The organism is Mesorhizobium sp. M0047, from assembly GCF_040323315.1.
In the GTDB taxonomy this organism is placed as follows: Bacteria; Pseudomonadota; Alphaproteobacteria; order Rhizobiales; family Rhizobiaceae; genus Mesorhizobium.
In genome coordinates this window covers 1-54,791 of record NZ_JAMYUW010000011.1, presented here as the reverse complement: position 1 = coordinate 54,791, position 54,791 = coordinate 1, and the positions used below count along the sequence as shown (strand labels likewise).

The 54,791-nt window shown below is 62.2% G+C and carries 54 protein-coding genes and 1 pseudogene (1 of these 55 running past the window's edge); 21 read left to right on the top strand and 34 right to left on the bottom strand.

The genetic code is table 11. The annotated features are described in order from the left end of the window. From NKJ89_RS12950 to NKJ89_RS12935, 4 genes are all read right to left on the bottom strand, one after another. A protein-coding gene (locus tag NKJ89_RS12950) for a pyridoxal phosphate-dependent aminotransferase (protein ID WP_352602853.1) crosses the window boundary here: on the bottom strand, positions 1-765 show its 5' portion. It extends 417 nt beyond the left edge of the window; the window shows 765 of its 1,182 coding nt (coding positions 1-765); it begins with the start codon at positions 763-765; the stop codon falls past the left edge of the window. Beyond that, positions 758-1,663, bottom strand: coding sequence for a homocysteine S-methyltransferase family protein (locus NKJ89_RS12945; RefSeq protein ID WP_352602851.1), 906 nt, complete (start codon positions 1,661-1,663; stop codon positions 758-760). Before NKJ89_RS12945 ends, NKJ89_RS12950 begins: the two co-directional genes overlap by 8 nt. Further along, on the bottom strand, positions 1,660-4,113 hold the full coding sequence (locus NKJ89_RS12940) for a GcvT family protein (protein WP_352602849.1): 2,454 nt from the start codon (positions 4,111-4,113) through the stop codon (positions 1,660-1,662). Before NKJ89_RS12940 ends, NKJ89_RS12945 begins: the two co-directional genes overlap by 4 nt. Before the next feature lie 99 nt (positions 4,114-4,212). Further along, entirely contained in the window at positions 4,213-4,776 is a 564-nt protein-coding gene (locus NKJ89_RS12935; RefSeq protein ID WP_031259669.1) for a helix-turn-helix domain-containing protein, read from the bottom strand. A 204-nt stretch (positions 4,777-4,980) separates the two neighbouring features. On the opposite strand from NKJ89_RS12935, the gene NKJ89_RS12930 reads away from it, so the two are divergent. Then, positions 4,981-5,685, top strand: coding sequence for a nitroreductase (locus NKJ89_RS12930; RefSeq protein ID WP_023757774.1), 705 nt, complete (start codon positions 4,981-4,983; stop codon positions 5,683-5,685). Between the two features lie 111 nt (positions 5,686-5,796). Here the strand turns inward: NKJ89_RS12930 and soxG are convergent, their stop codons facing one another. The 4 genes from soxG to NKJ89_RS12910 all read right to left on the bottom strand — a co-directional run bounded on the left by soxG (position 5,797) and on the right by NKJ89_RS12910 (position 11,021). After that, positions 5,797-6,414: a sarcosine oxidase subunit gamma family protein gene (soxG, locus tag NKJ89_RS12925; RefSeq protein ID WP_352602847.1), complete on the bottom strand. Its 618-nt coding sequence runs from the start codon at positions 6,412-6,414 to the stop codon at positions 5,797-5,799. After that, positions 6,407-9,400 (bottom strand): sarcosine oxidase subunit alpha, encoded by a 2,994-nt coding sequence (locus NKJ89_RS12920; RefSeq protein ID WP_352602845.1) that lies wholly within the window; start codon positions 9,398-9,400, stop codon positions 6,407-6,409. Before NKJ89_RS12920 ends, soxG begins: the two co-directional genes overlap by 8 nt. Continuing rightward, on the bottom strand, positions 9,397-9,693 hold the full coding sequence (locus NKJ89_RS12915; protein ID WP_023757771.1) for a sarcosine oxidase subunit delta: 297 nt from the start codon (positions 9,691-9,693) through the stop codon (positions 9,397-9,399). The genes NKJ89_RS12920 and NKJ89_RS12915 overlap by 4 nt, the downstream gene beginning before the upstream one ends. Positions 9,694-9,761: 68 nt before the next feature. Beyond that, a complete protein-coding gene (locus NKJ89_RS12910; protein ID WP_352602843.1) occupies positions 9,762-11,021 on the bottom strand; it encodes a sarcosine oxidase subunit beta in 1,260 nt (419 codons plus the stop codon). 209 nt (positions 11,022-11,230) lie between these two features. Here NKJ89_RS12910 and NKJ89_RS12905 point away from each other — a divergent pair, with 209 nt between their 5' ends. The 8 genes from NKJ89_RS12905 to NKJ89_RS12870 all read left to right on the top strand — a co-directional run bounded on the left by NKJ89_RS12905 (position 11,231) and on the right by NKJ89_RS12870 (position 21,140). Then, entirely contained in the window at positions 11,231-13,720 is a 2,490-nt protein-coding gene (locus NKJ89_RS12905) for a mechanosensitive ion channel family protein (RefSeq protein WP_352602841.1), read from the top strand. Between the two features lie 175 nt (positions 13,721-13,895). Next, positions 13,896-14,159 (top strand): hypothetical protein, encoded by a 264-nt coding sequence (locus NKJ89_RS12900; RefSeq protein ID WP_023757768.1) that lies wholly within the window; start codon positions 13,896-13,898, stop codon positions 14,157-14,159. A gap of 295 nt (positions 14,160-14,454) precedes the next feature. Continuing rightward, positions 14,455-17,016 (top strand): GcvT family protein, encoded by a 2,562-nt coding sequence (locus NKJ89_RS12895; protein ID WP_352602839.1) that lies wholly within the window; start codon positions 14,455-14,457, stop codon positions 17,014-17,016. Between the two features lie 83 nt (positions 17,017-17,099). Next, a complete protein-coding gene (locus NKJ89_RS12890) occupies positions 17,100-17,948 on the top strand; it encodes a DUF1194 domain-containing protein (RefSeq protein ID WP_352602837.1) in 849 nt (282 codons plus the stop codon). 88 nt (positions 17,949-18,036) lie between these two features. Continuing rightward, positions 18,037-18,381: a peptidase inhibitor family I36 protein gene (locus NKJ89_RS12885; protein ID WP_352602835.1), complete on the top strand. Its 345-nt coding sequence runs from the start codon at positions 18,037-18,039 to the stop codon at positions 18,379-18,381. 165 nt (positions 18,382-18,546) lie between these two features. Further along, the gene (locus NKJ89_RS12880; protein ID WP_352602833.1) at positions 18,547-19,497 is read left to right on the top strand and encodes an ABC transporter substrate-binding protein; all 951 of its coding nucleotides are present in this window, start codon (positions 18,547-18,549) and stop codon (positions 19,495-19,497) included. 90 nt (positions 19,498-19,587) lie between these two features. Then, positions 19,588-20,361, top strand: coding sequence for an ABC transporter permease (locus NKJ89_RS12875; protein ID WP_352602832.1), 774 nt, complete (start codon positions 19,588-19,590; stop codon positions 20,359-20,361). Next, positions 20,358-21,140, top strand: coding sequence for an ABC transporter ATP-binding protein (locus NKJ89_RS12870; RefSeq protein ID WP_352602830.1), 783 nt, complete (start codon positions 20,358-20,360; stop codon positions 21,138-21,140). The genes NKJ89_RS12875 and NKJ89_RS12870 overlap by 4 nt, the downstream gene beginning before the upstream one ends. Before the next feature lie 10 nt (positions 21,141-21,150). Here the strand turns inward: NKJ89_RS12870 and NKJ89_RS12865 are convergent, their stop codons facing one another. From NKJ89_RS12865 to NKJ89_RS12850, 4 genes are all read right to left on the bottom strand, one after another. Next, a complete protein-coding gene (locus NKJ89_RS12865; RefSeq protein ID WP_352602828.1) occupies positions 21,151-21,408 on the bottom strand; it encodes a type II toxin -antitoxin system TacA 1-like antitoxin in 258 nt (85 codons plus the stop codon). Then, positions 21,336-22,352 (bottom strand): GlxA family transcriptional regulator, encoded by a 1,017-nt coding sequence (locus NKJ89_RS12860; RefSeq protein ID WP_352602826.1) that lies wholly within the window; start codon positions 22,350-22,352, stop codon positions 21,336-21,338. The genes NKJ89_RS12865 and NKJ89_RS12860 overlap by 73 nt, the downstream gene beginning before the upstream one ends. Before the next feature lie 265 nt (positions 22,353-22,617). Beyond that, positions 22,618-22,752, bottom strand: coding sequence for a hypothetical protein (locus tag NKJ89_RS12855; protein ID WP_013531161.1), 135 nt, complete (start codon positions 22,750-22,752; stop codon positions 22,618-22,620). A gap of 339 nt (positions 22,753-23,091) precedes the next feature. After that, positions 23,092-23,277, bottom strand: a complete 186-nt coding sequence (locus NKJ89_RS12850) for a hypothetical protein (protein WP_023757759.1) — start codon at positions 23,275-23,277, stop codon at positions 23,092-23,094. 219 nt (positions 23,278-23,496) lie between these two features. Here NKJ89_RS12850 and NKJ89_RS12845 point away from each other — a divergent pair, with 219 nt between their 5' ends. Next, the gene (locus NKJ89_RS12845) at positions 23,497-24,396 is read left to right on the top strand and encodes a LysR substrate-binding domain-containing protein (protein WP_023757757.1); all 900 of its coding nucleotides are present in this window, start codon (positions 23,497-23,499) and stop codon (positions 24,394-24,396) included. A gap of 33 nt (positions 24,397-24,429) precedes the next feature. On the opposite strand, the gene NKJ89_RS12840 is transcribed toward NKJ89_RS12845, so the two are convergent. The 9 genes from NKJ89_RS12840 to NKJ89_RS12800 all read right to left on the bottom strand — a co-directional run bounded on the left by NKJ89_RS12840 (position 24,430) and on the right by NKJ89_RS12800 (position 32,943). Then, the gene (locus NKJ89_RS12840; RefSeq protein ID WP_023757756.1) at positions 24,430-25,383 is read right to left on the bottom strand and encodes an alpha/beta hydrolase; all 954 of its coding nucleotides are present in this window, start codon (positions 25,381-25,383) and stop codon (positions 24,430-24,432) included. Between the two features lie 228 nt (positions 25,384-25,611). Continuing rightward, a complete protein-coding gene (locus tag NKJ89_RS12835) occupies positions 25,612-25,797 on the bottom strand; it encodes a hypothetical protein (RefSeq protein WP_023757754.1) in 186 nt (61 codons plus the stop codon). A 236-nt stretch (positions 25,798-26,033) separates the two neighbouring features. Continuing rightward, positions 26,034-28,187, bottom strand: a complete 2,154-nt coding sequence (locus NKJ89_RS12830; protein ID WP_352602824.1) for an ASKHA domain-containing protein — start codon at positions 28,185-28,187, stop codon at positions 26,034-26,036. Next, positions 28,138-29,112 (bottom strand): methyltetrahydrofolate cobalamin methyltransferase, encoded by a 975-nt coding sequence (locus NKJ89_RS12825; RefSeq protein WP_352602822.1) that lies wholly within the window; start codon positions 29,110-29,112, stop codon positions 28,138-28,140. Before NKJ89_RS12825 ends, NKJ89_RS12830 begins: the two co-directional genes overlap by 50 nt. Positions 29,113-29,192: 80 nt before the next feature. Further along, on the bottom strand, positions 29,193-30,284 hold the full coding sequence (locus NKJ89_RS12820) for a methylenetetrahydrofolate reductase (RefSeq protein ID WP_352602820.1): 1,092 nt from the start codon (positions 30,282-30,284) through the stop codon (positions 29,193-29,195). Further along, positions 30,281-30,892: a methylenetetrahydrofolate reductase C-terminal domain-containing protein gene (locus tag NKJ89_RS12815; protein WP_352602818.1), complete on the bottom strand. Its 612-nt coding sequence runs from the start codon at positions 30,890-30,892 to the stop codon at positions 30,281-30,283. The genes NKJ89_RS12820 and NKJ89_RS12815 overlap by 4 nt, the downstream gene beginning before the upstream one ends. Then, positions 30,885-31,187, bottom strand: a complete 303-nt coding sequence (locus NKJ89_RS12810) for a virulence factor (RefSeq protein ID WP_023757749.1) — start codon at positions 31,185-31,187, stop codon at positions 30,885-30,887. The genes NKJ89_RS12815 and NKJ89_RS12810 overlap by 8 nt, the downstream gene beginning before the upstream one ends. Before the next feature lie 306 nt (positions 31,188-31,493). Continuing rightward, a complete protein-coding gene (locus tag NKJ89_RS12805) occupies positions 31,494-32,273 on the bottom strand; it encodes a formyl transferase (protein ID WP_352602816.1) in 780 nt (259 codons plus the stop codon). Positions 32,274-32,367: 94 nt separating this feature from the next. After that, positions 32,368-32,943, bottom strand: a complete 576-nt coding sequence (locus NKJ89_RS12800) for a DUF4893 domain-containing protein (RefSeq protein ID WP_352602814.1) — start codon at positions 32,941-32,943, stop codon at positions 32,368-32,370. 149 nt (positions 32,944-33,092) lie between these two features. On the opposite strand from NKJ89_RS12800, the pseudogene NKJ89_RS12795 reads away from it, so the two are divergent. Continuing rightward, a pseudogene (locus NKJ89_RS12795) lies at positions 33,093-33,311 on the top strand (NAD-dependent epimerase/dehydratase family protein); the annotation flags it as partial. A 181-nt stretch (positions 33,312-33,492) separates the two neighbouring features. On the opposite strand, the gene NKJ89_RS12790 reads toward NKJ89_RS12795, so the two are convergent. Then, on the bottom strand, positions 33,493-34,125 hold the full coding sequence (locus NKJ89_RS12790; protein WP_352602812.1) for a DUF1638 domain-containing protein: 633 nt from the start codon (positions 34,123-34,125) through the stop codon (positions 33,493-33,495). A gap of 64 nt (positions 34,126-34,189) precedes the next feature. Here NKJ89_RS12790 and NKJ89_RS12785 point away from each other — a divergent pair, with 64 nt between their 5' ends. Then, a complete protein-coding gene (locus NKJ89_RS12785) occupies positions 34,190-34,330 on the top strand; it encodes an entericidin A/B family lipoprotein (RefSeq protein WP_023757744.1) in 141 nt (46 codons plus the stop codon). 86 nt (positions 34,331-34,416) lie between these two features. Here the strand turns inward: NKJ89_RS12785 and NKJ89_RS12780 are convergent, their stop codons facing one another. Then, positions 34,417-35,115 carry a cobalamin B12-binding domain-containing protein gene (locus NKJ89_RS12780; protein WP_352485599.1) on the bottom strand — a complete coding sequence of 233 codons (699 nt, stop codon included), beginning with the start codon at positions 35,113-35,115 and terminating at the stop codon, positions 34,417-34,419. Positions 35,116-35,390: 275 nt separating this feature from the next. Here NKJ89_RS12780 and NKJ89_RS12775 point away from each other — a divergent pair, with 275 nt between their 5' ends. The 4 genes from NKJ89_RS12775 (at position 35,391) to NKJ89_RS12760 (ending at position 40,074) form a co-directional block, all read left to right on the top strand. After that, entirely contained in the window at positions 35,391-36,965 is a 1,575-nt protein-coding gene (locus NKJ89_RS12775; RefSeq protein WP_352602810.1) for a trimethylamine methyltransferase family protein, read from the top strand. An 89-nt stretch (positions 36,966-37,054) separates the two neighbouring features. Then, a complete protein-coding gene (locus NKJ89_RS12770; RefSeq protein WP_352602808.1) occupies positions 37,055-37,744 on the top strand; it encodes a 4Fe-4S dicluster domain-containing protein in 690 nt (229 codons plus the stop codon). Positions 37,745-37,851: 107 nt separating this feature from the next. Beyond that, on the top strand, positions 37,852-38,589 hold the full coding sequence (locus NKJ89_RS12765) for a dienelactone hydrolase family protein (protein WP_352602806.1): 738 nt from the start codon (positions 37,852-37,854) through the stop codon (positions 38,587-38,589). Positions 38,590-38,895: 306 nt separating this feature from the next. Further along, the gene (locus tag NKJ89_RS12760; protein WP_352602804.1) at positions 38,896-40,074 is read left to right on the top strand and encodes a BaiN/RdsA family NAD(P)/FAD-dependent oxidoreductase; all 1,179 of its coding nucleotides are present in this window, start codon (positions 38,896-38,898) and stop codon (positions 40,072-40,074) included. Between the two features lie 36 nt (positions 40,075-40,110). Here the strand turns inward: NKJ89_RS12760 and NKJ89_RS12755 are convergent, their stop codons facing one another. The 6 genes from NKJ89_RS12755 to NKJ89_RS12730 are packed head-to-tail and all read right to left on the bottom strand — an operon-like array spanning position 40,111 to position 42,433. Further along, complete coding sequence (locus NKJ89_RS12755; protein WP_352602802.1) at positions 40,111-40,518, bottom strand: DUF1801 domain-containing protein; 408 nt, start codon at positions 40,516-40,518, stop codon at positions 40,111-40,113. A 41-nt stretch (positions 40,519-40,559) separates the two neighbouring features. Next, positions 40,560-40,952, bottom strand: coding sequence for a VOC family protein (locus NKJ89_RS12750; RefSeq protein WP_023757738.1), 393 nt, complete (start codon positions 40,950-40,952; stop codon positions 40,560-40,562). Continuing rightward, the gene (locus tag NKJ89_RS12745) at positions 40,949-41,422 is read right to left on the bottom strand and encodes a DUF1801 domain-containing protein (protein WP_352602800.1); all 474 of its coding nucleotides are present in this window, start codon (positions 41,420-41,422) and stop codon (positions 40,949-40,951) included. The genes NKJ89_RS12750 and NKJ89_RS12745 overlap by 4 nt, the downstream gene beginning before the upstream one ends. Before the next feature lie 10 nt (positions 41,423-41,432). Beyond that, on the bottom strand, positions 41,433-41,648 hold the full coding sequence (locus NKJ89_RS12740; protein WP_023757736.1) for a hypothetical protein: 216 nt from the start codon (positions 41,646-41,648) through the stop codon (positions 41,433-41,435). A 54-nt stretch (positions 41,649-41,702) separates the two neighbouring features. Continuing rightward, positions 41,703-42,113 carry an SRPBCC family protein gene (locus NKJ89_RS12735; RefSeq protein WP_352602798.1) on the bottom strand — a complete coding sequence of 137 codons (411 nt, stop codon included), beginning with the start codon at positions 42,111-42,113 and terminating at the stop codon, positions 41,703-41,705. Next, positions 42,110-42,433 (bottom strand): ArsR/SmtB family transcription factor, encoded by a 324-nt coding sequence (locus NKJ89_RS12730; protein ID WP_023757734.1) that lies wholly within the window; start codon positions 42,431-42,433, stop codon positions 42,110-42,112. Before NKJ89_RS12730 ends, NKJ89_RS12735 begins: the two co-directional genes overlap by 4 nt. A gap of 152 nt (positions 42,434-42,585) precedes the next feature. On the opposite strand from NKJ89_RS12730, the gene NKJ89_RS12725 reads away from it, so the two are divergent. From NKJ89_RS12725 to NKJ89_RS12715, 3 genes are all read left to right on the top strand, one after another. Next, positions 42,586-43,146 carry an RNA polymerase sigma factor gene (locus NKJ89_RS12725; protein WP_352602796.1) on the top strand — a complete coding sequence of 187 codons (561 nt, stop codon included), beginning with the start codon at positions 42,586-42,588 and terminating at the stop codon, positions 43,144-43,146. Between the two features lie 2 nt (positions 43,147-43,148). Then, the gene (locus tag NKJ89_RS12720) at positions 43,149-45,335 is read left to right on the top strand and encodes a vWA domain-containing protein (protein WP_352602794.1); all 2,187 of its coding nucleotides are present in this window, start codon (positions 43,149-43,151) and stop codon (positions 45,333-45,335) included. A 213-nt stretch (positions 45,336-45,548) separates the two neighbouring features. Then, positions 45,549-45,818 (top strand): hypothetical protein, encoded by a 270-nt coding sequence (locus NKJ89_RS12715; RefSeq protein ID WP_352602792.1) that lies wholly within the window; start codon positions 45,549-45,551, stop codon positions 45,816-45,818. A gap of 13 nt (positions 45,819-45,831) precedes the next feature. On the opposite strand, the gene bmt is transcribed toward NKJ89_RS12715, so the two are convergent. Both bmt and NKJ89_RS12705 read right to left on the bottom strand, forming a co-directional pair. Then, a complete protein-coding gene (gene bmt, locus NKJ89_RS12710; RefSeq protein ID WP_352602790.1) occupies positions 45,832-46,854 on the bottom strand; it encodes a betaine--homocysteine S-methyltransferase in 1,023 nt (340 codons plus the stop codon). Between the two features lie 117 nt (positions 46,855-46,971). Next, positions 46,972-47,829: a helix-turn-helix domain-containing protein gene (locus NKJ89_RS12705; protein ID WP_352602788.1), complete on the bottom strand. Its 858-nt coding sequence runs from the start codon at positions 47,827-47,829 to the stop codon at positions 46,972-46,974. 229 nt (positions 47,830-48,058) lie between these two features. Between NKJ89_RS12705 and NKJ89_RS12700 the strand changes: the two genes are divergently transcribed. Further along, entirely contained in the window at positions 48,059-49,069 is a 1,011-nt protein-coding gene (locus NKJ89_RS12700) for a fatty acid desaturase (RefSeq protein ID WP_352602786.1), read from the top strand. Positions 49,070-49,150: 81 nt separating this feature from the next. Continuing rightward, a complete protein-coding gene (locus NKJ89_RS12695) occupies positions 49,151-49,978 on the top strand; it encodes a phosphate/phosphite/phosphonate ABC transporter substrate-binding protein (protein ID WP_352602784.1) in 828 nt (275 codons plus the stop codon). On the opposite strand, the gene NKJ89_RS12690 is transcribed toward NKJ89_RS12695, so the two are convergent. Genes NKJ89_RS12690 through NKJ89_RS12680 form a run of 3 tightly spaced genes read right to left on the bottom strand, consistent with a single transcriptional unit; the run spans position 49,943 to position 54,360 of the window. After that, complete coding sequence (locus NKJ89_RS12690) at positions 49,943-51,298, bottom strand: M24 family metallopeptidase (RefSeq protein ID WP_352602782.1); 1,356 nt, start codon at positions 51,296-51,298, stop codon at positions 49,943-49,945. The genes NKJ89_RS12695 and NKJ89_RS12690 overlap by 36 nt on opposite strands. A 9-nt stretch (positions 51,299-51,307) precedes the next feature. Further along, positions 51,308-53,878, bottom strand: coding sequence for a GcvT family protein (locus NKJ89_RS12685; protein ID WP_352602780.1), 2,571 nt, complete (start codon positions 53,876-53,878; stop codon positions 51,308-51,310). Beyond that, a complete protein-coding gene (locus NKJ89_RS12680; protein WP_502904126.1) occupies positions 53,875-54,360 on the bottom strand; it encodes an endonuclease domain-containing protein in 486 nt (161 codons plus the stop codon). Before NKJ89_RS12680 ends, NKJ89_RS12685 begins: the two co-directional genes overlap by 4 nt. Positions 54,361-54,791 lie beyond the last annotated feature (431 nt).

The following is a 54,791-nucleotide window of genomic DNA, read 5'->3' as shown; positions in this document are numbered from 1 at the left end:
CATCGCCTCCGGGCCTGTCAGCCAGCCCATGCGCCAGCCGGTCATGCCGTGGCTCTTCGACATCGAATTGATGACCAGCGTGCGCTCGGCCATCCCGGGCAGCGAGCGCGGCGAGACGTGCTCGCCGCCGCCCAGTGTCCAGTAGACCTCGTCGGATAGCAGCCAGAGGTCATGCTCCCTGCAGACCTCGGCGAGTTGTTCGAGGCGCTCTCGCGAATAGACCGCACCGGTCGGGTTGTTCGGCGTGTTGATCAGGATGGCGCGCGTGTTCGGCCGGAGTGCCGCCCGGATCATGTCGGCACGCGGTTGAAAGCCGTCCTCAGCGGGCGTCTCGACGACGGTGAAATCGGCGCCTGCAGCGCTGAACGTGTTTGGATAGGTGGCGTAGTAGGGCGCCACGACGATGGCGTGGTCACCCTGGTCGAGCACGGCCTGGATGGCCGCGTAGAGCGCTGCCTGGCCGCCGGGCGTGGCGATGACCTGATCTGGTGTCGTCTCGACGCCGGTGCAGGCGCTCGAGGCCGCCGCCATCGCCTTGCGCAGGCGCGGCAAGCCGGGAAGTGGGGTGTAGTGGTGGTTGCTGCCGCGAACCGCTGTCACGCAGGCTTCGATCGTTTGCGAAGGCGTGTCGAAATCATGGTCGCCGACCGACAGCATGATGATGTCTTCGCCAGCCTCCTTGCGGGCCCAGGCGGCTGAATGGACTTCCCAGCCGTCCTTGCCCGAAGGCACGATGCCGGAGATGCGCGATGATGGCTTAGGCATGAAAAACTCCCGAAATTTCGTAGCCGGCCTGTTCGAGCCGGTCGCGCAGAGCAGCGATATGCGGCGGTCCAACCTCGCAGCAACCACCGACAATATCCGCGCCGGCCTCGACCCAGCCGATCGCCTGGTCGGCATAGGCATCCGGGCCGAGATCAAGTCGCGCGTGCAGCACATCGACGGTGCCGCCGTGCTTGAGCGCTTCTGTGGAGGTGAAGCCGTTGGCATAGGCGCCGACCGGGCCGCCGAGGTCGATCAATTCAGGCAGTGCCGCGGCAATCGCTTCCGGCCGGCAGCAGTTGAGCAGCCGTGCAGCGACTGCCAAGCCGTCGAGCGCGCTGGCCGCGGCGGTTATTGCCTCGCCGCTGCGCAGCCTTGGTTTGCCGTGGTCGGCCAGCGTCCACGAGACCCATACGGGCTTGCCGCTTTCCGATGCCGCGGTGACGGCCGCGCGCGCCTCCTCTGCGGACGCCATGGTTTCGCACAGGAACAGGTCGACGCCATCCGCTTGCTCGGCAACGATGCGGCGGTAGATGTCGAGCGTCTCCTCGAAGGAAATGGTCAGCGCCGGTGCGTAACTGCCGAAAAGTGGGGACAGGCAGCCGGCGATCGCCGCATCGCCGGCCTCGTCGCGGGCTTGCCTCGCCAATTCGATGCCGCGCTTCTGCAATGGCTTGAAGAGATCCTCAGCGCCCTCACGCGCCAGGCGTTCGGGTGTCGCTGAATAGGTGTTGATGGTAATGACGCGAGCGCCGGCACGGATGAATTCCGCGTGCAGGTCGCGCACCAGATCCGGTTCGTCGATCAACACCCTGGCCGACCATAGCGGTGTCGGCTCGGACTTGCTGCGGCGGACCAGTTCCTGTCCCATGCCGCCATCGGTGAGAATGATCCTCTTCATGCGCGCAGCCTCTCGTTCTTCGGATCCCATAGCGGTTCGTCTTTCTGGACGACCGCCTGGAAACGGTCGCCGAAGATTTCGATCTCGACAGCGGTGCCGGGTTCGGTCAGATCGGCGCGCAGCATCCCGAGTGCGATCGACTTGTCGATGCGATGACCCCAGCCGCCCGACGTCGTCTCACCAACGATCCGGCCGTCATGCCACAGCGTCGACATGTAGGGAGCGTCGCAGTCGCCGGGATTTTCGACGACCAGCGTGACGAAACGCTTCTTCACACCCTGTTGTTTTTCGTTCAGCAACGCCGACTTGCCGCGGAACTCGGGCTTATCCCATTTGACGAAGCGCTCGAGCCCGCCTTGCAGGATCGAATAGTCGGTCGAAAGGTTGCCCTTCCAGGTGCGGTAGCCTTTTTCAAGCCTGAGCGAATCCAGCGCAAACATGCCGAACGGCTTCAGCCCATGCTGCTGTCCGGCCGCGCAGATGGCATCGAAGATGGCAGCGGTGTCGTCGACCCGTGTGTGGATCTCCCAGCCGAGTTCGCCGGCGAAGGAGACACGCACAAGCTTCGCCCAGCGGCCGGCGATCTTGGTCTCCTGATGCGTCAGCCATGGCAGAGAGAGGTCGGCTTCGCAGACATCGGCGAGGATTTTTCGCGAGTTGGGGCCGGCCAGGATCTGTGTCGAGAATTCCTCGGTCCGGTCGATCAACTTGAATGGCGCATCCTTGGGCATGCGCGACTTCAGCCATTCGAAATCATGCCATTGCGCGACCGCCGCGGTGATCAGCGTCATCAAATTCTCATCGTGACGCACGACGGACATTTCGGTGACGATGCGGCCCTTGTCGTCGGCGAAGTAGACGAGGCCGATGCGGCCGGGTTTCGGCACCAGCCCGGTAACCTGCAGGCTCAGCCATTCGGCGGCGCCCGGGCCGTCGAGATTGAAACGCGAGAATCCCGGCAGGTCGAGGATGCCGGCTGCGTCGCGCACCGCCAGGCATTCTTCGCGCACGCGATGCTGCCATGGTCCGTCGCGGCGGAAGGTCAGTGTGGCTTCCTCGGAAACATCGTCGCCGTCTTGCGCATACCAGGTGGCGCGCTCCCAGCCATTATAGGCATCGAAGCGGGCGCCGAACGCCTTGATGCGATCGTGGATCGGCGACAGCTTGCGGTCGCGGCCTTCAGGCCAGGCATGGCGCGGAAACTGGATGGCGTATTCGTTGCCATAGATCTCCATGCCCTTGGCGACGCAATAGTCCGGCGCCGAGGCAAAGGACGTGAAGCGGCGCGGGTCGCACGACCACATGTCCCATTCGGTTTGGCCTTCGGTTAGCCATTCGGCCAGCACCTTGCCGGCGCCGCCGCCCTGGGCGATACCGAAGGTGAAGGCGCAGGCCTCGAAGGCATTGGGAACGCCGGGCATCGGCCCGATCAGCGGATTGCCGTCCGGCGTGTAGGGGATCGGCCCGTTGATGACCTTGGACAGGCCGGCCGTGCCCAGGATCGGCACGCGGGCGACGGCGTCGGCCAGATAGTGCTCCAGCCGGTCGAGATCGTCGGGGAACAGCTGGAAGGAAAAATCCTCCGGCATCGGATCGTTATGGGTCGCCCAATGCGCGCGGCAATTGCGCTCGTAAGGGCCGAGGTTCATGCCGTTCTTTTCCTGGCGCAAATAGTAGGAGGTGTCGACGTCGCGCAGCAGCGGCAATTTCTTGCCCTGTTCCTTCGACCACGCCGCCAGTTCCGCAATTTCCTCGAACAATATGTACTGATGGCTCATCACCATCATCGGTACCTCGCGGCCGAACATCTTGCCGACTTCGGCGGCGCGGTAACCGGCAGCATTGACGACGATCTCGCAGCGGATCTCGCCTTGCGCTGTCTCGACCACCCATTCGTCGTTCTCGCGGCGCACGCCTGTGACCGGGCAGAAACGGATGATTTTCGCGCCCATGTCGCGTGCGCCCTTGGCCAGCGCCTGCGTGAGCTGCGCCGGATCGATGTCGCCATCGCTCGGATCGTAGAGCGCGCCCTTCAAATCATGCGTCTCGATGAAGGGATAGCGGCGCTTGATCTCATCGACGCCGACAATGTCGATGTCCATGCCCTGATAGCGGCCCATGCCCTTGGCGCGCTGAAACTCCTGCATACGCTCTTTCGTATGAGCAAGGCGCAGCGAACCGGTAACGTGGTAGTTCATGGGATAGTCGACCGCTTCGGCCAGCCCGCGATAAAGCTCGGTCGAATAGCGCTGCATGTTCATCAGCGACCAGGACGAGGAGAAGGTCGGGACGTTGCCGGCAGCATGCCAGGTCGAGCCGGAGGTCAGCTCGTTCTTTTCCAGAAGCACGCACTCGGTCCAGCCCGCCTTAGCGAGATGATAGAGCGAGGAGGTGCCGACGGCACCGCCTCCGATGATCACCACGCGAGCCGTGCTCGGCAAACCCGCCATGTTCTTCTCCCAAACCTGAAGCGCGTCGCGCTTCTATTTTTGTTTTGATGCATGTCGTTCTCCCAAAACCGCTGCACACTTTTGGGCGACATGCATTCTTCAATAGACTGGTGGTGAAACCACCCAGATGACAATTGCCGGCTCGGAACCCGGATTGCGCCAACGGTAGGGCTTGCCTTCGAAGCGAAAGGAATCGCCCTCGCCAAGCCGATGCCAGACGCCGGCTATTTCGATGTCGAACAGTCCGGATGCGACGTACCCGGCTTCCTCGGTCGGCCGCTGTGCCTCGGCCTTCAGTTCGGCACCCGGCGCGAAGACCGAACGCACCATTTCGAAGCTACCGCCGAGATCGGGCGACAGAAGCTCCTCCACCAAGCCGGTTTCGCTTGTGCCAAGCGTGCGACGTCTGCCGGCGCGCACAACCACGCCGCGCTCGCTTTCGACAGGCACGTCATGGCTGAAGAACAGGCTGATCGGCACACCAAACAGTTCGGCGAAAGCTCTGAGGTCGCTGAGCGATGGCGTTGACAAGCCACGCTCCACCTGACTGACCCAACCGACCGAACGGCCAAGCTTCAGGCCGATCTCCGCCAGCGTCAGACCACGCAGTTTGCGCAAGGCCCTAATATCGCCGGCCAGCACGCGTTCGTCAGGTCCCTGCAATGTACTTGCTGTAGGCGAAGGCAAGGCGCTCACTTCATGAAAAAATCCGCATAAATTTCATGAGAAATCAAGCGCATGAAAAAATCAAGTGGATTTTCACGCTTGCTCAAGATTTGCTTGCACGATTTTGATGGTTCATGCAAAGGCTCGGGCACGAACGGCGAGTGGGGACGTCTGGTCGAGACGAGGGTTAAGGGACGGCCCATGCTGGAAAACAACACTCGAATCGCGAGCGAGGCCGAGATCGTCGACGAGGCGATTCTGTCGCGCCGCTCGGTGCGCGCTTTCCTGCCCGACATGGTCGACGACGATACGATCCGCGCCATTCTGGCAGTTGCAGCGCGGGCTCCGTCGGGCACCAACATGCAGCCGTGGAAGGTCTATGTCACCAAGGGCGAGACCAAGCAGCAGATTACCGACGCCATTCTCAATTCTGGCATTCGCGCCGAAAAAGCCGACTGGGACGAGTACCGCTACTATCCCACCCAGTTCTTCGAGCCGTACCTGACCCGGCGCCGCGCCAACGGCTTCGGCCTCTACGGCGCGCTCGGCATCGGCCGCCGCGAGGTCGACAAGATGCGCGCCCAGCACGACCGCAACTTCGTCTTCTTCGACGCGCCGGTCGGCATGATCTTCACCATCGACCGCCGGCTCAACCAAGGCTCATGGATCGACTACGGCATGTTCCTGCAGAACATCATGGTCGCGGCGCGCGGTAGGGGTTTGCACACTTGCCCACAGGCAGCGTTTGCACCCTACCATCGGCAGATAAGGCCGGTGCTCAACATTCCCGACGAGGAGATCGTCGTCTGCGGTATGGCGCTTGGCCATGAGGACCTATCCAAACCGGAAAACACCTTCCGCACCGACCGCGTGCCGCTGGAAGAGTGGGTGACGTTCAGCGAGTAAGCCGGTCCGGCTAGGAACCCAGGTGGTAGGTAGGCAAGCAGTGCCCAGAGCGTGATGACGCCCTCGATCACGAACTGGAGGCGGAAGTCGTCGGCGAGTGGCCGGCCGCCTCTACTGCACCTCGTAGCCGACTTCCTCGCTTGCGTGACAGAGCGCCTTCCAGAACGACCGGGCGAAGGAGCGGAAGACGTAGATGTCGAACTGGTCGGCGCCGGTGCGCTGGATCTGGGCGAAGACATCGTGATGGGCGGTCGAGCGGCCGGCGCCGACTGGGAAGGCAGGCAGCGAAAAGTCGATGGCGAAGAACTTTGCCAGCACCCATTCGGCCTTCGGCCCGGCAATGCGGATCACGGTGCGGCCATGCGAGAGGTCGGTGATCGTACCGATGGCCGGGGTAACCACCTTGGCAAAGGCAGCGGCCAACTCCTCGGCCTCGTCGGCAACGGTGAACTTTCCAGGCGCGAAGCCGAACACCGACTTCACGCCGTCGCTCGCTCCGCCGCCGGCACCGTCCGGCAGCGCAAGTCCGGTGACGGTGTGGATGGCTGATATCAGCTTCTTCTCTTCGCCAGGCCAGGCGGCGAGCTGCACGATCGAGCCTGGCCGCGTCTCGGTCAGGATGATCTCGACGCCGTGCTCGAAATTGCCGTGCGAGCCGACGTGAAATTCCGGCTCGAGTGGCGACAAGTGCTCTGGCGGCTTGCGCTCGGGTGATTGGCGCTCAACCATGCATGCGACTCCCATCCGGATCGAAGAAGTGGTTGGAGACGATCTCGACTGGTCCGAACCGCTTGCGCAAGGGATCGGAGACATGGGCGCGCGTGCCCTGCCTGGCCTTGCCGCCCTTGATCAGCGCCAGCGCGATATGCTTGCCGAGCGCCGGCGAATAGCAGCAGGCGGTGATGTGGCCGATGGAACCGTGCGGATTGGCCTCGTCCAGTTCTTCGACGATGTGCGCGCCGCCGTTGAGTGGCCGGTTGTCGAGCGAAATCAGGCCGACCAGTTCCAGGCGGTCAGCGGCGATCAGGCCTTCGCGGTCCATCATCGCCGAGCCGATGAACGGCTTCTTCTTCGACAGCATCCAGTCGAGATGCAAATCGCGCGCAGTGGTGCGGCCATCGATCTCGGCGCCGGTGACATGACCTTTCTCGATGCGCATCGTGCCGAGCGCCTCGAGCCCGTAGGTGACCAGCCCGAATGGCTTGCCGGCCTCGATCAAGGCTTCCCAGACATGGGTGCCGTAGCCGGCGCCGGAATAGACTTCGAAGGCCATTTCACCGGAGAAAGACAGCCGGCAAATCATCACCGGTACGCCTGATATCTCGCCACAAACGATGCCCATGAACGGCAAGGTAGCGTTGTCCACCGCTGTGCCAGTGACACATGTAGCAAGGATCTGCCTGGCCTTGGGCCCGCCGATCGCGGCGCCCGCCCATTCGTCGGTCACCGAGGTGACGTGGACTTTCAGGTCCGGCCAGATCACGTCGAGGAAATATTCGAGATGCTGCATCACCTTGCCAGCGTTGGCCGTGGTGGTGGTCATCAGGAAATCCTGCTCGCCGAGTCGCCAGGTAGTGCCGTCGTCGAAGGCGAGGCCGTCCTCGCGCAGCATGAGGCCGTAGCGGGCCTTGCCGACGGCGAGCGTCGAAAACATGTTGGTGTAGACGCGGTCGAGGAACAGAGCGGCGTCGGGCCCTTGCACCGCAATCTTGCCCAGTGTCGAGACATCGACGATGCCGGCGCTCTCGCGCGTCGCCTTGGCTTCGCGGACATAGGCCTGCTCGACCGTCTCGCCGGCATGGCCGTAGATCATCGGACGGTACCAGAGGCCGGCGGAATACATCGTTGCACCATTGGCTAGATGCCAGTCATGCATCGGCGTCAGCCGTTCGGGCTTCAGGTCGCCGAAGCGCTCGGCCGCCAGCGAACCGATCGAAACCGGTGAAAAGGGCGGCCGGAAGCGCGTCGTGCCGACCTCTGGGATCGGCTTGCCCAGCGCTTCGGCCATGATGGCAAGGCCGGGCACGTTGGAGCTCTTGCCCTGGTCGGTCGCCATGCCGAGCGTGGTGTAGCGCTTCAGATGCTCGACCGAGACAAAGCCTTCGCGATGCGCCAGCCGCACGTCCTCGGCGGTGACGTCGTGCTGGAAGTCGACAAAGCTCTTGCCCTTGGCCCTGATCTCGAACACCGGGGCAGGACGGGGGTCACAAGGCAAGGATTCGATAATCGGGTACGCCATCGGCGTGACTGTTGCGCCGATCGCCGAAAAACCAGCGTTGCGGCCGTCCAGTATTGCCTCGAGGGTCATGAAATGGCCGTTGAAGGCGCCGGCGCCGACCCATTTCTGCGTCGGCTTCGGCGGCAGGAAAGCTTGCAACGCCTCGTTCCATTCCGCTTTGGCGCCAGCCTGGCTTGCGAGATGGATGGTCGGCGACCAGCCGCCGGACATCAGCAGGCAATCGGCATGGATGCTGCGCGCGTCGCCGGCGAGCGTTCCGTTGGTCATGTCGAAGCGTTGCAGCTTGAGGCCGGACAGCGCCTTGCCACCTTCGGTGGCGACGACGGCGTAACCGGCGAAGATCTCGGCTTCGGCTTCCGTGGCCAGCTTGCGCATCTCTGGCGACAGCTCCGGCCTGATATCGGCGATGGCAACGATCGCGGCACCGGCCTTCTTCAAGGCGACGGCTGCCCGGTAGGCGCTGTCATTGTTGGTGAACAGCGCGATCCGCTCCCCCGGCAGCACGCCGAACTCGTTGGCATAGCGCTCGGCGGCGTGCGCCAGCATCACGCCTGGCCGGTCATTGCCGGGGAACACCAGCGGCCGTTCGAAAGCGCCGGTGGCCAGCACCACGGATTTGGCGCGGATCGCCCAGTAGCGATGGCGCGGCTCGCCTTTGCCTGGCTGCTCCTTGTGATCGTTGACCCGTTCGAGCGCGGCGAGCGTGTTGTTGTCGTAGTAGCCCCACACCGTGGTGCGCGGCAAAAGGCGGACATTGTCGCGGCCTTCGAGCTGGGCGACTATGCGGCGAGCCCAATCGGCGGCCGGTGCGCCATCGATGGTCTCGTCGGACCAGCTGGCCGAGCCGCCGAAACGCGGCTCGAGATCGGCCAGCATGACGCGGGCGCCCAGATCGGCGGCGGTCTTGGCTGCCATCAGGCCCGCCGGGCCGGAGCCGACCACCAGCACATCGCAAAAGGCATTCATGCGCTCGTAGCGGGCCGGGTCCTTGGCCGATCCGGCGCTGCCGAGCCCGGCGGCACGACGGATGAAATGCTCGCAGAACATCCAGAAGCGCGTGCCCTTCAGCGGGCCGAACACCGGTCCCATGAACGTCTTGTAGTAGAAGCCTGCCGACAGGATCTTGCCGCCGAGTTGGTTGACGGCGTTGATGTCCCAGGCAAGGGAGGGAAAGCGGTTCTGGCTGATGGCAACCAGCCCGTCATGGATCTCGACCATGGTCGCCGGGATGTTCGGCTCGCGGACGTCGCCCTTCAGCACTGTCACCAGGGCGTTGGGCTCCTCGACGCCTGCGGTGACCAGGCCGCGCGGGCGGTGGTATTTGAACGAGCGACCGAAGAGGGTGATGCCCTTGGCCAGCAGGGCCGACGCCAGCGTGTCGCCGGCATGGCCGGTGTAGGTCGCGCCGTCGAAGGTGAAGCGGATCGTTTTCAGCCGGTCGATGCGGCCGCCAGTGTCGGTGCGGCGCGGGCTCATGCCTTGTCCTCTGCCTTGCGGCGCGCGGCCGAGCCATGATCGCCGCGCACAAAGGCGACGCTGGAAATCTCATGCGTCAGCGTGTTGCGCACGACCCTCAGATGCGCGCGGCAACCACCGGAATGCTGCCAGATCTCGTTGTGTTCGCCGGCCGGGTTCAGGCGGTCGTAGACATAGGCGTTCCACGCCTCGAAATTCTGCGAGGCGGGGTCGGGACGCTGACGGTTGCCGTCACCTTGATAGGTAAACTCGATGACGTCGCGCGGGCCGCAATAGGGGCAGGTGATCAGCATCGAATTTTATCTTCTTGGTTGACCATGAGCTTATCGGAAAACCGTTCTCCACTTTTCCGCATCATGGTTTAATGCAGCCGCGGGTTTGCACCCTGGCCCTTGTCGTCGATCATCAGGCCGCGATGGAAGCGGTCAAGCGTGAAGGGGGCGTTGAGGTCGTGCGGCTGATCCTTGGCGATGGTCCAGGCGAAGCACCAGCCGGAAGCCGGCGTCGCCTTGAAGCCGCCATAGCACCAGCCGCAGTTGAGATACATGCCGGGCAGAGGGCCGGTGGTGATGATCGGCGAGCCATCCATCGACATGTCGCAGACGCCGCCCCAGGAGCGCAGCATGCGCACGCGGGCAAGGCCCGGAAACAGCGCCAGCATCTCGCTCATCACCTCGTCGACGATAGGCAAATTGCCGCGCTGGGCGTAACTGTTGTAGCCGTCGATGTCGCCGCCATAGATGAGGCCGCCCTTGTCCGACTGCGACATGTAGAAATGGCCCATGCCAAACGTGACGACGGTGTCGATGAAGGGCTTCAGCGATTCCGTCACAAAGGCCTGCAGCACATGGCTTTCGATCGGCATCGTCTCGATGCCGGCCAGCTGCATGACGCGTCCAGTGCTGCCGGCCACCGCGACAGCCACCTTCTTGGCGCGGATGTCGCCGCGCGACGTCGTGACGCCCGTGATGCTGTCGCCATCGCGCAGGAAGCCGGTGACCTCGCAATTCTCGATGATATCGACGCCACGGCGGTCGGCGCCACGCGCATAGCCCCAGGCCACCGCATCGTGGCGAGCAGTGCCGGCGCGCCGCTGCATCAAGCCGCCGACCACCGGAAAGCGTGCGTCGGCGGAAACGTCGAGCGCCGGGATCAGGCGCTTGATCTGCGCCGGTGTCATCAGCTCGGCGTCGACGCCGAGATGGCGCATGGCGTTGCCGCGCCTTGCATAGTCGTCGAACTGGGCCGGCGTGTGCGCCAGGTTCAGGCAGCCGCGCTGCGAAAACATGACGTTGTAGTTGAGCTCGTGCGAAAGGTTCTCCCACAACTTCATCGAGTGTTCGTAGAAGCGGGTGTTGGCCGGCAGCAGGTAGTTCGAGCGCACGGCTGTCGTGTTGCGGCCGACATTGCCGGAGCCGAGCCAGCCTTTCTCCAGCACGGCGACATTGGTGATGCCGTGCTCCTTGGCGAGATAATAAGCGGTCGCCAGCCCGTGGCCACCGCCGCCGATGATGACGACATCATAGGACGCTTTCGGGTCCGGCTTCCGCCAGGCCGGCTTCCAGTCCTTGTTTCCCTTGAGCGCGTTCGCGAGCAGCGAAAAGGCCGAGTACTCTGCCATCATGGTCATCCGGTTCGGGCGATGCGGCAGACTATAGAGCAGGCCGCATCGGCAAAGCCAATATTGCGCCATTGCCTTTCGACTGGCCGACGCACTGTGTGATCGGACGGGCCAGTGATGGTTGCGACGGCTTGCCCCATGATATGGCCGTCTCTATCAAGGACAGGCAATTTCAAATTGCCTCTGCTGCACGAGTCGCCATCAAAATCATGATTTTCCGATTGCATCGCCTCATTTTGATCCTCGCGCTCGTTTTCTCGGCGCTGCACCCGTTCGACGCTACTGCGCAAGCGCTCGGCCAGGGCGCCGCCGGACTGATCACCGATCAGCAGAAAGTCATCCAGGGCCTGACGGCCAAGACTGACGACCTCGAGAAGAAGATACAGCAGGACGGTGAGGACGATGCCTTGCTGGTGGATATACGTCTGCAACTGGAGGGTCTGTCGCGGGCGGCCCTCACTGGTGCGCTGGCGTTCCGTTCGCGTCTCAACGATATCAACAATCGAATCGAGACGCTGGGTCCGCCGCCGGCGGCAGGCCAGCCGCAGGAGCCCGACATAGTGACCGGCGAACGCCAGGCGCTGGTGTCGGAAAAGGCCGAGATCAATGCGGTCGTCGCCAGCGCGCAGAACCTGTCGATCCGCATCAGCGGGCTGATCGACAGGATCGGCAGCATGCGCAGCGAGCTGTTCCGCAATCTTTTGACCAAGCGCTACGTGCTATCCGATGCACTGAGCCCGCAGGTCTTCTCCGACGCCAGGGACGAATTCGACAATTTCTACAAGGCGGTATCGTCCTGGCTGAGCTTCGCCTTCAAGTTCAAGTTCCAGGCCGTCCTTGCCGCGACCTTCGTGGCGCTCGGGCTGGCCCTGGTGCTGCTGGTCGGCGGCAGGCGGCTGTTCGGGCGGGTGTTCGAGGCTGACCCCACCAACGAAGATCCATCCTATCTCAGCCGTCTTTCGGTGGCCTTCTGGTCGACCTTGCTGCCGACGCTGGCGGTCGGTGTATTCCTGGCCTCCACGGTATTCTTTTTCAACTATTACAATGTGCTGCGCGGCGATATCGGCCTCTTCCTGAATGCGCTCGCGGCGGTTATCGGAGTGGTGTTCTGCGTCAACAGGCTGACCAACGCGGCGCTTGAGCCGCGGCTGCCGAACTGGCGGCTTATCCCTGTCGAAACCGGCCCGGCGCGCTGGCTGGCGCGGCTGACGACCGCCATGGCGGTGGTCATCGGCGTCAACTATTTCCTGTCAGTGGTCAACGACAAGATGGGCTCGCCGCTGTCGCTGATCATCGCCCGCAGTTTCGGTGCCACCATCATCGTCGGCGTCATCCTGATCCTGATGGCGATGCTGAGGCCGTTCAAGGCGCATGACGGGAGCTGGCGGCCGTGGCCGGCATGGCTGCGCTATACATCGCTTGCGCTTGGTCTTTTCACCATCGTTGCCGCGCTGCTCGGCTATATCGGACTTGCCTTGTTCGTCTCTCAACAGGTGGTTGTTACCGGCACCGCGCTGGTCACAGCCTATATCGGCTTCCTGTCGGCGCGCGCGATCGGCGAGGAGGGCGCTTTCACCAACACGTCCGTCGGGCGCTGGCTGTCCGCCAATTCGAATTACGAGGATACCGCGCTCGACCAGCTGGGCCTCGTCGTCAGCGTCGCCATCAATGTGATGATCGTGCTGGTATTTCTGCCGCTGATCCTGCTGATGTGGGGCTTTCAGCCCGGCGATATCGAGGCCTGGGCCTACAAACTGGCAACCGGGATCAATATCGGCTCGGTGACGATTTCGGTCACCGGTATTCTTTCGGGCATCGTCGTCTTCATCATCGGCTATTTCCTGACGCGCTGGTTCCAGGGCTGGCTAGACGGTTCGGTGATGGCGCGCGGCAAGGTCGATACCGGGGTGCGCAATTCGATCCGGCTGGCGGTCGGCTATGCCGGTGTTGCGCTGGCGGCACTCGTCGGCATATCGGCGGCGGGCATCGACCTCTCCAGTCTGGCGCTGGTCGCCGGCGCTCTTTCCCTCGGTATCGGTTTTGGCCTCCAGAACGTTGTGTCCAATTTCGTTTCCGGCCTGATCCTTCTGGCGGAACGGCCGTTCAAGGTCGGCGACTGGATCGTCGCCGGCGATGTCAGCGGCACCGTCAAGAAGATCAGCGTGCGCGCCACCGAGATCGAAACTTTCCAGCGGCAATCGGTCATCCTGCCCAATTCGAACCTGATCAACAACGCCGTCGGCAATTGGACGCATCGCAACAAGCTCGGCCGTATCGATATCAAGGTCGGCGTTGCCTATGGCAGCGACGTCAAGCAGGTACATGCCGTCCTGCTGGACATCGCCCGCAGCCATCCCTTGGTGCTGAAAAACCCCGAACCCTTCGTGCTGTTTTCCAACTTCGGGCCTGCCGCACTCGAATTCGAGATCCGCGTGTTCCTGGCCGATGTGATGAACGGCAACATCGCGCAGAACGACATCCGATTTGCCGTGCTTGAGAAATTCAGCGGCGAGCACATCGAAATTCCATCGACGCCCCGCGCCGTCGTCGATGTCCACAAACCCAAGGCTTGGCCGACCGATGATGACAAGATCGAGGCCGACTTCGCCGAGCAGGAGCAGGCCAAGGTGGCGGCTGCCGCCGAAGCAAGACGGGCCGTCAAGACGGGCCGCAAGGTGCGCAAGCCAGATCCCGACTAAGGTTGTGCCGATTTCAGCCAGCCCGCCAATTGACGCGCTCGGTCCGGCAGAGCCAATTGCGGCATGAATGCGGCATTCAGTTGCGGTTCAGCTTCCATCTCATATAAGCTCCCATGCAAAGGCGAAAGTGCCTTGCGAAATGCAACAGAGGCGGTGGGAACACCGATATTGCACCATGTGGAAGTCTCTCGTCGCTGCCGTCGCCTTGCTCGCCGTGAGCGGCTCGACCCATGCCGCAAGCGCGGTCAACAAGGACGCCGAGACCCGCACGCTGATCGTGACCGAGGGTGGCAGCAAAAGCGATCTGGCGCTGGCCGCTGGCGAAACCGTCGAGTTCTGCCCGAATGGCTGTTTCGTCACCTTGCCCAATGGCGACCTCGAGGCCCTGACCGGCTCGGAAACGGTCGAAATTTCGGGTGGCGTCGCCCGCATCAAGTAATCTTGGCGGCATGATTGGGAAAGGCCGGGCACTTGCTCGGCCTTTTATCGCTCCCGGTATTGATCGTTTGACAATGACGCCGGAAATGGCGCCGCGGCAGCCACAACCAAACGCCACCGGCCCTGCCAGCGGTGCCTGAGTTAGCCCCGATTCGGAAGGCGACCCGCTCAAGGCGCCAATGTGAGCATTTCACCCTATGGTCGCTCGGCTTTTTGCCAATGTCGCAAACAGGCTTCGTCAGCGCCACCGCTCCGCCCTATAGTCCGCCCGCTTTATCACTTTGGAGTCGCGGGCAATGGCAGAGTTTCCGAAAAAGGCGAAGGTCGTCATCGTCGGCATGGGCGGTATTGTCGGCGCATCGATCGCCCATCATCTGATCGAGCGGGGCTGGGACGATATTGTCGGCATCGACAAGTCAGGCATTCCAACCGATATCGGCTCGACGGCGCACGCCTCCGACTTCTGCTACACGACCAGCCACGATTTCCTGTCGTGCTGGACGACGCTCTACTCCATCGATTTCTATGAGAAGATGGGCCACTACGCGCGCATTGGCGGGCTCGAAGTCGCGCGCGTCGGCGACGACAGCCGCATGGAGGAAATCAAGCGCAAGATCGCCTCGGCCAAGGCGTTTGGCACGCGCGCTCGCCTGATCGAACCGGCCGAGATCAAGGAAAAATTCCCGCTCATCGAAGAAACAATGGTGCAGGGCGGCCTATGGGATCCGGACGCCGGTCTCGTCATCCCGCGCTCTCAAACCGTCGCCGGCAAGCTGGTCGACCAGGCGGAAGCCTCGGGCAAGCTGAAATCCTTCGCCAACACGCCGGCCCGATCGCTTGTCGTCAAGGACGGCCGCATATCAGGCGTGGTGACCGATCGCGGCACCATCGAGGCCGATTATGTCGTCGTCTGCGCCGGCATCTGGGGCCGGCTGATTGCCGAAATGGTCGGTGAGGACCTGCCGGTCATGCCGATCGACCATCCGCTGACCTTCTTCGGCCCGTACAACGAGTTCGCCGGCACCGGCAAGGAGATCGGCTGGCCGCTGCTGCGCGACCAGGGCAATTCGGCCTATATGCGCGACACCGGCGATCCCAAGACCGCCGAGGGCGGGCAGATCGAATGGGGTTACTACGAGGAGACCAACCCGCGCCTTTGCCATCCGCGCGATCTGCTTGAGAAGGACCAGGCGCGGCTTTCGCCCTCGCAGCGCGACCTCGACATGGAACAGATCCTGGCACCGCTCGAGCGCGCCATGGAACTGACGCCGATCCTCGGCGAGCTCGGCTACAATGAAAGCCACTCCTTCAACGGCCTCTTGCAGGTGACTGCGGATGGTGGCCCGTCCATGGGCGAAAGCCAGAAGGTGCGGGGCCTTTGGTATGCCGTCGCCATCTGGGTCAAGGACGGCCCCGGCATGGGCAAGCTCATCGCCGACTGGATGACCGACGGTCGCACCGCGATCGACCATCACGCCATCGACTATGCGCGCTTCTATCCGCACCAGACGAAGGAGCAGTTCATCTGGGACCGCTGCACCGAGACGGCGATGAAGGTCTACAATCCGGCCGTGCATCCGCGCGAGCCTTTCTCCAAGGCCCGCAACATCAGGCGCTCGCCGTTCTGGGAGCGCGAGAAGGAACTCGGCGGCTATTTCATGGAACTGGGCGGCTGGGAGCGCGCCCACGGCTATGCCGCCAACGAGCATCTCTTGGAGAAATACGGCAACCGCGTGCCGGTGCGCGAGAATGAGTGGGACAACCGCCATTTCTGGCGCGTTTCCAATGCCGAACACCTCGCCATGAGCGAGGATGTCGGCATCGTCAACCTGTCGCACTTCGCCATGTATGACATAGAAGGCCCGGACCATGTTGCGCTGCTGGAATGGCTGTGCGCGGCCAAAATCGGCGGCGACAACAACATCGGCAAGGGCATCTACACTCACTTCCTCGACGAGGAGGGCATGGTGCGCGCCGACTTTACCGTCATCCGCATGGCCGACCGCTGTCGCTTGATCGACGGCGCCGACGCCGGCCCGCGCGACTTCCAGTACATGCGCCGCACGGCGCAGGACAAAGGCTTTGATGTCACGATCACCGATGTCACCGAGAAATATGTCACCGTCGGTATTTGGGGGCCGAATGCCCGGGCGACCTTGCAGAAAGTTGTCGAGAATCCGGACGGGCTTTCGCATGAGAATTTCCCATTCGCGGCGATCAAACCGGTTCGTATCGGCGGCAAGGACGTCACTGCTTTCCGCATCTCCTATGTCGGCGAGCAAGGCTGGGAACTGCACATGCGCTACGAGGACGGCCTAGCCGTCTGGGATGCCCTGCGCTCGACCGGCGTGATGCCGTTCGGCGTCGAGACCTACGCCAACACGCGCCGCATGGAAAAGAGCCTGCGCCTGCAGAACGCCGACCTTTTGACCGAATACAATCTGCTCGAAGCCGATCTGGCTCGGCCGAAGGTCAAGGAGAACGACTTTTGCGGCAAGGCCAAGCATGTCGAGTATCGCGCCCGCGAGCACCAGCCGGCCATGCTGTGCACGCTGGTGATGACCAGCAATGTCGATTCGAAAGGCGTCTCCCGATATCCCGTCGGCACCATGCCGGTGATGGACCCGAAGACCGGCGAGACGCTGGTCGACGAACTTGGCCGGCGGTCCTTCACCACCTCGATGGCCTATGGCCCGACCATCGGCAAGAACATCGGTCTTGCCTATCTGCCGTGGGCGTACGCCCAGGAAGGCCGCAAGCTCACCATCGAATATTTCGGCGAAACCTATCCGGTTGAAGTGGCGGCTGTCGGCTACAAGCCGCTCTATGACCCGGAGAATTTGAAGCCGCGCAGCTGAATGTTGCAGGACTGTGAATGCAAAGCCCGGCTCGGCCGGGTTTTGCTCTTTTTAAACGGACGATTCTCGCTTACCCTCTGCGAATGTCTGCTTTTGCCTGCGCCAGACATTTCTTTTCAGGCTGCGCCGCGTTCGCGCTGACGCTCTGGCTGACGCCAGTATCCGCTGCGGATGAGCCGGTCGATGTCGAGTTGGTGCTGGCCGTCGATGTTTCGCTGTCGATGTCGCCGGACGAACTCGAGATCCAGCGTCACGGCTACGCCGCAGCGCTGACGCATGACAATGTGCTGCAGGCCATTGCCGACGGCGCCCATGGCAAGATCGCGGTCACCTATGTCGAATGGGCCGGCACCAACTGGCAGCGCGTCATCGTGCCGTGGACGGTGATTGCCAGCCGCAGCGATGCGGAGCGAGTGGTTGCGCAATTGTCCGCCCAGCCTCCCAACAGTGCGCGACGAACCTCGATCTCCGGCGCGCTCGAATTCGGCAACGACCTGTTCGCCGAAAGCGGCTACCAGGGGACGAAGCGGGTCATCGATATTTCGGGCGACGGCCCCAACAACCAGGGCGCGCCTGTCAACCTCACTCGCGACGAGCTGATCAAGCAAGGCATCGTCATCAACGGCCTGCCGCTGATGACCCGAGGCGGCTTCACCGGCGCCTATGACGTCAACAATCTCGATCGCTACTACAGCGACTGCGTCATCGGCGGCCCCGGAGCCTTCATGATCCCGGTCAACGACTGGACGCAGTTTCCCGAAGCCATCCGCCGCAAGCTGGTGCTGGAACTTGCCGGTCCGGCCTCGCCGCAATGGGCAGCGGAAGAAGCCGCGCATCCGCCGGTGGTATCGGCGCGGGCTGAACCCGCCACCGACTGCCTGGTCGGCGAGAAAATGTGGCGCAACCGCAGCTGGATGTTCGACAGCCGCTAGCTTGCCACTCCGGCAGACGCATTGGCAAAATACCCGGGCCGCGCTATCAGCCGGAGGGGACCCGCGGTCGAAACGGAGGAAACATCAGATGAAACGTCTAGCCATCCTGACTGCTGTCGCGTCCCTGCTTTTTGCCGACGGCGCCAGCGCCCAATACAACGATGAACCCGCCTGCATAATGTTCGAGCACTCGAATTTTCGCGGGCGGTCCATTGGTATGGAGCCTGACGATTCCGTAAACTTTCGCGGCGGCCAGTTCTGGAACGACCGTGTTTCGTCGGTGATCGTTCGCCGCGGCTGCACGCTCGTTGCCTATGAGGATTCCCGGATGGAGGGCCGTTCGATCGAAATCAGACGCAGGATCCGCGATTTCGGCGGTAGCGAGTGGAACGACCGCATCTCGTCGGCGGAGTGCTATTGCGACGGCTACTGAAGGTTATTTGGATTTAAGGCAGCCCGCTCCGTTTCGGGGATGGGCCGCCCGATAGTGTTGACTATACAGCCGCCGGCTCGCCGGTTGCCTCACCAAGCTGTTCATTGACAAGCCGATTGGCGTCTGTGAGACAATTTCCTCAGCGAAAACAAAAGGGGAACTGACATGACTAGGATCGCCGTTATTGCCGCAACATTGACGCTTGCCACCGGTCTGTCCGCACCGGCGATGGCAGCCACCTCGGTTACCATCGGCATCAGCGGCTGGACCGGCTTCGCGCCGCTGACGCTTGCCAAGCAGGCAGGCATTTTTGAGAAGCACGGTCTGGATGTGACCTTGAAGAAAGTGCCGCAGGCGAGCAGGCCGCTTGCCATCGCCAGCGGCGACCTGCAATGCGCCGCTACCACGGTCGAGACCTGGCTGGTGTGGAACGCCAGCGGGGTTACTACCAAGCAGATATTCCAGCTCGACAAATCCTATGGCGCCGACGGTATCGTTGCCCGCAACGACATCAAGACCGTCGCCGACCTGAAGGGCAAGACTGTCGCGTCCTCGGCCCCGGGCACGTCACCCTATTTCATGCTTGCCTGGGTGCTGAACAAGAACGGCATGTCGACCAAGGATGTGACCGTCGTCAACCTGGAGCCGGACGCGGCGGCGCAAGCCTTCCTCGCCGGGCAGAACGATGCGGCGGTGACCTATGAGCCGTTTATTTCTGCGGTGCGCGACAAGTCCGACCAGGGCCACATCCTGGCAACCACGCTCGACTACCCGATGGTGCTCGACACGGTTGGCTGTACGCCCGAATTCCTCAAGGCCAATCCGGATGCGGCCAAGGCGCTCGCCGATAGCTATTTCGACGCGCTCGACCTGATCAAGAAAGATCCGCAGAAATCCTACGAGACCATGGGCGCCGATGTGAAGCAGTCGGCCAAGGAGTTCGAGGATTCGGCGAAATACCTGAAATGGGCCGACAGGGCGGAGAACAAGCAGTTCTTCACCAAGGAATTCCAGGATTTTTCCAAGACCGCCGGCGAACTGCTGCTGCAGATGGGGCTGATCAAGGAAGCGCCCGACGTCACCACACTGGCCGACACCAGCGCGTTGTCGAAGTGAAGGTGCTGCCTTTGACCGCAATGCGGCGGCGCTTGGCGCCGCCGCCTTCTCCTGGACAAGTGACGATTTGACGATGGGGACGATTTGACGATGCGCCCCTTGCATCCGGTCTCGCCGGGCACCCGAACCGTGCTCGGCATTTCCTTCTTCGTGCTGTTCGTGATCTTCTGGGCGTGGATCACGCTTGGCGGCCACGTCAACCGCATCTTCCTTGCCGATCCGCTATCGATGCTGCGGGATGGCTGGCGGCTGCTGGTCGAGGATCGTTTCTGGCTCGACATACTGATCACGATCTGGCGGGTTTTCGGCGGCTTCCTGCTAGCGTCGGTTGTCGCGGTGCCGCTCGGCATCGCGATGGGCGCCTGGAAGCCGGTGGAAGCGTTTTTGGAGCCGTTCGTCTCCTTCGCACGCTACTTGCCGGCCTCGGCCTTCATTCCGCTGCTTATCCTGTGGGCCGGCATTGGCGAGCTGGAAAAATTGCTCGTCATCTTCGTCGGCTCGGTGTTCCAGATCGTCCTGATCATCGCGGTCAAGGTCGGCAGCACGAGACGCGACCTCGTCGAGGCGGCCTATACGCTCGGATCCACCAACGACGGCATCGTCAGACGGGTGATCATGCCGGCCAATGCGCCCGAGATCGCCGAGACCTTGCGCCTGGTGCTCGGTTGGGCCTGGACCTATGTCATCGTCGCCGAGCTTATCGGCTCGTCCTCCGGCATCGGCTACATGATCATCAACAGCCAGTCGCGGCTGGCAACGGGGCAGATCATCTTCGGCATCATCGTCATCGGGCTGATCGGGCTGTTGTCCGACTTCGCCTTCAAGGCATTCAACCGCTGGCTCTTTCCGTGGAGCCTGGCGTGAGCAAGCTTCTCATCGAAGGGGTCTCGCGCACTTTTGCTGGCGTGAGCGGCGGAGAGCCGGTCAAGGCATTGATGCCGATCGACGTGGCGGTCGCCGCCAACGACTTCATCACCATCCTCGGGCCATCCGGATGCGGGAAGTCGACATTGCTGCGGATCGTCGCCGGGCTCGAAGCACCGAGCGAGGGCCGCGTGCTGCTCGACGGCAAGGTGGTGACCCGGCCCGGGCCGGATCGCGGCATGGTCTTCCAATCCTACACGCTGTTTCCCTGGCTGACGGTTGCCGAAAACATCGCCTTCGGCCTGCGCGAACGCGGCATGCCTGAGAGGGAGCGGGACGGGATCGTCGCCTCCTATGTCGACCTTGTCGGCCTGAAGGGGTTCGAGAACCATTGGCCGAAGCAGCTCTCCGGCGGCATGCAGCAGCGCACGGCGATTGCACGGGCGCTGGCCAACGATCCCGAAATCCTCTTGCTGGATGAGCCGTTCGGCGCGCTCGACAACCAGACCCGCGGGCTGATGCAGGAGCTGCTGCTCGGCATCTGGGAACGCCGCAAGAAGACGGTGCTGTTCGTCACTCACGACATCGAGGAGGCGATCTTCATGGCCTCGCGGGTGATCGTGATGACGGCGCGGCCTGGCCGCATCAAGTCGGATGTCGCCATCGACCTGCCGCATCCGCGCCATTACACGCTGAAGACCAGCCTGGAATTCTCGGCGCTGAAGGCACGGCTGACGGAGGATATTCGGATCGAGGCGATGCGCACGGCGCAGGTGTAGTTCGCCTGGCTCACATTGGATCGCGATCGGATAAGATGCTCGGCTCGCTCAACAGGCGTTTCAGGCGTGAAAGGTCACGCGTCGAGGCATCCAGAGCCGCCATGAACGCAGCCCACTTCTTCGCGTCGAGGCGAAAGCTGCGCCGGTCGGCCAGTTTTTCGGATCGCGTCGTTCTCTTACTCACGTGACACCTGATCAGGCCGCCAGCAACTGCTTGCGGTCGACGCGCTCCTGCTGCGGCGAGCGGGCGTAGAGTTCGCGGTAGCATTTGGAGAAATGCGAGGCCGAGACGAAGCCGCAGGCGACCGCCACCTCGACCACCGGCAGCGACGACTGGATCAACAGGTGTCGAGCGCGGTCGAGCCGGATTTCGAGATAATAGCGGGCAGGGGATCGGCCCATCTCGGTGCGGAACAGCCGTTCGATCTGTCGGCGCGACAGGTCGACATGGTCGGCGATCTCTATCAGCGACAGCGGCTCGGAAAGATTACCCTCCATCAACTCGATGATGGTCAGCACTTTCGAGTTCTGGACGCCGAGGCGGGCGCGCAGCGGCAGACGCTGGCGGTCGGTAGGGCTGCGCACGCGATCGGTCAGCACCTGCTCGCAGACGCGGTTGACGAGGTTCTCGTCAAAGTCGTCGCCGATAAGTTTCAGCATCATGTCGAGCGCCGCGGTGCCGCCGGCGCAGGTGTAGACGTTCTGGTCGATTTCGAACAGGTCGGCAAAGACATTGGCCTTCGGGAACGCCTCGGAAAAGCCCGGCAGGTTCTCCCAATGGATGGCGCAGCGCTTGTTGGACAACAGGCCGGCTGCCGCGAGGATATGCGCGCCGGTGCACAGACCGCCGACGGCGACGCCGCGATTGTACTCCTCGCGTAGCCAGGCAAAGGCTGACTTGTTCTGATAGCGCTCGACATCGATGCCGCTGCAGACGATGGCCATGTTCGGCCGGTCGGGGCCCGCCATCTTCTTGCGCTCTTCCTCCAGCGAGGTGTTGACAGCGCATTCGACCCCGTTCGAGGCACGCACCGGCTTGCCATCAATGCTGGCCAGGCGCCAGCGGTAGGCTTCGTAGCCGAGCATGCGATTGGCGGAGCGTAGGGGATCGAGCGCGGTCGCAAAAGCGATCATGGTGAAATCGGGAACAAGGAAGAATACAAACGATCGCTTGATCGGATGCTTTACGGCGTTCAAGTGAACCTCACTCATCCATGGCGCGAACAGGATGTCGCGAATAGCATAGCGACATCAGGAAAAACCATGTCTGTCAATTGGCTACGCCGCCCGGAAAAGATTAAATTTGCGACATGGGTCGCAAATGGGCAATCTGCGTGCAGCGAGCCCCGGAAGTGGCACCCGCTGTTCAAAGGACAGGCAGCGTGCGTCCACCGGCAGAACAAAAACGCCGCTCTGGCTGGAGCCAGGCGGCGTTACAGTTCTAAAGCAGCGGCAGGGATGCGCTGCCTCTTAATCTTCAGGCGACGAAGCCCAGGCGCGCCGCATTCATGGCGCCGGTCTGGCCGGGCATGGTGTTGGCGAGGCGCTGGCGCTCGAGAGCGGTGGTCAGGTTCATTTCGCGGCGGGCGAAGAGGCGTGCAAAAAGCTTCATAATCATCTCCATTTGTTGCTCAGACGGGTCGCCTTCGCTTGATGGAGTGGGGCAGCTCGTTTGCTGGCGGTGATATAGGCTCGTGTAAGCAGAAACTAAATCGCAAAAGCGAAGCGCTTGATATGAAAAGCGACATCCAATGCGACAAATTTGGGCAAAGTGCCCGAAATTTATGATTGTTTACAACGAATTAATTGGAAACAGGAGCTGCTATGCGGCTTTCTCATATGCGTCATGCGCGAGCCACATGGCTCCGAAACTCATTTGAACACAAATAAAATAGGGAAGGCCTGCCGGGCTGGTTCGCGCGGCAGGCCTTCAGCAAATGCTACACACGATCTACTTTGCTCCAGCCCAGGATCCGGCGCCATGGCGTGCATTGGTCTTGGCGTCGGAGGCTTCAGGCCAGCCGATATCCTTCTGCAGTTCGATCGGCAGGGAGCGGATAGCGCGTTCGGTCTGGTAGCGGGCGCGGGCCGCGCTGAATTCGGCCGCGATACGACCGATGGACGACAGAATAGACATTATGTTCTCCTTTGGCATCTGGCGCAGCCAGACTGCGCGTTGGCAAATCGGGTTCGTTTCAACTTCATTCGCGTCGAAGGCAGGTCCTGGTTCGCAGGTCATTTCATGGTGCCGATGGCAGCGACCTGCTTCGATGGAGTTGACTATCCTCCCGTTCTGATGTTCAATCAAACGAAATGGAATGATGTTTTGTATCAGAAAAATTGAAGGTCGGTCCCCATGAACGCCCCGCTCAATCATCCACTGCCGTTGCTCGATCTTGACGTTTTGCGCACTTTCGTGGCGATTGCCGAGACCGGCAGTTTCACCACCGCCGCCAATGCCGTCTTCCGCACGCCGTCGGCCGTCTCCATGCAGATCAAGAAGCTGGAGGACATCCTTGGCCGCTCGATGTTCGCGCGCGACGCCCGCTCGGTGTCGTTGACCACGGATGGCGAAATGCTGCTCGGCTATGCCCGCCGGCTGCTGTCGATCAACCGCGAGGTGGTGTCGAAGTTCATCATTCCCGAGATTGTCGGCGTGGTGCGGCTTGGTTCGCCGGATGATTACGGCGAGCGCGTGCTGCCGCATGTGCTGAAGCGTTTTGCGCAGTCGCATCCGTCGATCGCCGTCGACGTCACCATCGACCAGAGCAGCAATCTGCGCCGGCGCATGGACGACCGGGCGCTCGACATCACACTGCTGACCAATTCCTACAAGACCAGCGCGCTCGGCGCCGAGGTGCTGCTGACCGAGCCTATCGTCTGGGCCGGCGCCAAGGGCGGCTGCGCGCATCTGCGCGAGCCGTTGCCGGTATCGCTGTGGGAAGAGGGATGCGCCTGGCGGGCGGGAGCGCTCGATGCGCTTGGCCGCGAGGGCCGCAATTACCGCATTGCCTATATGAGCGCGCACACGGCCGGCCAGCGTGCCGCGATCATGTCCGATCTCGCCGTGGCGCCGCTGCCAAAGTCGTTTCTCGGCAACGACATGGTCGAGCTTTGCCCGAAGGACGGCATGCCCGACATCGGCACCTACAATCTGGCGATGGTGGTGGCGCCGGACGCCAGCGCGCCGGTCAAGGCAGTCGCCGACCACATCCGCGCGACCTTCGAAGTGTTCCGGGAAACCGGCAAGTTCTGATCCGCCAATAGGTTCGAACTGAAAGCAGAAGCACTACTCCGCCGCCGCGGCGGAGGGCGCTTCGAGGCCGGTTCTCATGTCTTGCCCGATCGGCAAGCGGTCCTCACTGAGAAATGCGACGATGTGCTGGCGGGCGCGGCGTGATTCCGGCATGTCGATCAACGGCCAGACGTGGAACATGCCTTCCTCGTAGACGACATCGACTTCGACGCCGGCGGCACGCGCCTTTTGCGCGAAGATCAGATTGTCAGGCGTCAACAAATCGCGTGAGCCGGTCAACAGCAGCGTTTTCGGCAGCACCGACAGATCGCCATAGAGCGGGCTGATGTGCCAGTCTGACGGATCTATTCCTGCACTATAAAGGCGGATTGCCTCCCGCCCGCCCGCAATGCCCAGCCATGGGTCGTCGCGTTCGGCCTCGAACACTTCGGGGTTAGCAAGCGACACGTCGAGGCCGGGTGAAATCAGCACATGGCGCGACGGCACCGGCAGGCGCTGTTCTGCGGCCATCATGGTCAGCACCACAGCCATGTTGCCGCCGGCGGAATCGCCCATGAAGACGATGTCTTCGGCCTCCGTCTCGTCGAGCACCTGGCGGTAGACGTCGCCGACCATGCCGAACATGGCGTGGAAATCGTGTTCGGGGGCGATGGGGTAGATCGGCACGGTGATGCCGTAGCCCAGCCGGTCGGCCATGTCGGCGATCAGGTGCCAATGATAGGGCGTGATTTCAAAGACATAGGCGCCACCGTGTAGATACAGTATCCGCTTGCGCTCGCCGGCCCTGGGGGCGATTTCATAGACGGGGAAGCCATCGATCGTATGCATCTCGACGTTAAGACGCTGACGCAGCGAGACAGGAGGCTGGTGATCCTCGGTCTTGCGCGCGGCGGCGATCCAGCGCTGCAGGTTCTCCGGGCTGGAAAACGCCTTCTTGCGGCTGTGCCTGAGCACGAAGGACACGACGTGGCTTTTCAGACTTGGCATGCTGATACACGAACTTCGGCCAAAGCCGACTAAGAGAACCCCTCTATTTCTGAAGATTGTGCCGTCGCTGAAAATGTCAAGATTTGTGTGTCTACACGGTGGTGTGATCCGCGCGCGGAGGTCAGCGATGCGGCAAAAGCGCGGCACGCAGCCGGTTGCTTGTGATTGTCGGGGCCATGCGAGGTCCGCGGCGGACGCCGAGCAATTTACATTTGTCGGCGAAGGTCATCAGCGCGATGTAGCCAGAAGCAGCGAGGCAAGCGCGGCTTGAGGATCGTTCGGCGGCGATGCTGGCCAACCAATATCCTTCTGGACATGAGCCGGCAGGCTATTCAGCGCGCGGATCGCCTTGTTGCTGGCGTGGGTCTGCCTGATGGTCACACCGAAGCGACCGAGATTTCCAAACATCGACATTTTCATCTCCCTTGACGAGCGGGGCCGAGGACTATCTTCGGCCGCCTTTCGATGCTCGGGTAAATGCACCTGCCATGTATCAGACGGATTTCGCTAAAACGGCGGTTTGGTTTCCAAGTCGTCGCGATTTGGAAACATTTGCATGCAAATGAAATTATACCGAAGTCAGTGCTCCGGCGCCAACGCGCGTGAAAAAACGAGGCGTCCGATGACTCGAATAATTTCCTCTTGCGCCCTTACTGCTCCCGACCACGCCGCCGCCCCTCGTGGCCTTCGCGCGAACGCCGGCGCGGGGCGGCATCGCCGGCAACGCCATCCTCGCTGACCGTCTTGCGCGGCGGCAGTTTCACCGCCGCCGATAGTTTCGGGAATGGATCGACCTTGTTGGGCAGCGCCATGGCGTAGACGAAATGCTCCTGGAATTTCGGTTCGAGCGCCGTCTCGATCTTCTCGATCTTGCTGACCGTGTCCTCGATCTCGCGGCGATAGCCCCGATTGAGCAGCGCCATGCGGGCGCCGGCACCGGCGGCGTTGCCGACCGCTGAAACCTTGTCGAGGTCGCAATCCGGGATCAGACCCAACACCATGGCGTATTTCGGATCGATGAAGGAACCGAAGGCACCGGCGAAGTGGATGCGGTCGACATGCTCGGTGTTCTGCTTTTCCATCAACAGCTTGGTGCCGGCATAAAGCGCTGCCTTGGCGAGCTGAATGGCGCGCACGTCGGTCTGGGTGATGGTGATCTTCGGCCCATCTTCCTTCAATGCGGAGCCTTCCTTCAGCACGTAGGAGAAGGTGCGGCCGTTGGCGACGACGCGCGGCGAGCGGGCCGCAAGCCCCCCATCGATGACGCCGTCTTCCGAGATGATGCCGGCGAGATACATCTCGGCTACCACCTCGATGATGCCGGAGCCGCAGATGCCGGTGACGCCGGTTGCCTGGACGCTGTCGACGAAGCCCGGCTCGTCGGACCACAGGTCCGAGCCGATGACGCGGTATTTTGGTTCCAGAGTGTCGGGATCGATGCGTACGCGCTCGATTGCGCCGGGCGCGGCTCGCTGGCCGCCGGAGATCTCAGCACCTTCGAAGGCTGGGCCCGTGGGTGAGGAGGCCGCGACGACGCGCGTGCGGTTGCCAAGCACGATCTCGGCATTGGTGCCGACGTCGACGATCAGCATCATCTCGTCCTGGCGATGCGGACCTTCCGACAGCGTCACCGCCGCCGCGTCGGCGCCGACATGGCCGGCGATGCAAGGCAGCATATAGAGCCGGGCGCCCGGATTGAGCTTCAGGCCGATGTCCGATGACTTGATGTGCACCGCGCCCGAAACGGCGAGCGCGAAGGGCGCGCCGCCAAGCTCGGTCGGATCAATGCCAAGGAACAGATGGTGCATGATCGGATTGCCGACGAAGACGGAATCCAGGATGTCGTTGCGCTGGACGTTGCCTTCGGCGCAGACCTTGTCGACAAGACTGGAGATCGCCTCGCGCACGGCGACCGTCATGCCTTCACGGCCGTCCGGGTTCATCATCACATAGGAGACGCGGCTCATCAGATCCTCGCCGAAGCGGATCTGCGGGTTTGAGGTGCCGGACGAAGCGGCGACGCGGCCCGACAGCAGCGACACCAGATGCATGGCGATGGTCGTCGAGCCGATGTCGCAGGCGAGCCCATAGGCCTCGTTCTTAAGACCGGGCCAAAGTGCCACGACACGCGCGGTCTCGCTGTCGGCATCCTTGTAGATCGCGGCGGTGGCGGTCCAATTGCCCTTGCGCAGGATGCCTTGCACCTGCGGCAGCAGATAAAAATCGAAATCGAGGCTTTTCAGGCCCCAGTCGTGCATCAGCGCGATCTTCAGGCGGTCGAGGTCGCCAAGCGGCTTATGCATGTCGGGTTCTTCGATCTCGACATAGCACATGCGGATCGCTGAATCGCGGGCGATCACCCTGGTGTCGGCATCCTTGCGGATCGTCTGCGCGTTGATGACTGTGTCCTGCGGCACGTCGATGACGAGGTCGCCGAGGATTTGCGCCGAGCAGGAGAGGCGGCGCCGTTCGGGCAGGCCACGGACGCGTTCATAGCGCTCTTCCTTGGCGCCCTTGGGCGTGATGTGATCGTTGGAGGAGGTGATCTTGTGCTTGGCGAAATTGCCTTCCTGCACCTCGATCTGGCAGCGCCCGCAGGTGGCACGTCCACCGCACACACTTTCGACGTAGACGCCGAGCTGGCGCGCGGCATCGAGCACCGGCGTCCCGACAGGAAACCGCCCGCGCTTGCCCGACGGCATGAACAGCACGAGCGGATCGGTGATGTTTGCAGGTGAGTTCACGATTGCGCGCTTATCCTCGACCCATCCGAGCTTCACGGCCGCCACGGCGGCGGCCGCCATTGTTGGCGCCTTCACCTGGCGCGTTGACTTGCGTCGGCGCGGCAACTGCCTGGCCGCCCTCGGCCGGCTTGTAGTCCTTGTAGGTCCTGATCCAGTTAGTGCAGTTCTCGTCGGTGCCGTTCAGCACATTGGCGCCGCGCACGGCTTCCATTTCCTGCGGACGCACCGGGTTCATGATGGCTGATGTCATGCCGGCGCCGATCACCATGGGAATGAAGGCGGCGTTGATGCCGTGGCGATGCGGCAGGCCGAACGAGATGTTGGACAGGCCGCAGGTGGTGTTGACCTTGAGCTCCTCGCGAAGACGGCGCAGCAGCGCGAACACCTGACGGCCGGCATCGCCCAGCGCGCCGATCGGCATGACCAGAGGATCGACGACGACGTCATGGGCGGGAATGCCGAAATCGGCGCAGCGCTGCACGATCTTCTTGGCAACGGCGAACCGCACATCCGGATCCATCGAAATGCCGGTCTCGTCGTTGGAGATGGCGACGACGGGCACATTGTATTTCTTGACCAGCGGCAGGATGGCTTCGAGCTTTTCTTCCTCGCCGGTGACGGAGTTGACCAGCGGCCGGCCCTTGGCGACCTTGAGCGCAGCTTCGATCGCGGCGGACACCGAGCTGTCGATCGACAGCGGCAAGTCGACCAGTCCCTGGACGATTTCCAGCGTCTGCACCAAGAGGCCGGGTTCGGTCTCGTTCGGGTTGACCGAGGTTACGCCGGCATTGACGTCGAGCATGGTGGCGCCACAGGCTGCCTGCTCGAGCGCATCCCTGATGACGGTCTCGAAATTGCCCACGATCATCTCGGCCGCCAGCTTTTTGCGGCCGGTCGGATTGATGCGTTCACCAATCACGCAGAACGGCTGGTCGAAGCCGATGATGATTTCTCGTGTCGCCGAGGCGACGATGGTACGGGTCATGAATTCTCTCCGCCATGATATAAAGATTTCTTTATATCGTTGTCTGTTTTCGTTCAAGCGAGCCGGTGGTCGGTGCGCTATCAGTGCGCGGTCTTCACCATGTCCACCTGCGTTTCGGTAATGTCGTCGTGCAAGATGCTGTCGAGCCGGTCGGCGACAAGCTGGTCGTCGCGACGGATTTCGCGTTTCCACGGCTGGCGACCCTTCAGCACGCCCGATTCATCAACGATCTCGGCGACATATTCCTCCTGCCGGTAGGCCATCACATGGACGCCGGAGACGCCTGATATTTCCTTCACCTCGTTGATGATGTCGATGCAGAGCTGCTTGCCTTCCTTCTTCTGGTCCTGGGCGCCTTCCAGCCGTTTGATGATCGAATCGGGAATATGGATGCCTGGCACATTCGATCGGATCCACTTGGCAGTCTTGGCCGAGGCGAGCGGCCCGACACCAACCAGAATGAAGCATTTTTCGGTGTAGCCGAGGTCGCGCACCTTTTGCATATAGCTGCGGAACATGGGCACGTCGAAGCAGTATTGGCTCTGCACGAATTGCGCGCCGGCAGCGATTTTCTTGCCCAGCCGATGCGGACGGAAGTCGATCGGCGGCGCGAAAGGATTGATCGCAGCACCGAGGAAAAGCTGGGGCGGCGTCGTAAGCTTGCGGCCTGACAGGAACTTGCCGTTGTCGCGCATGATGCGGCAGGTTTCCAGGAGCGACATGCAGTCGAGGTCGAACACCGGTTTGGCGCCGGGCTGGTCGCCGGCCTGGACGCCGTCGCCGGTCAGGCACAGCATGTTGGCGACGCCCATCGCAGCCCCGCCCAGCACATCGCCCTGGATGGCGATGCGGTTCTTGTCGCGGCAGGCGATCTGCATGATCGGCGCATAGCCCATGCGGGTCAGCAGTGCGCAGATGCCGACTGACGACATGTGGCAGTTGGCGCCGGATGCATCGACGGCATTGATGGCATCGACCCAGCCATCGAAGATCTTGGCGCGGTTATAGACGTCTTCGGGATCGGCGCTGTCGGGCGGATTGAGCTCTGTCGTCACCGCGAACTCGCCGCGCCGAAGCACGCGCTCCAGCCGGCCTCGCGAGGTATGGCCGGGCAGGGGATCGAGCGGCAGGTGGATGCCGGCCGGGTTCTCGTCGCGCTGGCGTCCGATCATGCCGATGCCCCGGTGTTTGCCGCCTCATTCTTGGCGGCAGCGGCGGCTTCGCGCGCGGCGGCGGCCTGCGCGGTCACCCGCAGCCACGCCGAGGTCTCACGCAGAGACTGGTCGACCGGCTTCTGTACCGTCAGGATCCTGTCGCCGTGAACCATGTTCTGCGAGCCTTCCCAGGCCTTGACCCAGACGCAGGGCATATCGGGCTCGACCTCGCAATTGCCGTTGGCGCGGACGCCGCCGCAAGGGCCGTTGCGCAGCTGCTTGGGGCAGTTCATTGGGCACGACATGCCGGTCGACGACAAAATGCACTGGCCGCACATGCGGCAGTCGAACATGAAGCCCTTGACGCGCTTCTCGACGAATTTGATCGGCCCTTCGACGCGGCCGTAGCCGATGCCTTTCCACAGGGGATGGAGCGTCAGGAACATGTCGGCGAATTTGGCGTAGAACCATTCAAGCAATCGCGAGTGCCGCACAGACCATAATCTGACCGCGAAGGAACGCTGCACGCGCCGCTGCGGCGACACGTCAGCCGGCTTGTAGTCGGATTTTGGCGCTGCCTTCTTGACCAAAGTGGCCTGGGTAATCGCCGGGGTGGTTTCAGACATTTTCCTTGCCGCCCGCCTTGACCAGACCGACAAGCCGCTCGCGGTCATATTTCGTGTCGATATCGTTGAAGGCCTTCTCGACTTCGGCTTCAAGGTCATCGCTGACCGGAACGGGATCGGCCTTGCGCCATTCGGCCAGATAGTCGTCAGTGCCACCGGCGCCGGTGCGCATAGCGCACATGTCGATCGCCTCGGTGAAGCGCAGCGGCAGTTCGCGCTTGGCGTTCTGCCGACCCTTCTTGACGATCACCTGGGCAGGAATGTCGCGCCAGTAGACGACGATCAGATCGGCCATGAATTCTCGCTCCCGTAGAACGCCTCCCGTCCGCTTGGACGCACACAAGGACGCTCTACCACTTCAATTTGCTGCATCAGGCTTTCCGAAGATCGATTCCTATTTTCGGGGCCGATGCAATATCCGAGCATTGCCGCAACCGCAGTTGGGTCGCTTGTTATGGGACGACGCGCGCGCATTCAAAAGCGACGCATTTGGATGTCGTAAAATGAAAGGTGTGTTTATTCGTCTGTGGCGCGTGCCGGCGGCAGATTAGACGCGTTGGAAATGCCGGCGCGCGGCATGCGGATCCGGGAGAAGAACGCGCTACCAGATGCCCGTTCTCAGGCCAGTCCAGAGGTAGAACCAGATCGTTGGATGATACCATTGTTGCGACGGCAGGCCCGGGTCGATGGTGGTGAGTTTTCCGGCCAGCGCGTCGCTGATAGCCTCGACGCAGATGTCGCGCGAGAACGCGGCCTGACGAAGCGCGTAACTGGAGATGGTGTCGCCGCGTTTCGGCTGACCGTGCACCTGTTTCAGCACGCCGCCAGTGTCGACGCCGGCATCGACCAGATGCACGGTGGTACCGAAATTCTGCGGATCGCCTGAAGTCAGTGCCCAATAGCCGCCGTTCATGCCGCGGTATTTCGGCGTAATGCCAGCGTGATAGTTGAGCACCGGGCAAGGCATCCTGGCCAACATGCCCTTCGATAACAGCCTGCAGCCGTTAAGCAGGACAACTCCGGGCTGGAGCTTCTTGATCGCCTCGAGGCACTCTGGCCCGTTGGCCGAAGCAACATGGATGGTTTCCTGGCCTCGCCGCGGCTCGACCTCCAGCTTTTCTTCGGCAATCAGCCGGGCGGCATGGCTGGCTAGAAGCCGTTTGCCGAGTCTGCTGAGCACCATCGTGCCAAGTTGGCCGACGGCGGAGATCCAACCCTGACGGCGAGCCCGACCACAAAGCAATTGCTTTTTGGATTCAGGCGTTTCGAGGACGACGCTGACAGGGCCGACGCGGTCGGTGATCGCGTTGACGATAGCCCAGACATGCTGGCCTCCTCCGGTGACGACCACGATCCGCGTACTGGATTCTGATGCTGCCATGGATCTTGCCCCCTCCAAGCAACCCGTTCTCGACAATGGGCGGGATGCTAGGGCGTTCGGGTTAATCCTTGGTGATCAGCTCTTCGATACATGGTCAGCGCTGGAACTCGATGATGTCGAGCTTCGATTCATAGTAGGGCGCCGGAAATTCGATGCGCCATTCCTTGGCGCTGTTGCGAAAGGCATAGCCGACCTGGTCGGTCTGCGGACCACTGCCATAGGGCTTTGCCGGATCGCTGTTGACATAGAAGGAGCCGAGATAGATCGCACGTTTTTCGCCATCGTCGAAGAAACGGCCCTTGGTGCGCTGCGAGCCGCTGATCTTTTCCAGCTGCCAGCCGGAACCGTCGTCGGTCACCTTACATTTGAACCAGCCATAGATGACGAGCGGCAAAGGGCCGCCGGCCTTGATCGTGCGGCACTGCCAGTTGCCGGTCAGGCCGTTGTCGGAGAAGGAAACCAGCGGCTTCGCCAGCAAGGTGTCGAGCTGCCTGACTTCGGCCGGATCACCCGCTTTCGCCTCGGCGAGCGCTGCCTTGCGCGTCTCGCCATATTTGTCGAGCCGCGCCTTGTCGGCGGCAGTGATGAGTTTCTGCACCTCGCCGTCGGCAAAGGCAGGAAGAGTGCAGCAGAGCAGGCCGACAAGGGCGAACAGCGGGCGAAGTGTCATAGGAAGCCTCCCGGTTGAAGTCTGGCGCAGTGCCGGCTGGTGCATAATCTATCGGGTCGCTGGCGCCTGTCATCCGTGCTTAACAGCGTCACGGTCAAAAATCATGGTGTGACGAATGCGAATCTTGCTCACGGGGTCGTCGGGGTTAGTTGGCAGCGCACCTGGCACCGCGCCTGCGCGCGATTGGGCATGACGTCACCGGGCTCGATCCTGCGCCATCGGCGGAGACGCGCCTTGTCGGCTCGATCGCTGATCGCAACCTTGTCATGCGGACGGTCAGGGAAAACCAGATCGACGCGATCATTCACAGCGGCGCGCTGCACAAGCCCAACATAGAGAGCCGCGCAAACAGCGATTTCGTCGCCACGAATGTGCAAGGCACGCTCAACCTGCTCGATGCGGCGGTGGCGGCCGGCGAGCAGCGCTCTGATCGCCGATGCTCCGTCGGTCGTAGTGCGCAATTTCCCGGATTTTCCGGGCCCCTACGCGCGAAAGGGCTGGACGATATTTTCCTCGATCGACCGGGTCTACGGCGCCGCGCGGGGCGGCCTAGCCGGTGCCGGCAGCGGCCTGCGCCACTCCGGCCGTCAGATCGCCATAGCCGGTGGCGCGGCGCTCATAGACCAGACGGAGCATTTTCGCAGCCTTTTCGGCTACCTTGTCGAGCTCCGGATCATCGGTCTGGGCGAGATAGATCAGCTTCTCGTAATTGCCGAAATAATCCTTGATCAGCTCCGGGTGCTTGTCGAGGCCGAGCGGCTTCATGAAGAAGGCGTCGAACTGACGGCACAGGAAGTCGGTCATGTAGAACGACATCATGTCGTCGTCGGCGACCTTCGCATAGGCGTCCATGCCTTGGTAGAAGGCGAAGCAGTGCGGCCCTGCCATGCGCTCGACGCCATGCTTCTCGCAGACGCGGTCGAGCATGCCGCCCGTGCCGCAATCGGCATAGCCAACGAAGATGTGCTGATAGCCGTCCGCCCTGGCCTTTTCGATCGCATTGTCCATGGCCGGCGCTATGCGGTCCGGATAGAAATGGAACTCCGCCGGCAGGCAAGTCAGGTCGAGATGATCGAGCTTGAGCTGCTCCTTGACGGCCAGAACCTCGCGCGCAATCATCCCACAGGCGATAACGAGCAGCCTGTCGTCTTGATTCGGTTTCGTTATTTGCGTCTTGGCCATGGGACCAGTCGGGTCGGCTTTCGTTGCTGTGGCGCTGATTTATCTATTGAGGGAGACACCGTTCATGAAACTGCTACGCATCGCGCCGATTGCCATATTGGCCTGCGCGCTGGCCCTTACGGCTTGCGCGAACACTGTCCGCGGCGTCGGCAAGGACGTCAAGTCGACGGCCAAGGCAGTCGAGGACACCGTCACCAAGCCTTGATCCACGCGCAGACTTCCTCATCATCTGGGGACAAAAAAGCCGCGCTGCAAGGCGCGGCTTCTTTCATGGAGCATTTCGGGGCCGGCTCAGGCCGAAGCGCGAACATTGTGCTTGCGCTTCATGTAATCCTTGGCGGTCTCGACCGCCACCGCCGCGTCGCGGCAGTAGGCATCGGCGCCGACGGCCTTGCCGAATTCCTCGTTCAGCGGGGCGCCACCGACCAGCACGACATAGTCGTCGCGGATGCCCTTTTCCTTCATCGTGTCGATGACGACCTTCATGTAGGGCATGGTCGTGGTCAGCAGTGCCGACATGCCGATGATGTCTGGCTGGTGCTTCTCGATCGCATCGAGATATTTCTCGACCGCATTGTTGATGCCGAGGTCGATGACGTCGAAGCCGGCGCCCTCCATCATCATGCCGACAAGGTTCTTGCCAATGTCATGGATGTCGCCCTTGACGGTCCCGATCACCATCTTGCCCTGCTTCGGCGCACCAGTGGCGGCGAGCAGCGGACGCAGGATGAACATACCGGCCTTCATCGCATTGGCCGACAGCAGCACTTCGGGAACGAACAGGATGCCGTCGCGAAAATCCTCGCCGACGATGCGCATGCCTTCGACCAGCGCTTCGGTGAGCACCTTATAGGGCGCCCAGCCGCGCTCGAGCAGGATGTTGGTGCCTTCCTCAATCTCTTCCTTCAGCCCGTCATAGAGATCGTCGTGCATCTGCTGCACCAACTCGTCGTCGGAAAGTTCGGAAAGGATGATCTCGTCGTCGGACATTTGTATCGAACTCCTGCCGGCATCGCGACTGCGTCGCAAGGCACCAAATATTCACGGTCATTCCTAACCCGCTAGGGGCATGTATCCATAGCTGATTTGCGACTTCCCGCAAAAGGAAAGCGACCGCAAATCTCTTGCAATTCTTGTCGATTTTGCGACAGGCGTTGGCGCTGGCGGGCCGTTTCGAATAGGGTGCATGGCTACGATCTGGCAGGAAGCGGCGAGAGGCAGTCGCTACGGATTCCAGACAAGAACAAATTCAGGGAAGAACGACCATGAGCGAACACGCGGCAGTCGATCAGGAAGCGTCAAACGCGCGACGCGGGCGCGGCGCTAGCGGCGGTGCTGCTGCCCGGCGCGCAGCACGTTCGGGCGGTGGCCCCGGCACCCAGCTCACCTACATCAAGCGCAAGATCAACATCTACGAGGTGCTGGACGAGGAAGGCCTGGCGCTGATCGAGAAGAACACCGACACGGTGCTCGAGGAGATCGGCATCATCTTCCGCGATGACGCCGAAGCGCTGCAGCTCTGGAAAGAGGCGGGCGCCGACGTCAAGGGCGAGCGCGTGCACTTTCCGAAAGGGCTTTGCCGTTCGCTGCTCAAGACCGCACCGTCCGTCTACACCCAGCACGCCCGCAATTCCGAGCGCTCGGTGCAGATCGGCGGCAATGCCACGGTCTTCGCGCCGGTCTACGGTCCGCCCTTCGTGCGTGACCTCGATGGTGTCAGGCGTTACGCGACGATCGAGGATTTCCGGAATTTCGTGAAGCTCGCCTATATGGCGCCGTCGATCCACCATTCGGGCGGCACTGTGTGCGAGCCGGTCGACGTGCCGGTCAACAAACGCCATCTCGACATGATCTACAGCCACATCAAATATTCCGACAAGCCATTCATGGGTTCGGTGACCGCGCCGGAGCGCGCCGAAGACACCGTCGCCATGGCCAAGATCGTGTTCGGCGACGATTTCGTTGAGAACAACACGGTGCTGACCAGCCTGATCAACGCCAACTCGCCGATGGTGTTCGACGAGACCATGCTCGGCGCGCTGAAAGTCTATGCGCGCCACAACCAGGCCTGCATCGTCACCCCGTTCATCCTTGCGGGCGCGATGAGCCCGGTGACGGTGGCCGGCACGCTGACGCAGGTTCTGGCCGAGGTGCTGGCCGGTGCATCGTTCACGCAGCTGATCCGGCCGGGCGCGCCGGTGCTGTTCGGCACCTTCGCGTCATCCATCTCGATGCAGTCGGGCGCACCGACTTTCGGCACGCCGGAGCCGTCGCTGGTTTCCTATGGTGCGGCACAGCTGGCGCGCCGTCTCGGCCTGCCGTTCCGCACCGGCGGCTCGCTCTGCGCGTCGAAGGTTCCGGATGCTCAGGCAGCCTATGAAAGCGCCAACACGCTGAACTCAACCATCCTGGCCGGCACCAATTTCGTGCTGCACTCTGCCGGCTGGCTCGAGGGCGGGCTCGCCTCCTGCTACGAAAAATTCATGATGGACATCGACCAGCTCGGGATGACGCAGAAATTCTCCGAGGGCATCGATCTTTCGGAAAACGGCCAGGCGATGGATGCGATCCGCCAGGTCGGGCCAGGCAGCCACTATCTCGGCTGCGACCACACCCAGGCCAATTTCCAGACCGCCTTCTACCGCTCCAATATCGCCGACAACAATTCCTATGAGCAGTGGCTGGCCGAAGGCGAGAAGACCGCACCGCAGCGCGCCAACGAGCTTGCCCGCCGCTGGCTGGAGAGCTACGAGGCGCCGCATCTCGATCCGAGCATCGACGAAGCCTTGAAAGACTTCATAGCCAAGAAGAAGGGATCGATGCCCGACGCCTTCACTTGAAAGGAGCCCGAGTCAGGCGGGGCTAAAGTCGCCAACATCATCCACAAGGAAGTCTGGCGGAGCGCTTTCTCCGATCCGGTCAAAAAGGAATGACTACGCCTGCCTGCAGCGTTGACAGCATCGCTGGGGCGTTTCTCGCCAACGGCCTCGTTCTTCGCGGCGGTTTCAATTTTGCGCCTGGCGAAGCCTCGCCAACGGGATCATCGGGCGCGCCGGCCAGAGCCATTCTGCTGGTGGGGCAGGCGGGTGCCGCTCCCTGGCCGCATTTCATGCGTTGGCGCGAACAGCAGCCGCAGAAAATCGCCAATCCGCTCGACAGCTGGTCGCGCGAAGTGATCGGTGCCGTGGCGAAGACATTCGGGGCGCGCGCCGTTTCGCCTTCCGACAAGCCTTACCTGCCGTTCCAGCAATGGGCGATGCGAGCGGAGGGGCTGAAGCCTTCACCGCTCGGTATCCTCATGCATCCGCAATACGGGCTCTGGCACGCCTATCGCGGCGCGCTGCTGTTCGAGGACGAGCTTCCGGTTCGGGCCGCCGAGGCAGCGCCCCACCTTTGCGATACCTGTATCGAAAAACCCTGCCTGAAGTCCTGCCCGGTCGATGCTTATTCCCCGCAAGGATTCACCTATCAGGCCTGCCTGGCGCATGTACGAGGGGCGGACGGCGAACCGTGCCGTGGCGGCGGCTGCCTCGATCGCAACGCCTGTCCCTATGGCACGGCCTATCGCTATCCCCCGGAGGTCAAGGTCTTCCACATGGCGGCATTCGCGGGGCTGTAAACCGACACGCAATCCTGCACGATATGTTGACTGTCAGGTTCGGAGAGCGTCTTGCCGTATCGGATTGGCCGGATATGTATCGCACGACAACCGAACGGAGGCGGGCGATGACGAAACAACACCTTCACATCGAGACCAGGGATGGCGTTGCCAAGGCAGGGCTTTTCCGTTCGGCAACGGCATCTTCGACCAAGGCCGGCGTCATTCTTTATCAGGACGCTTTCGGTCCGCGGCGGGCGCTCGACAGCATGGCCGAGCGGCTGGCAAATGAAGGTTATGCGGTGCTGGTGCCGGACCTGTTCTACCGAAATGCGCCTTACGGGCCGTTCGACGCCAAGACCGCCTTCGTCGAGGAAAACACCAAGGCAGCGCTGACGGCGCTGGTCACCGGTACGACGCAGGAGATGACCATCCGCGACAGCGCTGCATTCCTCGACGCTCTGGCTGCTGAAGGCGTCACTGGACGCATCGGCACCGTTGGCTATTGCATGGGTGGCGGCCGGGCACTGAATGCCGCCGCGACCTATCTAGACAGGATAAGGCCAGCGGCGAGCTTCCATGGCGGCAATCTGGCCAGCGATGCCGCCGACAGCCCGCATCGCAAGGCAGCCTCTATCAAGGCGCGGGTCTATGTCGGCATGTCGGGTACCGACAGAAGTTTCCCGCCGGAACAGTCGGCACGACTGGCCGAGGCGCTCAGGGTGGCGGACGTCGACTACCTCATCGAGAACTACGTCGGCGTGGCGCATGGCTGGTGTGTGCCCGACCATAGCGCTTTCAATGCCGCAGGTGCGGAGCACCACTGGAAGCGATTGACGGAGTTCTTCGCCGAGACGCTCGTCTAATGTCGGGATTCACTGCCAGGTCAGAAGATGACTATCTGCGCGCACCGTCATTGCGACGTGGCCTATTCCATTGATCGCACAGATCGCACTGCGCGCCATGCGATTACGACCGCACGACCGATGGGACGAAGAACGAGCGGCGGCGGCAGATGATTTTCACCTTGCCGCCGCCGTACCCAGGCAGCGCCTACTAGCTCTGCTCTTCCGCGGCTGTTCTTGCCTGTTGGCTGCCCGTCTCGTTCGCTGTATCAGGCAGCACAAATGGCGCTACCCCATGTGAGCGGGTCGAGCGGGAACGAATAGCTGATGCAATCCTTTGATGTCGTGATCATCGGCGCCGGTGCCGCCGGAATGATGTGCGCCGTGGAGACGGCCAAGCGCGGCCGTTCGGTGCTGATCCTCGATCACGCGGCAATGCCTGGTGAAAAGATCCGCATTTCCGGCGGCGGCCGGTGCAATTTCACCAACATCCATGCCAGCCCGAAGAATTTTCTCTCGGGCAATCCACATTTTTGCATTTCGGCGCTCAGCCGCTACACGCAGCGCGACTTCATCGCCCTCGTCGAACGCCACCGCGTCGCCTATCACGAGAAGACGCTTGGGCAGTTGTTCTGCGACGGCTCCGCACGCCAGATCATCGACATGCTGGTCTCGGAAATGCAGGGCAGGGGCGTGGAGCTGGCACTGTCGACCAAGGTTGAGGATGTCCGCAAAACCGCCGAGGGGTTTATGCTCGCCCTCTCCACGGGCACGGTCACTTGCCAGTCCGTTGTTGTGGCCTGTGGCGGCAAGTCGATCCCCAAGATGGGGGCGACCGGTTTCGGCTATGAGCTTGCGGAACGGTTTGGCCTTGCTGTTGTCGAAACGCGGCCGGCGCTGGTACCGCTGACCTTCGACGCCAACACGCTCGAGCGGTTGGCGCCCCTGGCTGGCAACGCCGTCGACGCGGAAGTCGCCTGCGGCAGCACGCGGTTCGCTGAAGCGATGCTGTTCACGCATCGCGGCGTCAGCGGACCGTCCATCCTGCAGATCTCGTCCTATTGGCGCGAGGGCGATGAAATCCGTATCGCCATGCTGCCGGGAGTCGATGTGGCGGACCTCATTCGCGCCGCCAAGCGCGGCAATGGACGGCAAGCGGTGCAGACAGTGCTGGCAAATCATCTGCCGAAGCGGCTTGCGCAGTCGATCGCTGAGCGAACCGGGCTCGACGGTAACCTCGCCGATCTTTCTGACGCCCAGATCAAAACCGTCGCCGCCGCGGCCAATGAATGGCGCATCAAGCCGGCCGGTTCAGAAGGCTACCGCACCGCCGAAGTGACGCTGGGCGGGGTCGACACCAACGGACTCGACCAGAGGACGATGCAGGCGAAATCCGTGCCGGGCCTGTTCTTCATCGGCGAAGTCGTCGATGTCACGGGCTGGCTGGGTGGCTATAATTTCCAGTGGGCATGGTCGTCTGGCTGGGTGGCGGGGCAGGCAGCTTAGGGTCGAAAGCGCCGATCCACGACGGGCTTGGTAGTTTTACTTCTGTGGCTTCGCGCCAGTAGCCACCGGCGCCTTCGTCTTCTTTTTGGCCTGGTTGTAGTCGATGGTGGCACGGACGAGCTCTTTCAGGGCATCCTCATCGAGCTTATCGCCCTCAAAGATGTCGATTGCCCGCCACACCTTGCCGCCAAAACCGTTGTTGAACAGCTTGTCTGGATCGGGCAGGCTGGCGCCATGGGAAAAGGTGAGCTTCACCTTATCCTCGTGCGCGTTGCCGACCAAGATGTTCCCGTCGAGGCACCATACGGGGCTCCCCATCCACTTCCACTCCTCGACGATGTCCGGGTTGGCTGCAAGGATGGTCTTGCGGATGCCGGCGAGCGTCTCGCCGCGCCAGTCAGTGAGGCCGGCGATCAGCTGGTCGATCTGTTCGGATGGGCTCATTGTGTGCCTTCCTGCGCTTTGACGCGTTTTCAATTGCCGCCTTACCAGCGCGCCAGCTGGGTGATCTGAACGAGGTTACCACAGCCGTCGTTCAGCTGGGCGATCGTTGAACCCGTGACCTCGGTCGGCGCCATCGTGAATGCTGCGCCCTTCGCCTTGATGCGCTCATGGTCGCCCTTGACGTCGTCGGTGAAGAACATAACCGCGGGCTGGCTCTGTTTGAAGATGGCTTCCTGATAGGCCTTGGCGGCCGGGTTGTCATTGAGCGCGAGCTGCAGCTCGGTCCCGTCGGGTTCTTCGGCAGATGCAACGGTCAGCCAGCGATAGGGCCCATTGCTGAAATCGGCTTTCTTGATAAAGCCGAGCACGTCGGTATAGAAGCGCAGTGCATTTTCCTGGTTGTCCACGTAGACGCTGGTCAGCTTGATCTTCATCGCTCTTTCTCCTCTGTCGTATTCGGTCGCTGCGGGATCCAGCCGGGCAGGGCCGCGGCTTGTTTCACCCAGTCCGCCATCCGCGCCTCGTCGAACTGGTCTTCGCGGATGTCGATCCAGCGCACATCCTTGCTCTTTGCCGTGCCGCCGGGCGGGATCGGCTGCAACGACATGCCGCTGAAGAAGGTCACCTTCACGTAATGGGTGAAGACATGGAACGACACGAACCAGCCCTGGCCCTCGATGCCGTAGAATGGCGAGTTCCATCGCACGGCCTTGCGCACGTCAGGCACGTTGCGCTGGATGAGTGCGTCGAGGCGCTCGCCTAGGCCGCGCTTCCAGCCCGGCATTGCGGCGATGTATGCCTGCACCGGGGTGTCGCCGTCGCCTTTGGCTATCTGCGGGTTGCCGCCCGACAGCAGGACCGGTGCGGCGCTGGCCTTGGTCGATTGTCCCGGCGTCTTGGCCATTCTGCCACTCCTATCCGCCCGCATGCTGCGCGCGGTTGGCGGCATAGGGCAGCACGAACATGTACAGACCGCTGAACAGCAGCAGGAAGAGTGGCAACAGTGGTGAATAGACCACCCAAGCGGGAGGCTGCCCGAATGCCATGGTGACGAAGTTGGCGATGACAGTCAGCGTAAAGATGATCGACAGCCAGCGATGAATTTGCCGGATCCATTTGTTCCAGTCCAATGAGACCTCCGTCAGACGAGCCGAAGCGGACCAGCGATCCACTTGCCGGCGGTTTCAATCCAGCCGCGCCAGCACATCCTCCAGGGCAGTAAGGAACCTTTGCCAGCCTACCGTGGCGCCGCGGAAGTAAGGCTGCTGATCCGACCGGAAGCCCGTCTGCTCCATGCGCAGATGGGTCCCGTTGCTCGTAGCGGTAAGCGTCCAGGTGACCACGCTCTCGAGATCCTTGGTGTCCCAAGTGTAGGACAGCGTTTTGTTCGGCTCGACCGTCTGGACCTGACAGGTGACGCCGCCCCAGTCCGCGCTGAGATTGAAACGGTGGTCCACGACTGGCTTGAAGTTGTTCTTCATCAGCCACTCCTCGATCAGATGCGGTTGGGTGAGCGCGCGCCAGATCTTTTCCGCCGGATAAGGTATCTCGCGTTCGACGACGACGGAGCGCGTTTCGGTTGCAGTGTTGGTCATTGGTCCATTCTTTTGAGCAAATTTTCGAGGTCATCGAACCGGCTCTGCCAGAACGCGTTCATCTGGTTCGTCCAATCGGTCAGTGGGGAAAGCGCTGCGAGCTGGGCGCTATAATGGGTCTGCCGTCCCTCATGGCGATCGCGCACCAGCCCGGCCTGCCTGAGCAGACCGAGATGCTTCGACACCGCCGGCTGTGACACGCCGGATTGAGCCGTCAACGCCCCCACCGTCTGTTCACCCTCGCGGCACAGGCGCTCGAAGATCGCCCGACGCGTCGGATCGGAGAGCGTTCTGAAGAGGACATCGTGAGCGTTCGTCATTGGATTGATAACTCACCAGCTATTGATTTAACGTATAACCGCCGAGATATGGATGTGTCAAGCGGGCGTTGATGGTCACGATCCGGCTGTTTCCAAAAAATCTTTCCATTGCCCAAAGGAATCGCCATTAGCCTTCGTCCAACAGGCAAATGATGGCGATGATGCTGGATGAAAGCGAAGCCTCCGACGCCGAACTGATCGGGCGGGCGCAGGGCGGAGATAGGGGGGCCTTCGGCACATTGCTGGAAAGGCACTATGACTTCGTCTATCGCGCCGCCTATCGCTGGTGCGGCAGGAAGGCGGACGCCGAAGACATCGCCCAGGAAGTCTGCGTGCGGTTGGGCAAGGCGATCCGCGATTATCGCGGCGGCGGCGCCTTCACGACATGGCTCTATTCCGTGACGATGAACGCCGCGCGCGACATGATGCGAAAGACCGCGCGCGACATGGCCAAGACAGAGGCCTATGGCGTTCACGCGCTGATCTCGGGCGCGGCTTCGGTCGAACCGGAAGACCCGGCCGAGGCGTTGTGGGCGGCGGTCAGGCGGCTGCCGGACAAGCAACGCGACGCGGTGCTGCTGGTCTATGGCGAAGGGTTGAGCCACGCGGCCGCCGCCGAGGCGATGGCGATCTCGGAGACGACGGTTTCCTGGCACATCCATGAAGCGAAGAAACGGCTGAAGACGCTGATGCACTCGGCCGGGGAAGTGTGACCATGGTCGACGACAACGAACTCAACAGACTGCGCGATATCGCGGCGCCGGCGCCGGGCGAGAGCGCAAAGGCTCGGGCCTTTGAAGCCGCCCTGCGCGCATACGATCAGGAAAATATTTCTGCCGTCACCCAAGGATCGGTTGGCGGGCTTCGTCTCACAGAGCGAGCACAAAAGCTCTGGAGCGAGATCATGCAAAAGAAACTCATTGCCACGCCGGCCCTTGCAGGGCTCGTCGCCCTGCCGATCGCCGGATACGCCACCTTCCATCTGCTGAGGGAACAGCCGCCTAAATTCGGCGGCGACGAGAAGATCAGCGAGACACTGGCCGACAAACCGGCGATCGTGAAGCCGTTGGCCGAGCCGAAGCCGGCTCGCACCGAGTTGGAGAAAGACAAGAAGACCGACGCCGATGTGGAAAGCCGCGACGCGACCGATGCGCTTGTGGCGCCGGCTTCGCCGCCGAAATCCGAATCGACCGTTACCGGCGGTGCGACACAGCAGGAATCGGCGACGGGCGCTCCCCGCCAGGACGCCGCTAACGCTGGAAAGATGAACATTGCACCTCCGGCGCCAGCCCCGACGGGCGAGTTCGCACTGGATAGCCGAGCCGCGCCGTCTGGCAGAGTGGTGACGGGCCTTATGCCATCTCCAAAGGCCGATGGCACGTCGCGTGCCGCCCGTATCCAGGCCGAATCCAAGCTGGTGGCGCCGCAGCAACCCGCCACCATGCCGGCCGACCAGCTGGCGCCACAGGAAGAGAACCGCGACCGCATCGAGGATTTCAAGACCAATCCGGTGCATGCCGCGCTCGAGGATCCGGTCTCTACCTTCTCGATCGACGTCGACACAGCCTCCTATTCCTTCGTGCGCAGCTCGCTGAAGCAGGGCACCCTGCCGCAGGCCGATACGGTGCGCGTCGAGGAGATGATCAACTACTTCCCGTATGACTGGAAGGGACCGGAGTCAGCGTCGACGCCGTTCAACGCGACCGTCAGCGTGATGCCGACGCCGTGGAACACACACACCAGGCTGATGCATGTCGCCATCAAGGGGTTTGACGTCAAGCCGACCGAGCAGCCGAAGGCCAATCTGGTCTTCCTGATCGATGTCTCGGGCTCGATGGACGAGCCGGACAAGCTGCCGCTGCTCAAGTCGGCTTTCCGGCTGCTGGTCAGCAAGCTGAAGGCCGACGACACCATCTCAATCGTCACCTATGCCGGTGATGCGGGCACAGTCCTGGAGCCGACCAAGGCGTCCGAAAAGGACAAGATACTCAGTGCCATCGACAATTTGACGCCCGGTGGTAGCACCGCCGGCGAGGCGGGCATCAAGGAAGCTTACAGGCTGGCGCAAAAATCCTTCGTCAAGGATGGCGTCAACCGGGTGATGTTGGCCACCGACGGCGACTTCAATGTCGGCCAGAGCGACGACGATGATCTGAAGCGGCGGATCGAGAGCGAGCGCAAGACCGGTGTCTTCCTGTCGGTGTTCGGTTTCGGCCGCGGCAATCTGAACGACCAGATGATGCAGACCATCGCCCAGAACGGCAACGGCACCGCCGCCTATATCGACACACTGGCCGAGGCCGAGAAAGTGCTGGTCGAGGATGCCTCCTCGACGCTGTTCACCATCGCCAAGGATGTGAAGATCCAGGTCGAGTTCAACCCGAACAAGGTCTCGGAATATCGCCTGATCGGCTATGAGACCCGGGCGTTGAACCGCGAGGATTTCAACAATGACCGCGTCGATGCCGGCGATATCGGTTCGGGCCATTCCGTCACCGCGATCTACGAGATCACGCCGAAAGGCAGCGGTGGCGAGCAGATCGATCCGCTGCGCTATGGCCAGGCGTCAGTGGACAATGGCGGCGTTGCCAATGCGGACGAATATGCCTTCGTCAAGATACGCTACAAGCTGCCCAATGAAGACGTCTCGAAGCTGATCACCACGCCGGTGACCTCGGCCAACGAGATTTCGTCCTTCGACCAGGCCAGCACCGACCAGCGCTTCTCCGTCGCCGTTGCCGCCTTCGGCCAGAAGCTGCGCGACGAGGATGCGACCGCGAAGTTCGGTTACGACAAGATCATGGAGATCGCCACTGCCGCTCGAGGAGCCGACCCGTTTGGGTACAGGTCCGAGTTCCTCTCGCTTGTGCGCCTTGCCTCGGCGCTGGGCGGTAACCGGTAGTGGTGATAACGGCCGGTTTCTTCAGACGGGATCGTTCCGACAGGGGAACCGACCAACGGGCGGGTGAGGCAGGCCGGTGAGGGGTTCATTCCCTTGCCGGCCTCTTTTTTTGGGAAGTTTCCCGGGTCGTTAAATTGCGCAGCATTTCCGGTACCGGATCGCAACGTCCACCTTGCTAAACGGGATAGGTCTACGGGGCTTGAGGAGCCGGAATTGCAGATCAGGACTATCGCCAACTCGATACCGCCGACACAGGACGCCTCGGCGGTTCCATCTGCCCCGTCATCCGAATCCAGGCGCATCGGCGACGATGTCGCGCAGGCGCGCCACACCGCCATGTCGGCGCTGAACAACGACCGCTTCCGCATCATGCTGGAGCAGATCACCGATCCGACTTCATCCGGCGCGCTGATGACGATGCGCAGCGACAGTTTGGTCGATTTCAAGTCGGCGCAGTCGAGCTACGCCGACAACAGCGAGTAAAAGACCCACAGGATCAGGCGCGGCTGCGGCGGCGCTCGCGGCGGGCTTCGCTGGTCTCGGCGGTGTTTTCCGTCGCCACCTTGTTACGCATCGGACCGATGCGCTCGACGATTGCGGTAACCGTCGGACGATCCGCCTTGGTGTGGGCGTCGAGCGCCTTGCGCATCGCGGCAAGGTGCTGGAACGAGGTGCCGCAGCAGCCGCCTATGATTTTGGCGCCGCCATCGACGGCGAGCCTGACATAATCGGCCATCAGTTCGGGCGTGCCGGAATAATGGATTTCGGTGCCGCGGAATTCAGGAATACCACAATTGCCCTTGACGATGACCGTCGCCTCCGGCTTCGCCTCGGTCATGTCGAGCAGCGAGGCCAGGATGTCGGATGCGCCGACGCCGCAATTGGCACCAACGCCGAGCGGCGCTTCCGACAAGCCGTCGGTGACGCCGTGGATATCCTTTGGCAGCAGGCCCATCATGGTGCGGCCGGCGGTGTCGAAGGACCCGGTGTAGGTGTAGGGCAGGCCGACGCGTATGGCAGCTTCGGCGGCGGCGCGGATCTCGTCGGGAGCCGACATCGTCTCGATCCAGGCAACTTCGGCGCCACCGGCCTTGAGGCCCTCGATCTGCTCGGCGAAGGCGTCGACCGCCTCGTCATAGGTCATGGCACCAAGCGGCACCAGCAATTCGCCGGTCGGGCCGACCGAGCCGGCTACGATCACCTTGCGACCGGCCTTGTCGGCGACAGCGCGCGCGAGCTCGGCCGCGCGCTTGTTCAGCGCATACGCGCGGTCCTGCGCATGGTGCAGCTTCAAGCGATGACGAGTGCCGCCGAAGGAGTTGGTCAGGATGATGTCGGCGCCGGCATCGACGAAATTCTGGTGCAGGCTTGTGATGGTGTCGGGCGCCGTCTCGTTCAGCAGTTCGGGCGCCTCGCCGGCCTCGAGCCCCATGGCGAACAGATTGGTGCCGGTGGCGCCATCGGCGAGCAGCACACCCTTTTCAGCCAACAGCGCATCGATCGGGTTGGTGGTCGTCATCGGATTGGCTCTCATGTTTCGAATTCGAATAAGGATATAAAGAAGTCTTTATGTGCAGTCAATGAAATAGCAGTGACGGCAGGATCCAGTCCGCCCATGGAATCATAATCCCGAGGCTCAGACAGTGCCTGATGGGAACGACATGCCGGCCAGTCTGTGCGCAAAGCCTGCCGCCTCGTGCGCGTTGATGTCGGCGGCGCGGATCAGATTGTCGAAATGCTGGATCAGCGTCTGGATCGGCTGCGTGGCGTTGAGCACCAGATACATGTCGCCGACATAAATGGCGGCACGATAGGGCCCGAAGATGGTGTAGGGGATCGAATAGCGCATCCGCCCGTCATAGAGAAACAGCCGGAAGGTCGGATAGAGGTCGTCGAGCAGCGTCGCCATGTGCAGCAGCTGAGCGCGCCGGTCTGCTTCCGGGAAACGATCCCAGACGCCCAGCCCGCGTGCGAATATCTCCAGCGTATGGCGCGGCATGCAGACTTCCATGTCGGTTTCCGGCCGCCTGTTGTAGTCGATGCGGTATTGCGTTTCGCCGGCCTGCGCCAGGCGGCTCTTGTTGGTGATGCCCGCTTCGTACTCGACCAGCGCCTCGGTGCGCAGGAGATCGGGAATGCCGGCTGGCACGTAGCGGATCTTGGTGCCGGCGGCCTCGGCATGCCATTTGGCCAGCAGCGTGCGATCGAATCCATCGGGTGCCTCCTCGATCTCGAGGCTCTCGCGGATTTCGCCGGTGAGGCCCTCGTCCTGGCTGAGGCCGAGAAGCCAGTCGAGCGACACCTTGAACTCGGCGGCGATGTTGAGCAGCGTCTCGGCGCGTGGCAGGCGGGTCGAGGCGCCCGACAGCAGCTGCGAGAGCGCCGAGCGATCGATGCCGACCGCCGTCGCGAAAGCCGACTGATTGAGGTCGGAGCGTGTCAAGAGCATTTTCAGGCGTTCGCGAAAGATGGTCGACAGATCACGCTTGTCCATATCGGTGCTCCGGTCCGATTGAGGAAAAATTTGCGCCGAAGCGTCTTCGAGCGCTCCCTAGGCGTAAATGAATCCCCAATCTTGTTTACAATGTGTAACACATGCAGTCAAAAATGCGCAATCGCAACAGCTTGTGCACTTTGTCGCGTTGAGTCGAATCATTTCTCCTGACACAATGCTGTCAGGAACCAGTTGGGGTTCCGGCGACTGAGGGGCAGTGGTCGATAGGATGACGGGCAAGAGCATCAGGCGACACAGCATACCGGCTATCGAATGGCCGACAGTGGCTCTCGCTTTCTTCTGTTACGCAACATGGCTAGCCGCTGGTTTCCTGCTCTGGCCATCGTACCCCATCCTCGCGCTCGCCGTCCTGGCCTTCACCGCCGCACTGCAATCCTCGATCATGCACGAAGTGCTGCACGGTCATCCGACGCGCAACGCGCGGGTCAACGAAGCCTTCGTCTTCCTGCCGATCGGCCTGGTCTGGCCATTCCGACGCTTCAAGACCATACATCTGCGCCACCACGCCGACGAGCGGCTGACTGACCCGTTGGACGATCCGGAAAGCTATTATCAGGCGCTGTGGCAGCATGAAGCGCTGCCGCCGACGATGAAGTTTCTCCTCAGGATCAACAACACCATGACCGGCCGTCTGGTGCTCGGCCCCTGGCTGTCATGCATCGGTTTTTTCATCGACGACGCCAAGCAGATGATCGCCGGCGACAAGGCGATCCGCAGAGCTTGGCTGCTGCACGCGATCGGGCTTGCCATCGTGGTGCCGATCGTCCAGTTCGGCTTCGGCATTCCGCTGTGGCTTTACATTCTCGTGCCGGTATGGCTCGGCCAGTCGCTGATTTCGATCCGTACGTTTGCCGAGCATCAATGGTCGGAACACCCGGAGGGCCGCACGGTGATCGTCGAGCGCTCGCCGCTGTCGTTCCTGTTCCTCAACAACAATCTGCATTTCATCCACCACAAGAGCCCGACAGTAGCCTGGTACCAGCTTCCAAAGCTGTTTCGCGACCGTCGCGACGAGTGGCTGCGGATGAACAATGGCTATGCCTATCCAAACTATTTCGCGCTGATCAAGGCCTATGCCTTCAAGGCGAAGGAGCCGGTCGTGCACCCGGTGCTGCGGCGCCAAGCGGAGCCCGGCAGGGCGTTCAAGCCGCGCGTAAGGGCGCGCAGCATCAGCGGGCTTGGCAGCGCGCCGGTTCCCGCCGAGCCGCCCAAGGAATGAGTTTTGCGGCAGGCAGGTGCTGCCTGATTGACTGGCTGGGATCGGTTCCCTTCAGTCCAGACATAGTGGTCAGATTCGGTCATGAGTGAATTGGTTGCGGCGTTGCCGATGTATGATTGGCCTGAAGTGCGCGCCCAGATCGACGCTCAATGGGCGGGATTGCGCGATGCATTCCGGCAAAAGGCCATCGACGCGCCGGAAACCATCGTGCGCCGCAATGGTGACCTGCCGCCGATGCCGGGCGGGATTCACGATGCCCAGGGAGCACTGATCGCGTCCGACCCGGCGACATTGCCGCCGGACGAACTCGATTTTCACAGACTGTGGCTGCACCCGGCGCTGCTGTTCGCGCAGACCTGCTGGGGGCCGATGGAGCTTGGCCTGTCCAGGCATGTGCAGGTGATCGGCCAGCCGAGCTACGACGGCTATGAAGGCGGGCAGGGCGAGCTCTACTCCAGCGCCATCGTCATGCTGGCGGATGGCGCGCCATCGGTTGCCTCGCCAGCTGACGGCGGCCCGCTGATCCCGCTCGATCGCATCCGGGGCAAGCGCTTCACCTTCAACAATCTCGATTCCATGTCCGGCCTGATCGGACTGACGCGCGACCTGGAGGCGATGGGCGAGAGCCTTGACCTCTTTGCCTCGCGCAGCAAAAGCGGCGGGCACCGTTCCTCGATCGTCGCAATTGCAGAGGGCAAGGCCGATGTCGCGGCCATCGACTGCGAGAGCTGGGTGCTGGCGCAGCGCTTCGAGCCGGCAGCTCGGAAAGTAAGGGTCGTTGGTTGGACGGGACGGCGCAAGGGCCTGCCTTACATCACCGCCGCAACGACACCGGAAAAGACGGTGACCGCGCTGCGCGAAGCTCTTGTCGGCCTAACCGAGCAGCCGCTCGTCAAGCGGGTAGGTTGAGAGCTGCTCGTTGCCGGTCTCGGTGACGAGGATCTGCTCCTCGATCTTGACGCCTTCGTGCCCGCCAAGCCTGCCGATATAGCTTTCCACACACAGCACCATTCCCGGTTCCAGCACGCCGTCCGGCGTATCGGCAGTCCAGTCGCTGGTATGCGGCAAGGTCGGGTATTCATCGGCCAGGCCGACGCCGTGATAAAGCACGCCATAGCGCGTCGGGAAGCAGTCTCCCGGCGGCACCGCCGAGCTCTCGACGAGGTCACGGAATGACATGCCGGGCTGCATCAGCGCTATGTTGTGCGCGATCTGGCCGGCGGCGATGCGAAACAGCTCGCGCTGCTCGTCGGACGGCTTTGCATCGCCGCACAGCCATGTGCGCGATAGATCAGCGCAAAAGCCGTAGGGACCGATCAGGTCGGTGTCGAAGGCGACGAGATCGCCTGATACAATCTTGCGTGACGAGCATTCCTGGAACCACGGATTGGTGCGCGGGCCTGACGTCAGCAGCCGCGTCTCGATCCATTCGCCACCGCGGGCGATGTTGCCGCGATGCAGTTCGGCCCATAGCTCGTTTTCAGAAATACCGGGCTTCAAAGCCTGCTCCATCTCGCCCATCGCCGCCTCGCAGGCGACGATGGCGCGGCGCATGGCGAGGATTTCGTCCGGCGACTTGATCAGCCGCGCATTCTCCATCACCGCTTCACCATTGCCGATAGAGACGCCAAGGCGCGCCAGTTCCTCGACGCCTTCAGGATTGATGTGGTCGACTGCGATGCGGCTGTTGCCGCAGCCATGTTCGCGAACCAGATCGGCGATGCCGGCGGCCCAGCGGCGGACCTTCTGCTCCGTAAGCTCGCCGCTATAGAGGTATATCCACGACACAGCGGGGCGAACCTCGTCGACGATGCCGGAATGGTCGGAGAGGTGTTCGCAGGAGAAATAGTCGAACAGCACCACCGGTCCGTCGGTGGCAACGAAGCAATGCCGCGTCGGATTGTGCGCCACCCATGGCTGCATGTTGGTGCTGTCGGTGGCGTAGCGGATGTTGACGGGGTCGTAGAGCAGGGCGCCGGCATAGCCGCGGCGTTTCAGCTCGGCGCGGATACGCTCCAGCCGGTATTGACGCATCGCAGGCAGATCGGGAGCTGCAATGCCTGCCGCGGCCCATTCAGCCTCCGCCTGCGCGCCATAGCCCAGCACATGCTGGTTGAGCGCCGCCGCCTTCTGGCGCGAGGCGTCGCGCAAAGCCTCGATCGAGCCGGGCTCGAACGGCATGATCTTGCGATGCCGGCCAAAGCTGCCCTTTGGCCCCGTGCTGTCCATGATCGAACCTCAGGTCCGCATCTTCTCGCCGCTCGGATCGAAGGGCGCCTCGACATTGATGCGGGCCGGACGTCGGTGCCCGAGGATCTCGATCTCGAACAGTCCGGCACTTTCGTCCTCGGCAAGAGCCGCCGGTACATAGCCCTGCGCCATCGACTTTTGGACATAATGAGCATAGCCGCCTGAGGTGACCCAGCCGACCACGCGCCAGTCGCCGTCGACGATGCCGCGCACGGCCGAAGCGCCTTCGGCCGCCTTGGAGCCGCGTATCTCCTTGCCGCCCGTGTCGAAGCGCGGCGCGCCATAACCATGCGGCTTTTCAACCGTGCCGTAGTCCTTGCTGACCTTCGCCCAGATCGGCTCGTCGCCCATGACGTCGGCATCGGCGGCATCGACGATGAAGGAGACGCGGCGCAGTTTTGGCCCTTCGGCCTGTTCCTTGGCCGCAGCCTCGCGGCCGATGAAATTGTTTTTCTCCAGCGTGATGAAGCGGTCCATCGCGCCTTCGAACGGACCGTAGATCGGCCGCAGCTCGCGGAACCAGGTCGGGAAGTTCTTCTCAAGACGCATCGACAGCAGAGCCCGCATGCCGAAATCGACGAGGCCGAATTCCTCGCCGGCATCCTTGATCTGATGATAGACGAGGCGTTGGTAGGCCGGCGCCATCCAGATCTCATAGCCGAGATCGCCGGTGTAGGTGATGCGGTTGACCAGGCACGGCGCGCCGCCGACCGCCATCTCGCGGAAATCCATGAAGCGGAAGGATTTGGTCGAGATGTCGACATCGACCAGCTTCTGTAGCAAATCCCGCGATTTCGGTCCGGCGATCGACAGGCCGACCAGCGTCTGGTCGAAGCGGTGGATACGCACCGACCTGTCCTTCGGCAAATGCTTCTCGAACCAACGCATGTGGTATTTCTGCGCCGCCGACGAGCCCCAGATCATGAAGCGGTCTTCAGCCGCCTTGGCGATGGTGAAGTCGCCGATCAGCTTGCCGAATTCGTTGAGCATCGGCGACAGCACGATGCGGCCGGTCTTCGGCATGCGGTTGGTCATCAGCCGGTTGAGGAAGTCCTCCGCCGCCGGTCCCGACACTTCGTATTTGGCGAAGTTGGCGATCTCGGTGACGCCGACACGCTCACGCGTGGCGCGCACTTCCTCGCCGATCGGCCCAAAATCGTTGGAGCGATGGAAGGAGACGATATCCCTGGGCTCCTCGCCTTTCGGTGCGAACCAGAGCGGTGTCTCGAGACCCCAGGAGTCACCCATGACGGCGTTGTTGGCCAGCATGGTGTCGTAGAGCGGCGTTGTCTGCGCCGGGCGTGCGGCCGGCAGTTCCTCATTGGGGAAGCGGATGGAGAAGCGGCGCGAATAGTTTTCGCGCACCTTGGCGTTGGTGTAGCGCAAGCCGGCCCATTCGCCGAAGCGCGTGACATCCATGCCCCATACGTCGAAGCCGGGATCGCCATGAACCATCCAGTTCGACAGCGCCAAGCCGACGCCGCCCCCCTGGCTGAAACCGGCCATGACGGCGCAGGCACACCAGAAATTGGTCAGGCCCTGCACTGGGCCGACCAGCGGGTTGCCGTCGAGCGCGAAGGTGAAGGGGCCGTTGATGATCTGCTTGATGCCGGCCTTCTCGATGCCGGGGAAATGCTTGAAGCCGATTTCCAGCGACGGCGCGATGCGGTCGAGGTCGGGCGGCAGCAATTCGTGGCCGAAATCCCACGGCGTGTTGACCGGCGACCACGGCTTGCAGGCCTTCTCATACGTGCCGAGCAGGATGCCGTTGCGTTCCTGGCGCGTGTAGATCTCGCCCTTGAAATCGAGCACGCCGATCATCTCGCGGCCGGTCGACTTGTTGAATTCCTCGACCTCCGGCATCGGCTCGGTCAAGAGATACATGTGCTCCATGGCCAGCACCGGCAGTTCGACGCCGACCATGCGGCCGATCTCGCGCGCCCACAAACCGCCGCAGTTGACGACATGCTCGGCTTTCACCGTGCCCTGTTCGGTGACGACGTTCCAGGTGCCGTCGACCTCCTGCGTCAGTTCGACGACGCGGTTGCGCAGCACGATCTCGGCGCCGAGCTTCTTGGCCGCCTTGGAATAGGCGATCGTCGTGCCGGACGGATCGAGATGGCCTTCGACCGGATCCCACATGGCTCCGACGAAATTGGTCTCGTCCATCAGCGGGAACATCGCCTTGGCTTCGGACGGGGTGATCAGTTCGGTGTCCATGCCGAGATAGCGGCCCTTGGCGTGGGCAAGGCGCAGGAAGTCCATGCGTTCGGGCGTATCGGCCAGCATCACGCCGCCGGTCAGATGCAGCGAGCAGGACTGGCCGGATATTTCCTCGATCTCCTTGTAGAGCTGCACCGTATAGGCCTGCAGCTTGGCGACATTGGGATCGCCGTTCAGCGTATGGAAACCGCCGGCCGCGTGCCAGGACGAGCCGGAGGTAAGCTCCGAGCGCTCGATCAGCATGATATCGGTCCAGCCGGCCTTGGCCAGATGGTAGAGAACCGAGCAGCCGACGACGCCGCCGCCGATCACAACCGCTTTTACGTGAGATTTCATCTAGATAGGTCCGTTTTTGAAGGGGTTGAATCGAGTGAGAGCGGCGTGAAAACAAAGCGGAGGTCGGAGACAGCGATGTTTTCGGTCAGCCTGCCAGCAAGCGCGGCAAGGATGGTTTCACAGATGGAAGTACGGTGCTTCAGGACGTCATGGCTCCAAAGACGAAGGATCGAATAGCCTTGGGCGCGCATGAAATCGTCGCGGCGGCGGTCATATGAACTGCCGGCGTGTTGTGAGCCGTCAATCTCGACGACGAGCCATTTTTCGCGGCAACAGAAGTCCGCGTAGTATGGTTCGATGGAGTGCTGTCGCGTGAACTTGTAACCGCCAAGCTTGCGGGCTTTTAACTCAAGCCAAAGCAGCGCTTCGGCGTGGTTGTCACCTTGCCTGAGTTTTCTGGCTCGCTGGGTGGTGCCCGTTTTGCGGCGGCTGCGGGTTGCGGGGCGGGCTTCCCCCACTCCGTCGCCGCTTCGCGGCGCCACCTCTCCCCCCTCCGGAGGGAGAGGAAGGGAGCCAGCCTGTATAAGCTCGCGCCTTTCCTCTCCCCCGTCGATCGGGGGAGAGGTGTCGAGCGCCGCTACACGCAGTGGGGGTCGACCGGTCATCAAAGCAATGCTTCCGCCTGGTTGCCTGCTTGCCGGAGATAGCGTGCTCGCTGGGTTGTGCCTTTTTTTCGGCGACTGCGCGTTTCATGAACGGCTTCCCCCGCTCCGTCGCCGCTTCGCGGCGCCACCTCTCCCCCCTCCGGAGGGAGAGGAAAGACGCCAGCGTGCATAAGCTCACGCCCTTCCTCTCCCCCGTCGATCGGGGGAGAGGTGTCGAGCGCAGCTAGACGGGGTGGGGGTCGACAGTTTATAAAAAAAACAACCCAAAAAAAAAAGGGAGGGGCGCCCCCCACCGCCACGCGCGTGGG

What these genes read in the sequence shown, in the direction of transcription:
- NKJ89_RS12775 (WP_352602810.1), top strand. Translation starts at nt 35,391, where the DNA reads ATGAGCGAACACGCGGCAGTCGATCAGGAAGCGTCAAACGCGCGACGC.
- NKJ89_RS12835 (WP_023757754.1), bottom strand. Translation starts at nt 25,797, where the DNA reads ATGTCGATGTTTGGAAATCTCGGTCGCTTCGGTGTGACCATCAGGCAG.
- bmt (WP_352602790.1), bottom strand. Translation starts at nt 46,854, where the DNA reads ATGACGACCACCAACCCGATCGATGCGCTGTTGGCTGAAAAGGGTGTG.
- NKJ89_RS12930 (WP_023757774.1), top strand. Translation starts at nt 4,981, where the DNA reads ATGCTGGAAAACAACACTCGAATCGCGAGCGAGGCCGAGATCGTCGAC.
- NKJ89_RS12895 (WP_352602839.1), top strand. Translation starts at nt 14,455, where the DNA reads ATGGCAGAGTTTCCGAAAAAGGCGAAGGTCGTCATCGTCGGCATGGGC.
- NKJ89_RS12690 (WP_352602782.1), bottom strand. Translation starts at nt 51,298, where the DNA reads ATGGACAGCACGGGGCCAAAGGGCAGCTTTGGCCGGCATCGCAAGATC.
- NKJ89_RS12910 (WP_352602843.1), bottom strand. Translation starts at nt 11,021, where the DNA reads ATGGCAGAGTACTCGGCCTTTTCGCTGCTCGCGAACGCGCTCAAGGGA.
- NKJ89_RS12880 (WP_352602833.1), top strand. Translation starts at nt 18,547, where the DNA reads ATGACTAGGATCGCCGTTATTGCCGCAACATTGACGCTTGCCACCGGT.
- NKJ89_RS12945 (WP_352602851.1), bottom strand. Translation starts at nt 1,663, where the DNA reads ATGAAGAGGATCATTCTCACCGATGGCGGCATGGGACAGGAACTGGTC.
- NKJ89_RS12790 (WP_352602812.1), bottom strand. Translation starts at nt 34,125, where the DNA reads ATGGCCAAGACGCAAATAACGAAACCGAATCAAGACGACAGGCTGCTC.
- NKJ89_RS12755 (WP_352602802.1), bottom strand. Translation starts at nt 40,518, where the DNA reads ATGAGCCCATCCGAACAGATCGACCAGCTGATCGCCGGCCTCACTGAC.
- NKJ89_RS12825 (WP_352602822.1), bottom strand. Translation starts at nt 29,112, where the DNA reads ATGACCCGTACCATCGTCGCCTCGGCGACACGAGAAATCATCATCGGC.
- NKJ89_RS12905 (WP_352602841.1), top strand. Translation starts at nt 11,231, where the DNA reads ATGATTTTCCGATTGCATCGCCTCATTTTGATCCTCGCGCTCGTTTTC.
- NKJ89_RS12855 (WP_013531161.1), bottom strand. Translation starts at nt 22,752, where the DNA reads ATGAAGCTTTTTGCACGCCTCTTCGCCCGCCGCGAAATGAACCTGACC.
- NKJ89_RS12915 (WP_023757771.1), bottom strand. Translation starts at nt 9,693, where the DNA reads ATGCTGATCACCTGCCCCTATTGCGGCCCGCGCGACGTCATCGAGTTT.
- NKJ89_RS12720 (WP_352602794.1), top strand. Translation starts at nt 43,149, where the DNA reads ATGGTCGACGACAACGAACTCAACAGACTGCGCGATATCGCGGCGCCG.
- NKJ89_RS12865 (WP_352602828.1), bottom strand. Translation starts at nt 21,408, where the DNA reads ATGCTACCGCGAACTCTACGCCCGCTCGCCGCAGCAGGAGCGCGTCGA.
- NKJ89_RS12890 (WP_352602837.1), top strand. Translation starts at nt 17,100, where the DNA reads ATGTCTGCTTTTGCCTGCGCCAGACATTTCTTTTCAGGCTGCGCCGCG.
- NKJ89_RS12845 (WP_023757757.1), top strand. Translation starts at nt 23,497, where the DNA reads ATGAACGCCCCGCTCAATCATCCACTGCCGTTGCTCGATCTTGACGTT.
- NKJ89_RS12730 (WP_023757734.1), bottom strand. Translation starts at nt 42,433, where the DNA reads ATGACGAACGCTCACGATGTCCTCTTCAGAACGCTCTCCGATCCGACG.
- NKJ89_RS12805 (WP_352602816.1), bottom strand. Translation starts at nt 32,273, where the DNA reads ATGGCAGCATCAGAATCCAGTACGCGGATCGTGGTCGTCACCGGAGGA.
- NKJ89_RS12705 (WP_352602788.1), bottom strand. Translation starts at nt 47,829, where the DNA reads ATGGACAAGCGTGATCTGTCGACCATCTTTCGCGAACGCCTGAAAATG.
- NKJ89_RS12700 (WP_352602786.1), top strand. Translation starts at nt 48,059, where the DNA reads ATGACGGGCAAGAGCATCAGGCGACACAGCATACCGGCTATCGAATGG.
- NKJ89_RS12770 (WP_352602808.1), top strand. Translation starts at nt 37,055, where the DNA reads ATGACTACGCCTGCCTGCAGCGTTGACAGCATCGCTGGGGCGTTTCTC.
- NKJ89_RS12735 (WP_352602798.1), bottom strand. Translation starts at nt 42,113, where the DNA reads ATGACCAACACTGCAACCGAAACGCGCTCCGTCGTCGTCGAACGCGAG.
- NKJ89_RS12850 (WP_023757759.1), bottom strand. Translation starts at nt 23,277, where the DNA reads ATGTCTATTCTGTCGTCCATCGGTCGTATCGCGGCCGAATTCAGCGCG.
- NKJ89_RS12810 (WP_023757749.1), bottom strand. Translation starts at nt 31,187, where the DNA reads ATGGCCGATCTGATCGTCGTCTACTGGCGCGACATTCCTGCCCAGGTG.
- soxG (WP_352602847.1), bottom strand. Translation starts at nt 6,414, where the DNA reads ATGGTTGAGCGCCAATCACCCGAGCGCAAGCCGCCAGAGCACTTGTCG.
- NKJ89_RS12815 (WP_352602818.1), bottom strand. Translation starts at nt 30,892, where the DNA reads ATGTCTGAAACCACCCCGGCGATTACCCAGGCCACTTTGGTCAAGAAG.
- NKJ89_RS12725 (WP_352602796.1), top strand. Translation starts at nt 42,586, where the DNA reads ATGGCGATGATGCTGGATGAAAGCGAAGCCTCCGACGCCGAACTGATC.
- NKJ89_RS12840 (WP_023757756.1), bottom strand. Translation starts at nt 25,383, where the DNA reads ATGCCAAGTCTGAAAAGCCACGTCGTGTCCTTCGTGCTCAGGCACAGC.
- NKJ89_RS12780 (WP_352485599.1), bottom strand. Translation starts at nt 35,115, where the DNA reads ATGTCCGACGACGAGATCATCCTTTCCGAACTTTCCGACGACGAGTTG.
- NKJ89_RS12900 (WP_023757768.1), top strand. Translation starts at nt 13,896, where the DNA reads ATGTGGAAGTCTCTCGTCGCTGCCGTCGCCTTGCTCGCCGTGAGCGGC.
- NKJ89_RS12885 (WP_352602835.1), top strand. Translation starts at nt 18,037, where the DNA reads ATGAAACGTCTAGCCATCCTGACTGCTGTCGCGTCCCTGCTTTTTGCC.
- NKJ89_RS12765 (WP_352602806.1), top strand. Translation starts at nt 37,852, where the DNA reads ATGACGAAACAACACCTTCACATCGAGACCAGGGATGGCGTTGCCAAG.
- NKJ89_RS12750 (WP_023757738.1), bottom strand. Translation starts at nt 40,952, where the DNA reads ATGAAGATCAAGCTGACCAGCGTCTACGTGGACAACCAGGAAAATGCA.
- NKJ89_RS12760 (WP_352602804.1), top strand. Translation starts at nt 38,896, where the DNA reads ATGCAATCCTTTGATGTCGTGATCATCGGCGCCGGTGCCGCCGGAATG.
- NKJ89_RS12800 (WP_352602814.1), bottom strand. Translation starts at nt 32,943, where the DNA reads ATGACACTTCGCCCGCTGTTCGCCCTTGTCGGCCTGCTCTGCTGCACT.
- NKJ89_RS12940 (WP_352602849.1), bottom strand. Translation starts at nt 4,113, where the DNA reads ATGGCGGGTTTGCCGAGCACGGCTCGCGTGGTGATCATCGGAGGCGGT.
- NKJ89_RS12785 (WP_023757744.1), top strand. Translation starts at nt 34,190, where the DNA reads ATGAAACTGCTACGCATCGCGCCGATTGCCATATTGGCCTGCGCGCTG.
- NKJ89_RS12860 (WP_352602826.1), bottom strand. Translation starts at nt 22,352, where the DNA reads ATGAGTGAGGTTCACTTGAACGCCGTAAAGCATCCGATCAAGCGATCG.
- NKJ89_RS12875 (WP_352602832.1), top strand. Translation starts at nt 19,588, where the DNA reads ATGCGCCCCTTGCATCCGGTCTCGCCGGGCACCCGAACCGTGCTCGGC.
- NKJ89_RS12820 (WP_352602820.1), bottom strand. Translation starts at nt 30,284, where the DNA reads ATGATCGGACGCCAGCGCGACGAGAACCCGGCCGGCATCCACCTGCCG.
- NKJ89_RS12685 (WP_352602780.1), bottom strand. Translation starts at nt 53,878, where the DNA reads ATGAAATCTCACGTAAAAGCGGTTGTGATCGGCGGCGGCGTCGTCGGC.
- NKJ89_RS12830 (WP_352602824.1), bottom strand. Translation starts at nt 28,187, where the DNA reads ATGGCGGCCGCCGCCGTGGCGGCCGTGAAGCTCGGATGGGTCGAGGAT.
- NKJ89_RS12695 (WP_352602784.1), top strand. Translation starts at nt 49,151, where the DNA reads ATGAGTGAATTGGTTGCGGCGTTGCCGATGTATGATTGGCCTGAAGTG.
- NKJ89_RS12745 (WP_352602800.1), bottom strand. Translation starts at nt 41,422, where the DNA reads ATGGCCAAGACGCCGGGACAATCGACCAAGGCCAGCGCCGCACCGGTC.
- NKJ89_RS12920 (WP_352602845.1), bottom strand. Translation starts at nt 9,400, where the DNA reads ATGAGCCCGCGCCGCACCGACACTGGCGGCCGCATCGACCGGCTGAAA.